Annotated in this window: 56 protein-coding genes, 1 tRNA gene, 3 pseudogenes and 1 riboswitch (2 of these 61 only partly in view); of the genes and pseudogenes, 34 read left to right on the forward strand and 26 right to left on the reverse strand. The window is 70.7% G+C overall.

Translation table 11 applies throughout. The features are described 5' to 3' along the window. The 6 genes from ACFXDJ_RS02405 to ACFXDJ_RS02430 form a co-directional block, all read left to right on the forward strand. Positions 1-67: the 3' portion of a LysE/ArgO family amino acid transporter gene (locus ACFXDJ_RS02405; RefSeq protein ID WP_384649261.1), read on the forward strand. 587 nt of this gene lie to the left of the window's left edge; 67 of the gene's 654 nt are visible here — the last part of the coding sequence; the start codon falls outside the window, past its left edge; it ends in the stop codon at positions 65-67. 149 nt (positions 68-216) lie between these two features. Further along, positions 217-1,257 (forward strand): NUDIX domain-containing protein, encoded by a 1,041-nt coding sequence (locus tag ACFXDJ_RS02410; protein ID WP_384649259.1) that lies wholly within the window; start codon positions 217-219, stop codon positions 1,255-1,257. Between the two features lie 111 nt (positions 1,258-1,368). Continuing rightward, positions 1,369-2,205 (forward strand): undecaprenyl-diphosphate phosphatase, encoded by an 837-nt coding sequence (locus ACFXDJ_RS02415; RefSeq protein ID WP_384649257.1) that lies wholly within the window; start codon positions 1,369-1,371, stop codon positions 2,203-2,205. Next, entirely contained in the window at positions 2,202-2,858 is a 657-nt protein-coding gene (locus ACFXDJ_RS02420; protein ID WP_384649256.1) for a phosphatase PAP2 family protein, read from the forward strand. The genes ACFXDJ_RS02415 and ACFXDJ_RS02420 overlap by 4 nt, the downstream gene beginning before the upstream one ends. Position 2,859: 1 nt before the next feature. Then, positions 2,860-3,522, forward strand: a complete 663-nt coding sequence (locus tag ACFXDJ_RS02425) for a response regulator transcription factor (RefSeq protein ID WP_384649254.1) — start codon at positions 2,860-2,862, stop codon at positions 3,520-3,522. Next, on the forward strand, positions 3,519-4,934 hold the full coding sequence (locus ACFXDJ_RS02430) for a sensor histidine kinase (protein WP_384649252.1): 1,416 nt from the start codon (positions 3,519-3,521) through the stop codon (positions 4,932-4,934). Before ACFXDJ_RS02425 ends, ACFXDJ_RS02430 begins: the two co-directional genes overlap by 4 nt. A 34-nt stretch (positions 4,935-4,968) precedes the next feature. Here the strand turns inward: ACFXDJ_RS02430 and ACFXDJ_RS02435 are convergent, their stop codons facing one another. From ACFXDJ_RS02435 to ACFXDJ_RS02455, 5 genes are all read right to left on the reverse strand, one after another. Further along, complete coding sequence (locus ACFXDJ_RS02435) at positions 4,969-5,700, reverse strand: DUF899 domain-containing protein (RefSeq protein ID WP_384649250.1); 732 nt, start codon at positions 5,698-5,700, stop codon at positions 4,969-4,971. Positions 5,701-5,877: 177 nt separating this feature from the next. Beyond that, the gene (locus ACFXDJ_RS02440) at positions 5,878-6,159 is read right to left on the reverse strand and encodes a cation transporter (RefSeq protein WP_384649248.1); all 282 of its coding nucleotides are present in this window, start codon (positions 6,157-6,159) and stop codon (positions 5,878-5,880) included. Beyond that, positions 6,159-7,283 carry a sulfite exporter TauE/SafE family protein gene (locus ACFXDJ_RS02445; RefSeq protein ID WP_384649246.1) on the reverse strand — a complete coding sequence of 375 codons (1,125 nt, stop codon included), beginning with the start codon at positions 7,281-7,283 and terminating at the stop codon, positions 6,159-6,161. The genes ACFXDJ_RS02440 and ACFXDJ_RS02445 overlap by 1 nt, the downstream gene beginning before the upstream one ends. A gap of 118 nt (positions 7,284-7,401) precedes the next feature. Further along, positions 7,402-7,806 carry a hypothetical protein gene (locus tag ACFXDJ_RS02450; RefSeq protein WP_384649244.1) on the reverse strand — a complete coding sequence of 135 codons (405 nt, stop codon included), beginning with the start codon at positions 7,804-7,806 and terminating at the stop codon, positions 7,402-7,404. Between the two features lie 71 nt (positions 7,807-7,877). Continuing rightward, positions 7,878-8,288: a heavy metal-responsive transcriptional regulator gene (locus tag ACFXDJ_RS02455; protein WP_384649242.1), complete on the reverse strand. Its 411-nt coding sequence runs from the start codon at positions 8,286-8,288 to the stop codon at positions 7,878-7,880. A gap of 75 nt (positions 8,289-8,363) precedes the next feature. On the opposite strand from ACFXDJ_RS02455, the gene ACFXDJ_RS02460 reads away from it, so the two are divergent. The 4 genes from ACFXDJ_RS02460 to ACFXDJ_RS02475 all read left to right on the forward strand — a co-directional run bounded on the left by ACFXDJ_RS02460 (position 8,364) and on the right by ACFXDJ_RS02475 (position 13,655). Further along, positions 8,364-10,583, forward strand: coding sequence for a heavy metal translocating P-type ATPase (locus ACFXDJ_RS02460; RefSeq protein WP_384649240.1), 2,220 nt, complete (start codon positions 8,364-8,366; stop codon positions 10,581-10,583). A gap of 199 nt (positions 10,584-10,782) precedes the next feature. After that, positions 10,783-11,622, forward strand: a complete 840-nt coding sequence (locus ACFXDJ_RS02465; RefSeq protein WP_384649238.1) for a DUF2182 domain-containing protein — start codon at positions 10,783-10,785, stop codon at positions 11,620-11,622. Positions 11,623-11,777: 155 nt separating this feature from the next. Continuing rightward, complete coding sequence (locus ACFXDJ_RS02470; RefSeq protein ID WP_384649236.1) at positions 11,778-12,431, forward strand: DUF1326 domain-containing protein; 654 nt, start codon at positions 11,778-11,780, stop codon at positions 12,429-12,431. 450 nt (positions 12,432-12,881) lie between these two features. Further along, positions 12,882-13,655 (forward strand): glycosyltransferase family 2 protein, encoded by a 774-nt coding sequence (locus ACFXDJ_RS02475; protein WP_384649294.1) that lies wholly within the window; start codon positions 12,882-12,884, stop codon positions 13,653-13,655. 94 nt (positions 13,656-13,749) lie between these two features. Here ACFXDJ_RS02475 and ACFXDJ_RS02480 read toward each other — a convergent pair whose 3' ends face one another. Together ACFXDJ_RS02480 and ACFXDJ_RS02485 are read right to left on the reverse strand one after the other, a co-directional pair. Beyond that, positions 13,750-14,340 carry a hypothetical protein gene (locus ACFXDJ_RS02480; protein WP_384649298.1) on the reverse strand — a complete coding sequence of 197 codons (591 nt, stop codon included), beginning with the start codon at positions 14,338-14,340 and terminating at the stop codon, positions 13,750-13,752. A gap of 360 nt (positions 14,341-14,700) precedes the next feature. Continuing rightward, positions 14,701-16,373, reverse strand: a pseudogene (locus ACFXDJ_RS02485) (RHS repeat-associated core domain-containing protein); the annotation flags it as partial. A gap of 166 nt (positions 16,374-16,539) precedes the next feature. On the opposite strand from ACFXDJ_RS02485, the gene ACFXDJ_RS02490 reads away from it, so the two are divergent. From ACFXDJ_RS02490 to ACFXDJ_RS02510, 5 genes are all read left to right on the forward strand, one after another. Beyond that, positions 16,540-16,932, forward strand: a complete 393-nt coding sequence (locus ACFXDJ_RS02490; RefSeq protein ID WP_384649234.1) for a GyrI-like domain-containing protein — start codon at positions 16,540-16,542, stop codon at positions 16,930-16,932. Between the two features lie 74 nt (positions 16,933-17,006). Further along, the gene (locus ACFXDJ_RS02495; protein ID WP_384649232.1) at positions 17,007-18,035 is read left to right on the forward strand and encodes an RNA polymerase subunit sigma-70; all 1,029 of its coding nucleotides are present in this window, start codon (positions 17,007-17,009) and stop codon (positions 18,033-18,035) included. Further along, complete coding sequence (locus tag ACFXDJ_RS02500) at positions 18,035-18,319, forward strand: hypothetical protein (RefSeq protein ID WP_384649230.1); 285 nt, start codon at positions 18,035-18,037, stop codon at positions 18,317-18,319. The genes ACFXDJ_RS02495 and ACFXDJ_RS02500 overlap by 1 nt, the downstream gene beginning before the upstream one ends. Before the next feature lie 86 nt (positions 18,320-18,405). Then, entirely contained in the window at positions 18,406-19,902 is a 1,497-nt protein-coding gene (locus ACFXDJ_RS02505; protein WP_384649228.1) for an MFS transporter, read from the forward strand. Continuing rightward, positions 19,899-20,645 (forward strand): SDR family NAD(P)-dependent oxidoreductase, encoded by a 747-nt coding sequence (locus ACFXDJ_RS02510; protein ID WP_384649226.1) that lies wholly within the window; start codon positions 19,899-19,901, stop codon positions 20,643-20,645. The genes ACFXDJ_RS02505 and ACFXDJ_RS02510 overlap by 4 nt, the downstream gene beginning before the upstream one ends. Before the next feature lie 178 nt (positions 20,646-20,823). Here the strand turns inward: ACFXDJ_RS02510 and ACFXDJ_RS02515 are convergent, their stop codons facing one another. Together ACFXDJ_RS02515 and ACFXDJ_RS02520 are read right to left on the reverse strand one after the other, a co-directional pair. Further along, positions 20,824-21,072, reverse strand: coding sequence for a hypothetical protein (locus ACFXDJ_RS02515; protein WP_384649224.1), 249 nt, complete (start codon positions 21,070-21,072; stop codon positions 20,824-20,826). A gap of 20 nt (positions 21,073-21,092) precedes the next feature. Then, positions 21,093-21,497, reverse strand: coding sequence for a heavy metal-responsive transcriptional regulator (locus ACFXDJ_RS02520; RefSeq protein WP_384649222.1), 405 nt, complete (start codon positions 21,495-21,497; stop codon positions 21,093-21,095). Between the two features lie 88 nt (positions 21,498-21,585). Between ACFXDJ_RS02520 and ACFXDJ_RS02525 the strand changes: the two genes are divergently transcribed. Continuing rightward, positions 21,586-22,572, forward strand: coding sequence for an alkylmercury lyase family protein (locus ACFXDJ_RS02525; protein ID WP_384847530.1), 987 nt, complete (start codon positions 21,586-21,588; stop codon positions 22,570-22,572). 232 nt (positions 22,573-22,804) lie between these two features. Here the strand turns inward: ACFXDJ_RS02525 and ACFXDJ_RS02530 are convergent, their stop codons facing one another. Continuing rightward, positions 22,805-23,446, reverse strand: coding sequence for a helix-turn-helix transcriptional regulator (locus tag ACFXDJ_RS02530; protein WP_384649217.1), 642 nt, complete (start codon positions 23,444-23,446; stop codon positions 22,805-22,807). A gap of 72 nt (positions 23,447-23,518) precedes the next feature. Between ACFXDJ_RS02530 and ACFXDJ_RS02535 the strand changes: the two genes are divergently transcribed. From ACFXDJ_RS02535 to ACFXDJ_RS02550, 4 genes are all read left to right on the forward strand, one after another. Next, complete coding sequence (locus ACFXDJ_RS02535) at positions 23,519-24,370, forward strand: class I SAM-dependent methyltransferase (RefSeq protein ID WP_384649215.1); 852 nt, start codon at positions 23,519-23,521, stop codon at positions 24,368-24,370. Positions 24,371-24,411: 41 nt separating this feature from the next. After that, positions 24,412-24,573 carry a hypothetical protein gene (locus tag ACFXDJ_RS02540; RefSeq protein ID WP_384649213.1) on the forward strand — a complete coding sequence of 54 codons (162 nt, stop codon included), beginning with the start codon at positions 24,412-24,414 and terminating at the stop codon, positions 24,571-24,573. A 238-nt stretch (positions 24,574-24,811) separates the two neighbouring features. Next, a complete protein-coding gene (xerC, locus tag ACFXDJ_RS02545; protein ID WP_384649211.1) occupies positions 24,812-25,780 on the forward strand; it encodes a tyrosine recombinase XerC in 969 nt (322 codons plus the stop codon). 296 nt (positions 25,781-26,076) lie between these two features. Continuing rightward, complete coding sequence (locus tag ACFXDJ_RS02550; RefSeq protein ID WP_384649209.1) at positions 26,077-27,348, forward strand: hypothetical protein; 1,272 nt, start codon at positions 26,077-26,079, stop codon at positions 27,346-27,348. Between the two features lie 237 nt (positions 27,349-27,585). Here the strand turns inward: ACFXDJ_RS02550 and ACFXDJ_RS02555 are convergent, their stop codons facing one another. Next, a complete protein-coding gene (locus ACFXDJ_RS02555; protein ID WP_384649207.1) occupies positions 27,586-27,981 on the reverse strand; it encodes a hypothetical protein in 396 nt (131 codons plus the stop codon). A gap of 147 nt (positions 27,982-28,128) precedes the next feature. Here ACFXDJ_RS02555 and ACFXDJ_RS02560 point away from each other — a divergent pair, with 147 nt between their 5' ends. The 3 genes from ACFXDJ_RS02560 (at position 28,129) to ACFXDJ_RS02570 (ending at position 30,906) form a co-directional block, all read left to right on the forward strand. Next, the gene (locus ACFXDJ_RS02560; protein WP_384649205.1) at positions 28,129-29,841 is read left to right on the forward strand and encodes a serine/threonine-protein kinase; all 1,713 of its coding nucleotides are present in this window, start codon (positions 28,129-28,131) and stop codon (positions 29,839-29,841) included. Positions 29,842-30,271: 430 nt separating this feature from the next. Next, positions 30,272-30,529: a hypothetical protein gene (locus tag ACFXDJ_RS02565; RefSeq protein ID WP_384649204.1), complete on the forward strand. Its 258-nt coding sequence runs from the start codon at positions 30,272-30,274 to the stop codon at positions 30,527-30,529. A 104-nt stretch (positions 30,530-30,633) separates the two neighbouring features. After that, entirely contained in the window at positions 30,634-30,906 is a 273-nt protein-coding gene (locus ACFXDJ_RS02570) for a hypothetical protein (protein WP_384649202.1), read from the forward strand. A 422-nt stretch (positions 30,907-31,328) separates the two neighbouring features. On the opposite strand, the gene ACFXDJ_RS02575 is transcribed toward ACFXDJ_RS02570, so the two are convergent. Beyond that, positions 31,329-32,438 (reverse strand): hypothetical protein, encoded by a 1,110-nt coding sequence (locus ACFXDJ_RS02575; protein ID WP_384649200.1) that lies wholly within the window; start codon positions 32,436-32,438, stop codon positions 31,329-31,331. Positions 32,439-32,875: 437 nt separating this feature from the next. On the opposite strand from ACFXDJ_RS02575, the gene ACFXDJ_RS02580 reads away from it, so the two are divergent. Both ACFXDJ_RS02580 and ACFXDJ_RS02585 read left to right on the forward strand, forming a co-directional pair. Beyond that, positions 32,876-33,448, forward strand: coding sequence for a hypothetical protein (locus ACFXDJ_RS02580; protein ID WP_384649198.1), 573 nt, complete (start codon positions 32,876-32,878; stop codon positions 33,446-33,448). A gap of 6 nt (positions 33,449-33,454) precedes the next feature. Then, a complete protein-coding gene (locus tag ACFXDJ_RS02585) occupies positions 33,455-34,327 on the forward strand; it encodes a hypothetical protein (protein WP_384649196.1) in 873 nt (290 codons plus the stop codon). 583 nt (positions 34,328-34,910) lie between these two features. Here the strand turns inward: ACFXDJ_RS02585 and ACFXDJ_RS02590 are convergent. The 3 genes from ACFXDJ_RS02590 to ACFXDJ_RS02600 form a co-directional block, all read right to left on the reverse strand. Next, entirely contained in the window at positions 34,911-35,159 is a 249-nt protein-coding gene (locus tag ACFXDJ_RS02590; protein WP_384847533.1) for a hypothetical protein, read from the reverse strand. Positions 35,160-35,232: 73 nt separating this feature from the next. Then, complete coding sequence (locus ACFXDJ_RS02595; protein WP_384649192.1) at positions 35,233-37,494, reverse strand: restriction endonuclease; 2,262 nt, start codon at positions 37,492-37,494, stop codon at positions 35,233-35,235. A 338-nt stretch (positions 37,495-37,832) separates the two neighbouring features. After that, entirely contained in the window at positions 37,833-38,204 is a 372-nt protein-coding gene (locus ACFXDJ_RS02600; RefSeq protein ID WP_384649190.1) for a hypothetical protein, read from the reverse strand. A 26-nt stretch (positions 38,205-38,230) separates the two neighbouring features. Between ACFXDJ_RS02600 and ACFXDJ_RS02605 the strand changes: the two are divergent. The 4 genes and pseudogenes from ACFXDJ_RS02605 to ACFXDJ_RS02620 form a co-directional block, all read left to right on the forward strand. Then, positions 38,231-38,452, forward strand: a pseudogene (locus ACFXDJ_RS02605) (hypothetical protein); the annotation flags it as partial. After that, positions 38,347-38,649 carry a cytochrome P450 gene (locus ACFXDJ_RS02610; RefSeq protein ID WP_384649188.1) on the forward strand — a complete coding sequence of 101 codons (303 nt, stop codon included), beginning with the start codon at positions 38,347-38,349 and terminating at the stop codon, positions 38,647-38,649. The pseudogene ACFXDJ_RS02605 and the gene ACFXDJ_RS02610, both read left to right, overlap by 106 nt. A 201-nt stretch (positions 38,650-38,850) precedes the next feature. Further along, a pseudogene (locus ACFXDJ_RS02615) lies at positions 38,851-39,024 on the forward strand (IS630 family transposase); the annotation flags it as partial. 109 nt (positions 39,025-39,133) lie between these two features. Next, on the forward strand, positions 39,134-39,823 hold the full coding sequence (locus tag ACFXDJ_RS02620) for a tyrosine-type recombinase/integrase (RefSeq protein ID WP_384649186.1): 690 nt from the start codon (positions 39,134-39,136) through the stop codon (positions 39,821-39,823). Positions 39,824-39,851: 28 nt separating this feature from the next. On the opposite strand, the gene ACFXDJ_RS02625 is transcribed toward ACFXDJ_RS02620, so the two are convergent. Then, a tRNA-Pro gene (locus ACFXDJ_RS02625) sits at positions 39,852-39,928 on the reverse strand. A 149-nt stretch (positions 39,929-40,077) separates the two neighbouring features. Between ACFXDJ_RS02625 and ACFXDJ_RS02630 the strand changes: the two genes are divergently transcribed. After that, positions 40,078-40,779: a transketolase gene (locus tag ACFXDJ_RS02630; RefSeq protein ID WP_384649184.1), complete on the forward strand. Its 702-nt coding sequence runs from the start codon at positions 40,078-40,080 to the stop codon at positions 40,777-40,779. A gap of 17 nt (positions 40,780-40,796) precedes the next feature. After that, entirely contained in the window at positions 40,797-41,696 is a 900-nt protein-coding gene (locus tag ACFXDJ_RS02635) for a transketolase family protein (protein ID WP_384649183.1), read from the forward strand. Between the two features lie 50 nt (positions 41,697-41,746). Here the strand turns inward: ACFXDJ_RS02635 and ACFXDJ_RS02640 are convergent, their stop codons facing one another. The 6 genes from ACFXDJ_RS02640 to ACFXDJ_RS02665 form a co-directional block, all read right to left on the reverse strand. Then, entirely contained in the window at positions 41,747-42,148 is a 402-nt protein-coding gene (locus tag ACFXDJ_RS02640; RefSeq protein WP_384649181.1) for an MmcQ/YjbR family DNA-binding protein, read from the reverse strand. Positions 42,149-42,265: 117 nt separating this feature from the next. Further along, entirely contained in the window at positions 42,266-42,844 is a 579-nt protein-coding gene (locus ACFXDJ_RS02645) for a GAF domain-containing protein (RefSeq protein ID WP_384649179.1), read from the reverse strand. 47 nt (positions 42,845-42,891) lie between these two features. Beyond that, on the reverse strand, positions 42,892-43,503 hold the full coding sequence (locus tag ACFXDJ_RS02650; RefSeq protein WP_384847536.1) for an ATP/GTP-binding protein: 612 nt from the start codon (positions 43,501-43,503) through the stop codon (positions 42,892-42,894). Next, the gene (locus ACFXDJ_RS02655; RefSeq protein ID WP_384649175.1) at positions 43,481-43,819 is read right to left on the reverse strand and encodes a DUF742 domain-containing protein; all 339 of its coding nucleotides are present in this window, start codon (positions 43,817-43,819) and stop codon (positions 43,481-43,483) included. Before ACFXDJ_RS02655 ends, ACFXDJ_RS02650 begins: the two co-directional genes overlap by 23 nt. Before the next feature lie 104 nt (positions 43,820-43,923). Beyond that, positions 43,924-44,352 carry a roadblock/LC7 domain-containing protein gene (locus ACFXDJ_RS02660; RefSeq protein ID WP_330299600.1) on the reverse strand — a complete coding sequence of 143 codons (429 nt, stop codon included), beginning with the start codon at positions 44,350-44,352 and terminating at the stop codon, positions 43,924-43,926. A gap of 92 nt (positions 44,353-44,444) precedes the next feature. Next, a complete protein-coding gene (locus tag ACFXDJ_RS02665) occupies positions 44,445-46,247 on the reverse strand; it encodes an ATP-binding protein (RefSeq protein WP_384649173.1) in 1,803 nt (600 codons plus the stop codon). Between the two features lie 627 nt (positions 46,248-46,874). On the opposite strand from ACFXDJ_RS02665, the gene ACFXDJ_RS02670 reads away from it, so the two are divergent. Both ACFXDJ_RS02670 and ACFXDJ_RS02675 read left to right on the forward strand, forming a co-directional pair. Then, positions 46,875-47,951: a hypothetical protein gene (locus ACFXDJ_RS02670; protein ID WP_384649172.1), complete on the forward strand. Its 1,077-nt coding sequence runs from the start codon at positions 46,875-46,877 to the stop codon at positions 47,949-47,951. A 62-nt stretch (positions 47,952-48,013) separates the two neighbouring features. Continuing rightward, the gene (locus tag ACFXDJ_RS02675) at positions 48,014-49,105 is read left to right on the forward strand and encodes a hypothetical protein (protein ID WP_384649170.1); all 1,092 of its coding nucleotides are present in this window, start codon (positions 48,014-48,016) and stop codon (positions 49,103-49,105) included. Positions 49,106-49,230: 125 nt separating this feature from the next. Here ACFXDJ_RS02675 and ACFXDJ_RS02680 read toward each other — a convergent pair whose 3' ends face one another. The 3 genes from ACFXDJ_RS02680 to ACFXDJ_RS02690 form a co-directional block, all read right to left on the reverse strand. After that, the gene (locus ACFXDJ_RS02680) at positions 49,231-50,493 is read right to left on the reverse strand and encodes an MBL fold metallo-hydrolase (protein WP_384847539.1); all 1,263 of its coding nucleotides are present in this window, start codon (positions 50,491-50,493) and stop codon (positions 49,231-49,233) included. Between the two features lie 146 nt (positions 50,494-50,639). Then, positions 50,640-51,437, reverse strand: coding sequence for an SGNH/GDSL hydrolase family protein (locus ACFXDJ_RS02685; RefSeq protein WP_384662756.1), 798 nt, complete (start codon positions 51,435-51,437; stop codon positions 50,640-50,642). A 156-nt stretch (positions 51,438-51,593) separates the two neighbouring features. Beyond that, entirely contained in the window at positions 51,594-52,610 is a 1,017-nt protein-coding gene (locus ACFXDJ_RS02690; RefSeq protein ID WP_384662753.1) for a LysM peptidoglycan-binding domain-containing M23 family metallopeptidase, read from the reverse strand. 4 nt (positions 52,611-52,614) lie between these two features. Then, positions 52,615-52,808, reverse strand: a riboswitch (cyclic di-AMP (ydaO/yuaA leader). A 313-nt stretch (positions 52,809-53,121) separates the two neighbouring features. Here ACFXDJ_RS02690 and ACFXDJ_RS02695 point away from each other — a divergent pair. Beyond that, positions 53,122-53,928, forward strand: a complete 807-nt coding sequence (locus tag ACFXDJ_RS02695; RefSeq protein WP_384847542.1) for a tyrosine-protein phosphatase — start codon at positions 53,122-53,124, stop codon at positions 53,926-53,928. 77 nt (positions 53,929-54,005) lie between these two features. Here the strand turns inward: ACFXDJ_RS02695 and ACFXDJ_RS02700 are convergent, their stop codons facing one another. Then, a protein-coding gene (locus ACFXDJ_RS02700; RefSeq protein WP_384662747.1) for an aspartate aminotransferase family protein crosses the window boundary here: on the reverse strand, positions 54,006-54,403 show its 3' portion. The gene runs 1,027 nt beyond the window's last position; the window shows 398 of its 1,425 coding nt (coding positions 1,028-1,425); its start codon lies beyond the right edge, outside the window; its stop codon occupies positions 54,006-54,008.

Genomic DNA, 54,403 nt, shown 5'->3' on the forward strand with positions numbered 1-54,403 from the left:
GGTCCTCGACGGGCTCGTGGCGGCGACCATGGTCACGATGGGCGGCCTGCTCCTCGCCCGGGCCTGAAGCCCACGCCACCTCCGCCGTCGCGGCGGCCGCGGCGGGCCCGCTCCCCCGGGCAGCGTCGGCGCCGGCTTCCGTCTGGAACAGAATTGGCATGCCCAACAGAGCCGATCCCGCGCGCCCCCGCGCCACCCGCACCTCCAGGAGCCCCCGTGCCGGAAGAGCCCTCCTACCCCGACTCGGTCCGCGCCTACTACGCCGCCCAGTCCGCTCCCCTCATGGCCGCCACCGGGATCGTGCTGGACACGCGCGGCCGGGTCCTCGTACTGACCACGTCGTACAAGACGGAACTCGAACTCCCCGGCGGGGGCGTCGAGGACACCGAGACCCCCGAGGAAGGGCTGGCCCGCGAGCTGAAGGAGGAACTGGACCTGAGCGTGCCCGTCGGCCGGCTGCTCGCCGTGGACTCCCGCCCGCCGGGGCCCCTCGGACGCTCCCTCGTCGTCCACGCCCACCTCGTCGGGCCGCTGACGCACGAGGAGGCCTCCGCGATCTCCTTCCCGGACGGCGAGGTCACCGAGGCCCGCTGGCTCACCCCGGACGAGGCCTACGAGGCCCTGCCCGCCCGGATCGCGCCCCGGCTCCGCGCCGGCCTGGCCGCCCTGCACACGGGCTCCCTCGCCCACCTGATCAACGGTGTCCCCCAGCCCGGATCCCCGGCCGGACTGGATCCGGAGCGCCGGGCGGCCCTGGAGCACGCGGGAGCCTTCGACACCGCCGGCCACCGGGCCGCCCGCCCCAAGGCCCTCACGGCGGCGAGCGTGCTGTTCACCGACACCGCGGGCGCTGTGCTCCTGGTCCAGCCCGCGTACGGGAATCCGGACCACTGGCACCTCCCCGGCGGCGGCATCGACAGCGACCTCGGCGAGATCCCGCGGGCCGCCGCGGGCCGCGAGGTCCGCGAGGAACTCGGCCTGGACATCCCGCCGGGCCGGCTGCTGGCCGTCAACTGGTCCCACCGGTCCGGCTATCCGGCCCGCATCCGCTTCCTCTACGACGGCGGTATCCTCAACGCCCGCACCCTGGCGCGTATCCGGCTGCCCACATCGGAGCTCCTCCAGTGGCGCACGGTCCCCCGGTCCGATCTCCGCTCCTTCGTGAAGCCGTCCCTGCGCCGCCAGATCAAGGCCTGCCTCAAGGCCCGCACCACGGCCACCGGCCCCCTGGAACTCCACGGGGGCCGCCCGGTCTAGAACCCGGGGCTCGTCTACAGTTTTGTAGACGATATAGTCGGTCGGCGCCATGCACTCCCGGAGCCAGACCTTGACCAGCGCCACGTCGAACCAACCTCAGGGACGGACCAATTGAGCACCATCGGCATCGGACAGGCGGCGGTCCTCGGCGTCGTCGAAGGGGTCACCGAATTCCTGCCGGTCTCCTCCACCGGACACCTGAAGATCACCGAAGGCCTGATGGGCATTCCGGTGGACGACAAGGCGGTCGTCGCCTTCACCGCCGTGATCCAGGTCGGAGCCATCGCCGCGGTCCTGGTGTACTTCTTCAAGGACATCGTGCGGATCGTGAGCGCGTGGGGTCGCGGCCTGGCCAACCGCGAGGAGCGGTACCACCACGACTACAAGTTCGCCTGGTGGGTCATCTACGCCACCATCCCCATCGTGGTCGTGGGGCTGGCCGCGAAGCCGCTCATCGAGAGCACGCTGGCCTCCCTGTGGGTGGTGGCCGGCTCCCTGATCGTCGGCAGCGGCTTCATGTGGGCCGCCGACCAGATGGGCCGCCACAAGCGCGGCGAGGACGACACCACCTTCAAGGACGCCATGCTGGTGGGCTGCTCCCAGATCCTCGCCCTGCTCTTCCCCGGCTTCTCCCGGTCCGGGGCCACGATGTCGACCGGCCTCATCCTCGACCTCGAACGCGTCGCCGCCACCCGCCTCTCCTTCTTCCTCGGCATCCCCGCCCTGACCGGCGCGGGCCTCTACGAGCTCAAGGACGCCGTCGGAGCCGGTGTGGACACCGTCCCGCTGGTCGTCGGCACCGTGGTGTCCTTCGTGGTCGCCTACGCCTCGATCGCCTGGCTCCTCAAGTTCGTCGCCAAGCACTCCTTCAACGCCTTCGTCATCTACCGGATCATCATCGGCCTCCTGCTCTTCGGCCTCCTCGGAACCGGCGTCCTCACCGCATGACCCGCGCCCAGCTCGCCCGCCGGGCCGGATGGGCGGCCCTGGCGTCGGCGGCGCTCTTCACGCTGCTGGCGGTGTGGGTCGTACGGGCCCCGGACCACCTGCTGCCCGCCGACGCCGGGCTGCACCACTGGTCGGTGGAGCACCGCCCGCCCGTCGCGGCGGCGGCCGCCCGCGCCCTCACCGCCACCGGTACGGGAGTCCTCCCGTACGCCCTGCTCCTCCTGGCGGGCCTGTACGCGGGCCGCACCGCCCGGCAGCGCGCCTGGACGGCGGCGGCCCTGCTGGTCGCTCTCGGCGTGGGCCAGGCCCTGCGCTACGCGGTCATGGCGCTGGTCGCCCGCCCGCGCCCCGCGGTCGCAGACTGGGCCGCGCACGCCTCGGGCTGGTCCTTCCCCTCCGGCCACACCGCCACGGCGGCCATGACCGCCGGGCTCCTGGCCGCCGCCCTGTTCCTGCGCGGCCCCCGGAGGCCCCGGACGGCGCTCGTGCTGATCGGGGTGTGGGGTGCGGCGGTCGGCCTCACCCGCGTCTACCTCGGGGTCCACTGGTTCACCGACGTCATCGGGGGCTGGCTCTTCGCGACCGCCTGGCTCTCGCTCCTGGCCTGCGCGTACCTGTGGCGCACGCGCGAGCAGCGTCCGGCCGCCGTCTGACGTGCGCCAGCGCATCCTCGTCGTCGAGGACGACCACGCCCTGCGGGACGTACTGCTGCGCGGCCTGCGCGACGAGGACTTCGACCCGGCCCCGGCGGCGGACGGCGCGGGGGCGATGCGGATGGCCGACGACGGCTTCGACGCGGTCGTCCTGGACGTCGGACTGCCCGACGCGGACGGCCGGGACGTCTGCCAGGCCCTCAGGGCACGCGGGTTCAAGGCCCCGGTGATCTTCCTGACGGCGCACCACAACCTGACCGACCGGCTGACCGGTTTCTCGGCCGGAGGCGACGACTACCTCGCCAAACCCTTCCACCTGGCCGAGCTCGCGGCCCGCCTGCGCGCCGCCCTCAGGCGAGCGGGCCCGCAAACGCCCGCCGCGGCGGGCGACCTGCTGCTCGACCCCTCCCGCCACACCTGCACCGTCTCGGGATCGCCCCTGGACCTGACTCCGACCGAGTTCCGGCTGCTGGCGGTGCTCATCGCCGCCGCCGGCGGTCTGGTCACCCGCCGCGACCTGGTCCGGGCGGGCTGGCCCGAGGGAGCCCAGGTCAGTGACAACACCCTCGACCAGTACGTGAGCCGGCTGCGCCGCAAGCTCCGTACCGCCGGCAGCGACCGGACGCTCGGCACCAGCCGTGGAATCGGACACCGCCTGTCATGAACCTTCCCTCGCCCGGCCGGCTTCCGCACACCCTGCGCGGGCGGCTCTCGCTGGTCGCCCTGGCCGCCGCGGCGCTGCTGATGATCGTGCTCACCGTCGTCTTCAACGCCGTCGTCCGCGAGCGGCTCCAGCAGCAGGCGGACGACCACCTGCGCACCCGCGCGACCGCCGTCGCCACGACCGTGGACACCACGGGGCCCACGGCCCGCGTGGTGGAGGTGCCCAACGACGACGCGCTCGACGCCGACGTCTGGATCTACTCGGGAGCGGTACGGCTCGAAGCGCCGCCCGGCGTGGCGGCGAGCGGCCCGCTCGGCCGGGCCGCGGACGCCCTCGCGGCGGCCGGCGGCCAACGATGCGCCACCGTCGAGGGAGCGCGGCAGCCGGTGCGGCTGTGCGTCCAGCCCGTCCTCGGCTCGGGCTCGGGTTCCGGCTCCGGCTCCGGGGGCACCTCGGCCGCCGTGGTCACCGCCCTCGCGCTCGCCCCGTACCGCAGCTCCGCGGACACCGTGCTGTACGCCTCGCTCGCGTTGGACGCCGCCGTGCTGGCCTGCACCTACGCGCTGACCCGCCTCGCGGTGGCCCGCGCCCTGCGCCCCGTACGCACCATGACCGAACAGGCCACCACCTGGTCCACGCTGGCCTCGGACAGCCGCTTCAGCGACGCCCGGCGGCCGGACGAACTCGCCCGGCTCGGCAACTCGCTGGACGCCCTGCTCGACCGGATCCGGGCCGGACTGCGCCACGAACAGCAGCTCACCCGGGAGCTCTCCCACGAACTGCGCAACCCGCTCGCCCGGATCATCGCCGAGGTCGACTGGTGGCAGAGCCGGCCGCGCTCCGAAGCAGAGGCCCGACGCGCCTGCGCCGCCATCGAGGATGCCGCGCGTTCCATGCACACCATCTGCGACACCCTGCTCGACGACGCCCGCGGCAGCGCCGGCGCCACGCGGGGCACCACCGACGTCCGGTCCGCGCTGAGCGGACTCGCCGCGCGGTTCCCCCAGCCAGGGCCGGCCGGCGTCCACCTCATGGACACGGACGTGGGCGTGGACGTGGACGTGGCCCCGGGTCTGACCGCCGGCGTCCCGCAAGCGCTCCTCGAACGGGCGGTCGGCCCCCTGCTCGACAATGCCCTGCGCCACGCCCGTTCCCGGGTCCTGCTGAGCGCCCGCCGCCAGGACGCGGGCATCCGGATCGAGGTCACCGATGACGGACCGGGAGTGCCGCCGTCCTTCGCTCCGGAGCTCTTCCGCCCGGGACGGCGCGCCGACCCCGGCGACGGACACACCGGAGCGGGCCTCGGGCTGCCGCTCGCGCGGCGCCTGGCCCGCTCCGTGGACGGTGACGTCCATCATGACGAAGGGCACCGTCATGGTGCACGGTTCGTGATCACCCTGCCCGCGGGCTGACCTGCTCCGTCGCCCGTGCAGGAGCTGTTTCCGCTCAGGTCCCGTACTCGTCGTGGCGGCGCAGCCAGTGCGCCTCCTCGCCCTCCTCGTGGCGTCCCAACGGCGCGCGGTCGAGGAGCCCGTAGTAGGCCATGGCGGGTTCCAGGCCGCGCGCGGTGGTGACGTACGTCCGGTAGACGGCGCCGTCCGACCGGGCGTAGCAGCTCAGGCCGGGCCCTTCGGTGACGTACCCGAGTACGTCCGTGCCGGAGGCCTCCGCCATCTGACCCACCGTCGCCGGGATCTCGCCCTCCAGGAACGGCCTCAGCTCCTCCCCGGTGTACATGAAGCCGAGGTCGCGGTGGAAGTCGCTGTCGCCGGAGGAGACCCAGTCGAAGCTCCAGCCCATCCGCTCCCGGTAGGCGAGGAGCTTGTCGACCGGGGCCCGCGAGGAGCAGATCAGCGTCACGTCGCGGGCCTTGAGGTGGACCGCGTTGGCGTCGAGGGTGTCCGCGATCGACGAGCAGACCGGGCATCCCGCCTCGTACGGCGGGCCGAACATGAAGTGGTAGACCAGCAGCTGTGAGCGCCCGTCGAAGAGGTCCGCGAGCGACTTGGTCCCACCCTCGGTCTCGAAGCGGTAGTCCTTCTCGACCCGCACCCAGGGAAGCTCGCGCCGCTTGCGCGCGAGCTCGTCGCCGAGTCTGGTGAGCTTCTTCTCCTCCACGAGCAGCTCCGCTCGGGCTGCCTCGAATTCCTCCTGCGTGCCGACGCTGTGCTCGGGCATGGCCTTTCCCTCCTGTGGAGGAGCAGCAGGGCACACCGCGGCGGGCGGTCGCCCCAGCGGCTGCCAGGACCGGCGTACCCGCTCCGGCCCTACGTCCCACCGTACGCGCGCGGCGGCGGACGTTCTCGGCCGGCCGGCCCGTGGCGCTCCGGCGGGAAGCGGGAGCGCCACCCGTCGTCAGTCGGCGAGCCGGGCCGTGTAGTCGCCCGCCGCTTCCACGGCGGCGACGAGAGCCGCGCCGTCGACCTGGGCTCCTTCCTCCAGGCGGATGACGCTGAGTCCGTTGCGCGTGTCAGTGGCGGCCGAGCGGACTCCGGGGAGGTCTTCGAGTTCGTCGTCGATGAGCAGGCCGCAGCTGGTGCAGTGCATGCCTTCGATGAGGAGCTCGACCCGAGAGCCGGTGTCGGTTCCGGTGTCGGTGTCGGTTCCGGTCTTGTTCTTGCGGCTGAAGAGCTTCATCACAGGTCCTTCTTGAACTCGATGGCCCCGGTCTGCATGCCCATGGCGCAGGTGAACCGGAGGGTTCCGGGCTTGCGGGTGCCCAGGTCGACGTCGGTGTCCCCGTCCCGTTTGACGATCTCCTGCACCCCGAGTTCGGGAATGGTGAACGCCCGGGCACAGCCGCCCGAGTCCTTGCCGTGCAGCACCAGCGTGGTGGGCACGCCGGCCTTCGCGGTGAACTGGGTGGGGGCGTAGAAGTCCGTCACGGTCAGCGTGATGATCTGCCGCCCGGACGCGTCCGTGCGTACGGGGTTCCCTGACGGCTCCTGCGAGTCGCCGCCGCCCCCGGAACCGCTGCCGTCGCCGCCTTCCACGATGAACGGGCCGCTCGCCGAGGTCTGCCGGCCCGGTGAGGGCGAGTCGAAGGAGACCCAGCCGCCTGCTTGCAGCGCGGACATCATGGTCCAGGCGGCGACGGCCAGCACCACCACCCCGGTGAGTCCGGCCAGCTTGCCGGAGAGTGCCTGGCTGCTGCGCCGGAACAGGTAGCCCAGCAGGGCGAACAGCGGCGCGGTGCCCACGACGAACCCGGCCATCACGGCGGCCCCGGCCACCGCCGATCCGGAGGTGATGGCGAGCAGCTCCATCGAGAGGGTCACCCCGCACGGCACCAGGACCGTGGCGAAGCCGACCAGTGCGGGGGTGGCCACCGTGTCGGTCCTCGCGCTGCGCCGCATCAGGCGGCCGAACGACGCCGGGGGCCTGGGCAGCAGCCGCCCCACGGCCTTGACCCCGAACAGGTCCAGGGCGAACAGCACCATGAGCACTCCGGCGGCGAGCATCAGCATCGCCTGGGTGCGGGGGCTGGGCTGCAGGGCGTTGCCGAAGACGCCCAGCAGGGCACCGAGCACGGTGTGGGAGGCGAGCTTCCCGGCCAGGAAGGCCCCGACCGGCGCCAGCGGCGTAGCGGCCGGCTTGGCGGTCGACTTGGCGGTCGATTTCGAGGCGGGGCCGGGGCCGGGGCCGCGGCGGCGGGTCACGGCGCCGGCCAGCAGGCCCCCCTGTACGGCGGCGCACGAGGCGCCACCGGCGAGCAGACCGGTGCTGGCACCGGTGATCAGCAAAGCGATGGACGACGGCATGCGTCGTTGCTCCTGTTCTGCGACGACGGCACGCGCACACGGAAGATCCGGGCGTGCCGAGGCGGACGTGAGAAGACACGGCGTCCCGTGAGGCATTCGCCTCACGGGTGGCCGGGCATCACGTCCGTGACACGCACAACCGGTGCAGATCAGGAGGGGCGACCGCGGGCGGCGGAGCGTTGGGCTGCCCCGTCAGGAGCCCGGACGAGCAGACGGTCACGTGCGACACGGTCACGAGCACGGGAACGGCCGGGCCGTCCTGAGCGACGAGGCCCTTCGGCGCCACGCACTGTTCGGCGGCCATCGGGCAGCTCGGGCCGTGGTCCGGCGACTCGGCGGCGGCCGGAGCCGCGGCGTGCCCGCTCATCGCGGCGTGCGAAGACATCTGCATCGACCCAGGCATCGACCCGGGCCCCGGCATCGCCATCGCGGGACGCGCCAGCCCCGTCAGGCAGGCGAAGAGCGCGCACACCAGCAGCACTCCGGACCAGGTCCGGAGCGGCAGGGGCAGGCGTCGCGACATGGGCGCCATGCTAGGCCAAGCCGCACCGGCAGCCGCTCAGCACCCCCCGGGACCGTCGGTCGGGGCGCGGGTCAGGATCCTGCGGGGACGCCTTCGATGATCTGGCAGACCACGGCGTCCTCCCCCCGGTCCGCCGCCTGGCCGGCCATGGCGCGGGCGGTCTGGAGGGTGGTGCGCAGGGCCCGGAGGTCGGCGATGCGGCGGTCGATGTCGGCCAGGTGCTGATCGAGGAGGCTGGTGACGAGGCCGCAGGGCTGCTCGCCGCGCCGCTGGAGGTCGAGGACGTCCTTGATCTCCTTGAGGCTGAGGCCGAGGGCCTGGGCCTGGCGAATGAAGCCGAGCACCGCAACCGCGTCCTCGGTGTAGGTGCGGTAGCCGGCCGCGGTGCGCTCGGGCGGGTCGATGAGGCCGTTGGCCTCGTACAGGCGGACGGCCTTGGGGCTCAGCCCGGTCTGCGCGGCGATACGGCCGACGGTCAGCATGCGCGGCTCCCTTCGTGCGAGTCCCGCCAGTGTGGGCTTGACCTTGCCCCAAGGGCAAGGTTTTACCGTCCGGGCATGAGGACGAGTACGGATCAGGACTCCATAGAACTGGCCATCACCGGCATGACCTGCGCCTCGTGCGTGGCGCGGGTCGAGCGGAGGCTGGCGAAGCTGCCCGGGGTGAGCGCGACGGTGAACCTCGCGACCGCGACCGCGCACATCACCCGGGAGGGCCCCGAGGTTTCACCTGAGCGGCTGATCGCCGCCGTCGAGGCCATCGGCTACGGCGCCGCCCCGGTCCGCGGCCGGGTCTCGACCGACACGGCGGAGGAGACCGGGGCGGCCGACGCCGAGGGATCCCGCGTCGCCGGTCTGCGCCGCCGCCTGATCGGCTCGGCGCTGCTGGGCCTGCCGGTGGTCTTCGTGTCGATGATCTCCGCCCTCCATTTCCCCGGCTGGCAGTGGTTCGCGCTGGTCCTGGCCACCCCGGTGGTCGCCTGGGGCGCGTGGCCCTTCCACCGGGCTGCGGCGCTGAACCTGCGCCACGGCTCGGCAACGATGGACACCCTGGTCTCGCTGGGCGTGCTGGCCGCCTACCTGTGGAGCGTCGGCACCATCCTGGCGGGCGGCGAGCACCTCTACCTGGAGGTCGCCGTCGTCCTGACCGCCTTCCTGCTCGCCGGCCGGTTCTTCGAGGCCCGTGCCAAGCGACGGGCCGGGGACGCGATCCGGGCGCTGATGGACCTGGGTGCCAAGGACGTCGCCGTGCTCCGCGATGGCACGGAGATCCGTATCCCGGTCGAGGACCTGGCCGTGGGCGACCTGTTCCTCGTACGGCCGGGCGAGAAGATCGCCACCGACGGAGAGGTCGTCGAGGGCGCCTCGGCGGTGGACGAGTCCCTGCTGACCGGGGAGAGCGTGCCGGTGGAGGTCGAACCGGGCTCGCAGGTCACCGGCGCCACCGTCAACAGCCACGGCCGGCTGACCGTACGGGCCACCCGGATCGGAGCGGACACCAAGCTGGCACAGATCGCCGCCCTGGTGGAGCGCGCGCAGACGGGCAAGGCAGCGGTACAGCGGCTGGCCGACCGGATCTCCGCGGTCTTCGTCCCCGTCGTCATCGCGCTCGCCGTGGGCACCTTCGGCGTCTGGATGCTGACGGGTGCCTCCGCCGCGACGGCGCTGACCTCGGCCATCGCCGTGGTGATCATCGCCTGCCCCTGCGCCCTGGGGCTGGCGACACCCACCGCGCTGATGGTGGGCACCGGGCGCGGCGCCCAGCTCGGGCTGCTCATCAGCGGACCGGAGGTGCTGGAGTCCACCCGGCGGATCGACACCGTGGTGCTCGACAAGACCGGCACCGTCACGGAAGGCAGGATGCGCCTGGTCGACGTCGTGCCCGCCGACGGGGAGGACGAGGACGAGGTCCTGCGGCTGGCCGGCGCCCTGGAGGACGCGAGCGAGCACCCCATCGCCGCCGCGATCTCCGCTGCCGCGCGGGAACGACTCGGCGCCCTGCCGCCGGTCACCGGCTTCGCCAACACCCAGGGCCGGGGCGTTACCGGCCGGGTCGAAGGCCGCACCGTGCTGGCGGGACGCGCCTCCTGGCTGGACGGTCGACTGCTGCTGCCGCTGCCCGGCGAGCTCGCCGGGGCCCGCGACCTGGCCGAGGCCGCGGGCCGCACGGTCGTCTTCGTCGCCTGGGACGAGCGGGTACGCGCCGCGCTGGTGGTCGCCGACACCGTCAGGGCGACCAGCGCCCGGGCGATCGCCGACCTCAGGCAGCTCGGGCTGACACCGGTCCTGCTGACCGGCGACAACACCGCCGCGGCCCGCGCCGTGGCCGCCGAGGTCGGCATCGACCAGGTGATCGCCGAGGTCCATCCCGAGGACAAGGTCGCGGAGGTGCGGCGAATGCAGGAGCAGGGCCACGTGGTGGCCATGGTCGGCGACGGAGTGAACGACGCGGCCGCACTGGCCCAGGCGGACCTCGGCCTGGCGATGGGCACGGGTACCGATGCCGCGATGGCCGCCTCCGACCTGACCTTGGTCCGGGGCGACCTGCGGGCCGCCGGCGATGCGATCCGGCTGGCCCGCCGTACCCTTCGCACGATCAAGGCCAACCTGTTCTGGGCCTTCGCCTACAACGTCGCCGCCCTGCCGCTGGCCGCGCTCGGCATGCTCAACCCCATGATCGCCGGGGCCGCGATGGCCTCGTCATCCGTGTTCGTCGTCTCCAACAGCTTGCGGCTGAGGCGCTTCCAGCCCCTGCGTCACCGGCCGACGACATCCTGATCCTCGCCGCGATCGCCATCGGCCTGCTCATCCTCGTCCAAGGCGGAGCCTTCAGGTTTTGAGCCTGCCGGTTCTGTGATCTGCTGGAGGTGTCGTCGGACCCGTCCCGGCCATGCGCGGGTGCACCACAGCCATCGGTGCGGGACGTGTCCGAGGCGTCCAAGGCGGCCAGGCAGCTCGCGTCCCCGGGAGGCGTTCCATGCCGCACCTCCGGCCGGCCCCGCCGGCCCCCACGCGGCCCGGCGTCCTCCTGCCCGCGCGTGACCTGGCGGTCGCGTGGTTCCTGATGGTGCTGGTGGCCGCGCTGGCGTGGGTACTGACCGTCGGCCAGTCCCGCCACATGGGCATGGAGCCCGGCACCATGGGCCTGGCGCTCCCGCTCTTCCTCCTGCTGTGGGTGGTCATGATGGCGGCGATGATGCTGCCCTCGGTGGCACCGGTCGCCATCACGTGGGTACGCGGCATCAACCGCCGCTCGTCCGGACCCGCCCGTGCCCTGCGGATCGCCGGATTCGTCAGCGGCTACCTCCTCACCTGGACCGCCTTCGGACTGGTCGCGTACGGCGCCCTGGCCGTGACCGGACACCTCGTGGACCGCGATCCGGCGACGGGCCGCTGGATCGGCGCCGCCGTGTTCCTCCTCGCGGCGGCCCAGCAGTTCGGGCCGCTGAAAGGGGTCTGCCTGCGGCACTGCCGCAACCCGATGTTCCAGCTGCTCCAGTACTCCCGCTTCCGGCCCTGGGCGAAGGACCTGCGGGTGGGCGCGCACCACGGGCTCTACTGCGTCGGATGCTGCTGGGGGCTGATGATCGTCCTGATTCCCCTCGGCGTCATGAACGTGGCCGCGATGGCCGCGCTGGCGGCCGTCATCTTCCTGGAGAAGCTGTGGCGGCAGGGACCGTGGCTGGCCTGGGCCGTCGGCCTCGCCTTCCTCGTCCTGGCCGTACTCGCCCCCTCCCAGGACTGGCTGCTGCCCGGCCTGGACACGTCGGGTCCGCCCATGGACCAGATGAGCGGCTGGACCGGCTGGCGCGGATGAGCTCAACGTCCGGTGGGCGCGTTCGGGCTGCTCGCTGGAGAAGGCGTGATCGGACATCTCTCCGTACGCGCCGTCGACCGCCAGCTCGGCTTTTGCCCACATGCCACCGGGAGGAGAATTGATGTGGCCCGTATGGGCCATCAGGAGGCGACGAGATGACTGAAACGACAGCGACTGTCCCGAGATGGCACGCGGCCGGTGACTGGTTCGATACGTGCAGGTGCAATGTGCCCTGCCCCTGTTCCTTCGCTCAGTCGCCCACCTACGGCGAATGCGATGGTGTCCTGGCCTGGCACATACGCGAGGGCAACTACGGTGAGGTGAAGCTGGACGGTCTCAACGTGCTGATGCTCGGCTCCTTCGTCGGCAACATTTGGGCCGAGCACACCGACTCGTACGCGGCGGTCTTCCTCGATGAACGAGCGGACGACGCGCAGCGCACAGCCCTCCAGATGATCTTCGGAGGCCAGGCCGGCAGCTGGCCCGCCGAAATGGTGAGCATGATGGACGCCGAAATGCGGGGCATGGACTTCGCCCCCATCCAGATCGAGGTCGACGAGGACCTCGGCGGCTGGCGGGCCACGATCCCCGGCCGTGTCGAGTCGAGTGCGGAGGCACTCACCGGGCCGACGACCCCCGAGGGCGCGCGCGTCCAGTCGACCAACCTGCCGGGCTCCGAGACCGGGCCGGGCCAGGTCGCGACCTGGGGCCGCTCCACGGCGGACCGCGCCGACGCCTTCGGCTTCCACTGGAGCCGGGAAGGCCAGTCCAGCAAGCACATCACCTTCGACTGGTCGGGCCCCGGTTGAGCCCGGCCATTCCACGGCTTCGAGGAAGGCGAACTACCGCGCCGCTTCTGGCGCGTCACCCAGACCGGCCCCAGACGCACGAAAGGACGCCCTCTCACGGATGAGAGAACGGCCTCCGACCTGCGTTTCGCGCATACCGTGTGGTCCCCAACTGGTCCCCAACGAACGGACTCTGCTCCGCCATGGTGAGTCCGCTCAACCTCCTAGAGCGGGCGGCTGCGGAGTCCGTGACGCGGCCCCAGGGTGGCCAGGTCCTGGTAGCCGCTCGCCCAGAGGCGGAGGTGGATGGCGGCCATCGCCGCCGTCAGCCTGCTGACCCATCTCTGCGGCGCGTACGACCAGTGGAAGCCGCACGTAGCCCTGACCGGCGACAACTGTCTCCATGGCAGCTCCTGCTCGATTGCGGTGCTTGAATGGACCGTCGTTGCAGGTCTGGCAAGGAGAAGCGCTGTGCCCCTGGTGTCTGTTGTGATGCCTGTGTACAACTCGGCAGCCACCCTCGGCGCAGCCGTCCGATCGGTGCTCACGCAGACCCACAGCGACTTGGAGCTGCTGGTCACCGACGACCAGTCCTCCGATGGCTCCATGGACCTGCTCCGCGAGTTCGCCGAGCAGGACGAGCGCGTCCTGCCGGAGTCGGCACCCGAACAGGGCGGTGCGGGCCGGGCCCGCAACCTCGCGATCGAGCGGGCCCGCGGGGACTACATCGCCTTTCTCGACAGCGACGACATGTGGCTCCCGGAGAAGACCGAGAAGCAGCTCGCCTTCGCTGCGGAGGCCAGTGCCCCTTTGACGTTCACCTCGTACTTCAAGATGGACGCCGACTACGACGGCGAGAGCACCGACTGGGCCCCGAACGGTCGGGTGGTCCGCGCGCGGGAGCATGTCGACTACCGCGCGATGCTGGTCCAAGACCACATCGGCGCTCTCACCGCCATGTACGACCGCAAGGTCCTGGGCACGCGGCTGATGCCGGTGATGCGTAAGCGCCAGGACTACGCCCTCTGGCTGTCGATCATGAGGGACGGCGCTGACGCCCGGGGCCTGACTGAGCCGCTTGCGGTGTACAGAGCCCACCAGGCAGGATCACTGTCCTCCAACAAGCTGTCGCTCGTGCAATACAACTGGGCCCTGTACCGCGAGCACGAACATCTTTCGGTCCCGCGGGCGACGCGGGCGCTGGCCGGCGCTGCGTGGCAGTCGCTGCGCAACTCCCGCATCTAGACCCGTGCACGGGTCCTCGGCCCACGCCCGCAGGAACAACCGAGAGAGTCAGGGCGGACGAGAGGGCGGGCGCGGAGCCGACGGCGCCCCGTCGTCAGTCGGCTCCGGGGAAGCTGACGAGGAGCTCCTTGCGGCCGATCAGTCCAGCTCCCTCGCCCACGAGGGTGACCTTGCCGAGGGGGCAGTGCCGTCTGGTCTCAGGTCGGGGTGGATACCAACTCAGAGCGGTCAGCCGCACCTCGACACCGGGTGTACCGACGGCCCGGAACGTCATCCCCACCTCCGGCTCGCCGGTGAGTGCCTCCGCAACGCACACCAGCTCGTCCGCGGAACTCTTCACGATCTGGAACACGGAGATTCGCGCGGCAGCCGGCGGTGCCGGTTGGGCTGCGATCGCGTCGATGATCAGCTCGATGTCTTCCGAGGCGGCAACGCAGAATGCCTGATCATTCTGACTGATCTCGCTTCTGAGGTCGTTCCAGTCCCCATCGGGTCCGCCTTCGGTGATCAGCCGCGACGGCACAAGCAGGGAGTTCTTCTTTTCCGTGAAGGACCAGCCGATGTTCCGTGGTGCCTCGCGTGCCACGGAGTGGAACATCTCCTGCAGTTCGGGATGAGGTTCGCTGAAACGCCAGCCGAGCGAGGGAAGCTGGATCAGCCCGGTGGTGTTGTTCGTTTCGCTCATGGACTTCATCCAGACCACCGGAGCGAATCGTTCGAGGGCGTTCCTGGCCCGATGGAGGCGCGATGGCCGGTCTCCGTCGCCCTTCATCGCCACTCCGTCTCCCTGTGCAGTCTTCTCAACTCTCCGAGGTCGGCCTCGCCGTTCCGTTGGCCCCGGCCTCAGGAGTTTTGATGTTCCCCGATGGGGTGATGTAGTGGAAGATCTCCCCTTCGCCCTCCGCCCGCTGCATGATGAAGGTCGATATTTCGGTGCAGTCGATGTACTCACCCCGGGGCGCCGACCGCATCGCGTCGACAAGGCTCTGCTTCGGCGCGTGGTCCGGGTGCGGCTCCCAGAAGTCGAACGGGCACGCTCCGGGCGCTCGTCCGGGGCCAGGCCCATGTGGTCGGACCGAGTGTGGGGGTTGTGGACGTAGGCCGCCGGGTTGGGGGCCGGGGACAGGCCGAGGGGGTCCGGGGTGAGGTAGCGGGCCGTTTCGGGGTCGTAGGTGCGGAAAAGGTTGTGGTGGAGGCCGGACTCCGGGTCGTAGTACTGGCCCGGGAAGCGGAGCGGGGTGTAGGCCGTCGCGTCGCGGTTCCAGGTGGTGGTGCCCCAGAGGGTGCTGCGGGTGCGCCAGGCTGTGCTGCCGTCCTCGTCCAAGAGCTCGGTCGGGGTGCCGACCAGGTCCGTGACGATCGCGAAGAAGCGGTCGTCGACCGTCTCGTCGTCGATGTGCTCGGTCTGGGTGAGGGGGTGGAGCCCCTTGTGGGTCCAGGTGAGGAGGTCTCCGGTTTGCGGGAGAGCCTGGTCTTCTGCCGCAGGGTGACCCGGCCCAGGGCGTCGTGCTCGTATCGGAGGGCGCCCGCGCGGGTGATGCGGGTGCCTGAGTAGGTGCGTCCGCCCTGGGATTCCGTGCCCGGGTGGCGCTCCGGCCAGGTGGCGTGGGTCTGGTTGCCCGCCTCGTCGTAGGCGTAGCGCTCTGACCAGCGAGCGGCATCGACGGCGGTGACGCGGGCCGCGGTGTCGAGGGTGAAGGTGCGGGGGCCCGTCAGAGAGTCGTCGATGCTGGTGAGACAGCCGTCGGCCCGGTAAGCGTAGCCGCGGCGCTGGAGGGTGCGCCCGTCCTGGCCGATGACCGTCTGGGTGGTGAGCCGGCCGGAGAGGTCGTACTCATGGGTGAGGGAGAGACCCGGTCCCACGGTGCGGGTCAGTTCCCGGCCCGCTGCGTCGCGTTCGAAGGTGAGCGTGCGGCCTGCGGTGGTCAGCGCGGTGCGGTGGCCGGCCTCGTCGTACGTCCAGTGGGAGCCGGAGCCGGTCGGGGTGGTACGGGTGGCGCGGCGGCCGAGGGCGTCGTAGGTAAAGGCGAGCGTGCGGCCGTCGACTGTCTCCGAGACGACGGTGCCGGCCCCGTCGCGTTCCCAGGTGATGGTGGAATCGGGGGAGGACACGGACGACGGGCGGTCGCAGGCGTCGTACGCGTAGGCGGTCGTACCGGACGAGTGAGCCCGTCGCGTCGTACCCGTACGTGAGGGTGCGCGCGTCGAAGTCCGTCTCCACTGCCAGTCGGCCCGTCGCGTCGTACGCGTAGCGCCAGCTCAGGCCCTCGGGGTTGGTGACCGCGACCAGGCGGAGTTCAGCGTCGTGGGTGAAGGAGTACCGTGCTCCGTTCGGCGCCGTGCGGGCGGTGAGGAGGTCGAAGTCGCCGTACTCGAAGGCCGTCACCCCGCCCGCCGCGTCCGTGTGGGTCAGTCAGTTCCCCTCGCCGTCGTACGTCCACGATTCGCAGCTCCCGTCGACGCCGACCCGACGCAGGAGACGGCCCTCGACGCTCCAGGCCAGCTGGGTCGTACGGCCCGAAGGGTCGGTGATCGTGCTGGGACGGCCGAAGGAGTCGCGGGATAGGCCGTCGTCCCGGCCCCGGGGTCAGTGACCGAGACGAGCCGGCCCGCCGGATCGCAGCGGACTGTGGTCGTGTGGCCGAGGGCGTCCGTCACCGAGGCAAGGTGGCCTCGGCCGTCGTAGCCGAAACGGGTCGTGGCTCCGGACGGGTCCGTCAGTGAGGTGAAGGCGATCCAGGCGCCGTTGCGGTCGTCGAGCTGGATGATGCGCCCGTCCGCGGAGAAATGGCGGACGCGGCCGGACTCCGGATCCGTGACCGTGTAGCCGCCGTCAGGGTCTCGTGTGAGGGGCCAGCGCTGTCCGAGGTCGGGGAGCACCGGCGTGAGCTGGTTGCAGGGCGCCCTCGGCGAGCTGCACGGCTTCGTCGCGGCCCGGGGACTGCGCCGCACCGGCCCGATGGGCGGTCTGTTCGCGGGCGAGCTGCTCCAGGACGAGCGTGGTGAGGCGCTCGTGTTCGTCCCCGTCGACGGGGACGTGCGGCCGGTCGGCCGGATCGGCGCGGTGGTCGTGCCCGGCGCGAAACTCGCGGTCGCCGTCCACCTCGGACCCCTGAACACCGTCAACCTCACCTACGATGACCTGGGCACCTACGCCGCACGCCACGAGATCGAGGGCCCCCTGCGCGAGTTCTACCTGCGTAGCCCCCTCGACGTGGCCGGCGAGGACGACCTGGTCACCGAGGTCGGCTGGCCCATCTTCCGCTCCCATGGCTAGCCAGGGGTCCGCCCAGGTGGACGCCACCGATGAGTTTTGGCCCTCCCGTGCGTCATACCTATATGGACGGATCGATGGTGGATGCCGCGCGCGCCGGTGACCAGGGCGCTTTCGCTCGGCTTGCCGAGCCGTACCGTCATGAGCTGCAGGTGCACTGCTACCGGATGCTCGGCTCGGTCGAGGACGCCGAGGACGCCGTGCAGGAGACGTACCTGCGGGCCTGGGCCCGGCTGGACAGCTACGCAGGGCGCGCCCCCTTCCGGGCCTGGCTGTACGGGATCGCGACCCATGCGTGTCTGGACGCGCTGCGGCGGCGCAGGGCGCGGGTCTGGTCGACGGCCGTGTCCGCGCCGGCCGACCCGCGCAACGAGCCGGCGCCGCCCCTGGACGTGCCCTGGCTCCAGCCCTACCCCGACCGGTTGCTGGATGCGCCGGCGTCGCCGGACACGGAGCCGGAAGCGGTCGTCACCGCCAAGGAGACGATCGAGCTGGCCTTCCTCGCTGCCATCCAGCAGCTGCCGGCCCGTCAGCGCGCGGTGCTCATCCTGCGCGACGTGCTCGACTGGTCGGCCAAGTCCACTGCGGCCAGCATGGAGATGAGCCAGGCAGCGGTGAACAGCGCGTTGCAGCGCGCGCACGCGACGCTCGCCGAGCACCTGCCACCGGACCGCGCCGCCTGGACCTCCGCCCCCAACGCCGACGAGAGGGCACTGCTGGGGCAGCTGATCGCGGCCTGGGAGCAGGCCGACACCGCCGCGCTGGTCGGGCTGCTGCGCGCGGACGCCCGGTTCGTGATGCCGCCGCGGCCGACGTGGTTCGCCGGACGGGACGACATCGCGGTCTTCCTGCGCGACCACGTGTTCGACGAGCTGGGTACGGACTGGCTGCTGCTGCCCACGGCGGCGAACCGCCAGCCCGCCTTCGCGATGTACCGGCGCGCGCCCGGGAAGCCGCTGCACGAGCGGTTCGGGATCGGGGTGCTCCGGGTCCAGGACGGCGCGGTCGCCGAGATCTCGACCTTCCTCCAGCCGCAGGTGTTCGCCTCCTTCGCGCTGCCCACGGCGCTGCACCGCAAGGCCGATGGCAGCGTGGAGGCCGGGTGATGGACGGCGAGGAGCAGCTCTCCTTGCTCGGCACACGCTGCCCGGTGGGCTTCCGGCTGCGCACGAGGGTCCTGGAACCCGGGGAGGAAATGCCGTTCCGGTCCGCCGACTGGGACGACGCGCTCGTCGTGGTCGAGATCGGCGAGCTGGAGATCGAGTGCCGCAGCGGCGCGTCGGCGGGCTTCCAGCAGGGGGCGGTGCTGGAGTTCGCCGGGCTGACACCGCGATGCCTGCGCAATCCCGGTGACGGGCCGCTCGTCCTCAGCGCCCTGTCGCGAGCCTGATCCTGGCCGGGCCGGCCAGGGAGCGATGAATGACTGACCGCCGCCGCGTCACACAAGTGACCATGTTTCCGGGACTGAGGATCCCCATGAACACCACGACGCCCATCCACCGCTGGCGGGCCTTCGCCGTGCTCGCCGTTGCCTTCTTCATGACGATCGTCGACCTGACCATCGTCAACGTCGCGCTCCCGACCATCGGGCGCGACCTGCGCTTCTCCGAATCGAGCCTGCAGTGGGTGGTGACCGCCTACGGCCTGGCCTTCGGCGGCCTGCTGCTGCTCGGCGGCCGGTCCGCCGACCTGCTCGGCCGCCGCCGGATCTTCCTGCTCGGGCTGGCCGTCTTCACCGGCGCCTCGCTGGGCTGCGGCCTGGCCCGCAGCGACACGTTCCTGATCGTCATGCGGGGCGTGCAGGGCACCGGCGCGGCGATCGTCCTGCCGGCCGCGCTGTCGATCGTGATGACAATGTTCCCGGAAGGGGCGGAGCGTAACAAGGCGCTCGGCCTCTGGGGCGGCCTGGGGGCCGGCGGCGCCACCGTCGGGCTGCTCACCGGCGGCCTGCTCACCCGGTACGCCGGCTGGGAGTACATCTTCTTCCTGAACGTCCCGGTCGGCCTGGCGGCGCTGGCGCTGGCCCCCCGGCTCGTTCCGGAGAGCCGGCTGCAGACCGACCGCCGCAGCTATGACCCGCTCGGCGCGCTGACCGTGACCGGCGGCCTGCTGCTGCTCGTGTACGCCATCTCGACCGCGCCGCAGGACGGCTGGGCGACCCCGAGGACGATCGGCTTGCTCGTCGCCTCCGGGGTGCTGCTGGCCTCCTTCGTCCTGGTCGAGGCGCGGGCCCGGGTGCCGCTGCTCCCGCTGCGGCTGCTGCGGTCGCGGCCGGTCGCCGGGGCGAACGCGGTCGGGCTGCTGCTCGGTGGCGGCTTCTTCGCGTTCATCTTCGTCGGGACGCTCTACATGCAGCAGGTTCTGCACTACTCGGCGCTGATGGCCGGGACGGCGTGGCTGGCGGCCTCGCTGACCTCGGTGGCGCTCGCCGGGCCGTCGCAGGTGCTGGTGACGCGCATCGGGGCGGGCCCGGTGATGACCGTGGGCATGGCCCTGATCGCCGGCGGGACGGCCTGGGCGACCGCAGCAGGGGTGCACGGGAGCTTCTGGGCCGACCTCGCCGGGCCGTTCTTCGTGGCCGGCGCCGGGACCGCGTTCACCTTCATCCCGATCTCGATCGCCGGTCTGACCGGGGTCGCCGAGCGGGACGCCGGGCTCGCTTCGGGCATGCTCAACACCACTCAGCAGCTCGGCGGGGCGATCGGCGTCGCCATCGCGTCGACGGTCGCCGCGAGCCGCACGGCGACGCTGGCCGCGACGGGCCAATCGGCCGCGGCGGCGCTCACCGACGGGTTCCGGGCGGCGTTCTGGGTGTGCACGGTGATCGCCGCGCTGGCCGTCCCGGTCGGCCTTCTCATCCCGCGCCGGGCGCAGGCGCAGCCCGAGCCGGTCAGCCCGGCCGACGCGTTGGCCGTCAAGGCTGCGGCGGGCCGACTGCCGGAGTTCAACACATCGACCAGGAGGACATCATGAGTGAGCTGTCGGACAGGACCGCCGTAGTCGTCGGGGCGAGCCGCGGCCTGGGCCGCGGGATCGCGACCGCGCTCGCCGGGGCAGGTGCCACCGTGGTCGCCGTCGCCCGCAGCGGGGAGGCGCTCGCCGAACTGGCCGAGGGCGTCGAGCAGGTCCGGCCGGAAGCGGCCGACGCCACCGACCCCACGGTGGCCGGCGACATCATCGGCCGCTACCAGCCGGACACGCTCGTGCTGGTGGCCGGCGCGGCCCCGCAGTCGCGCCCGCTCCAGCAGCACACCTGGGAGACCTTCTCCGTCAACTGGGAGACCGACGTGCGGATCGCCTTCCACTGGCTGAGCGAGGCGCTGCTGAGGCCCTTGCGCCCCGGCAGCCGGGTGGTCGTGATCAGCAGCGGCGCGGCGGTGGCCGGGTCGCCGCTCAGCGGCGGGTACGCCGGGGCCAAGGCCACCCAGCGGTTCATCACGGGGTACGCGCAGGAGGAGGCGCAGCGAGCCGGCCTCGACATCACCTTCACGGCGGTGCTGCCCCGGATCACTCCGATGACCGACCTCGGACGGCCGGCGGTGCGCGCGTACGCGGAGCGCTACGGCATGACCGAGGACGAGTACATCGCGCAGCTGGGCCCGCTCGTCACCCCGGAGGTCGCGGGCGCCGCCGTGGTCGAGCTGGTCGGCTCGGACGCCGCCAGCATCGCCCCGGCCTACCTGCTGACTGGCGCGGGGCTGCAGAAGCTCCCCTGACGCGGAGAGCGGGGGCGGGAGGCTCACGGCCGGGCGGCGTTCACCGCGGCGCGCGCCTGGTCGTGGTCGACGATTGCGCCGTCGGCGTCGAACTGGTGGAGGTCTCCGCCGGCTGACTCCCTTGGCGAACCCGCTGTGCCGTAACGCCGGGATGACGAGCCCCTCGATGAGAACGGGATCAGGCCGGTTCGACCGGCGCGGTGCGCCGGACCTCGACGTCGAACAGCGCGAGTGCCGGATCGGCTCCGACCTCGCGGAAGAGTTTGGGCGCCGGCGCGCCCCCGGGGGTCGCTCGCACGACGTCCAGCGCCGCGTGGTCCCGCCACAACGTCTGGATGCGCCAACGGCCGTCCTGCCCTCTCAGCAGCTCGGTGCGCACCAGCCCGTCGGGCAGGGCAAGCGCGACGAGCTCGGAAAAGCCCGCCACGAGATAGTTCGGGCAGCGGCCTATGGACGTGAGGGCTTGAGGATCGTGCAGATGTCGTCCGTGCTGCAGGTGGCGGGGTCGGTGGCCGCGGCGCGGGCCGCGAGGTCGCGGAGTGCTTCGCGGGTGGCGGCGAGCTCGGCCATGCGCCGGTCGATGTCGTCCAGGTGCTCGTGGATGAGGCCGGTGACGTGGGTGCAGGGGGCGTGGCCGTCGTCGCGCAGGGCGAGGATCGAGCGGATCTCGGCGAGGGTGAGGCCGGCGTGCTGGGCGTCGCGGATGAACGTGAGCCGGGTCCTCGTGTGGTCGGGGTAGTCGCGGTATCCGCCCGGGGTGCGTGGTGGTGCGGGGAGCAGGCCGCTGTCCTCGTAGAAGCGGATGGTCTTGGTCGTCAGCCCGGTGTGGGCGGCGAGGTCGCCGATGCGCATGTCTCCAGGCTAGCCCTTGACCTTCCAGTGCACTGGAAGGTCTAGCGTGGGTGCGGAAGGTCGACGATGGTCTGGGAGGACAGGGCGCATGCGGATCACGGTGCTGACGGTGGCGGATTGCCCGAACGCGCGGCCCGCGCTGGAGCGGGTGAGCGCCGCACTGGATGGAAGACCGGCTCAGGTGGACCTGGTGGAGGTGGCTGATGAGGCGGAAGCCGCCCGGTGGGGCATGTACGGGTCGCCGACGGTGCTCATCGACGGCACCGACCCGTTCGCGCCGCCCGGGGCGGTGCCGAGCCTTTCGTGTCGCCTGTACAGGGACGCGGACGGCACCGTGTCGGGCGTGCCGAATGAGCGCGCCCTTCGGCAAGCCCTTGCCGGGGCGACCTCGCAGGTCGGTGATGCGGGGGCTTCGGACTGCTGTACCCCGCAGGCCTCGGATGCGCTGGACGTGGTCGGCCGGGCCGGCCTCGGGCGTCGCGCGCCTGCCGAGAACGGCCTGCGCGCGGTGCACCAGCAGATCCTGCGCCACTTCGCCGCCACGGGAGCCGCTCCCGACGCGCAGACGCTTCAGCCTGTGGCGGCCGGGGCCGGGAGGAGCTCCACGGAAGTGCTTGCCGAGCTGGCCGACGAGGACTTCCTCACCCTGGACGAGACCGGGAACATCCGCGCCGCCTACCCCTTCTCCGCGGCCCCCACCCGGCACAGGGTCCGACTCGAAAACGGAGTTGAGGTCTGGTCGATGTGCGCCATCGACGCCCTGGGCATCCCCGCCATGCTCGGCCAGGACGCGGTGATCTCCTCCACCGACCCGGTCAGCGGCGAACCCGTCACCGTCACCTCGACCACCGGCACAAGTCAGTGGGAACCGGCGAGCGCCGTGGTCTTCGTCGGCCAGCGCCCTGGCGGCGGGCCCGCCGCCTCCGCCTGCTGCGACGCGCTCAACTTCTTCACCGACACCGCGAACGCCCACGCCTGGACGAGCCAGCACCCCGACGTCCCCGGCCAGGTGGTCGACCAGCCGACCGCCGAGCACATCGGCCGACAGACCTTCGGCCCCCTCCTCGCCCCCTGAAGGCCACGTCGCACGCGCCGACACAAGGGCACTGAGGTGACGAGCCCGTGAGTCCCCTTCCATTCTCGTGAACGCCGCAGTGCGGCCGGTAAGCAGACCGAGGAGGCCGGTTTCTCCACCCAGGAGAAGGCCGTCGACCGCCTCACGACGGCCTACCAGGAGAAGAAGGCCGCCCCAAGGAACCAGGGCAAGGCCGAGCGCATCCCAGCGCATCACACGCACAGGCGTTGAGTCACCCGTCGCCCGCGTCGCTCCAGCTCGCTCGCCGAAGGGCTCCGGCGATCTCCGCAGGGTCGGCGGCCGCGTCCGCGGGATTGTCCGGCCACTGCTGGACGACGGTGGTGGCCCACTCGGCCCAGGTGGCGACGAGCCGGTAGTACTCGGTGAGGAAGCGGCCGACGAGTACGGTCTGGGCGGCCCGGTCCTGGAACGGGGCCTGACCGGCGAGATAGGCATGCGCCGCCGCCACGTTGCCCTGGTTGCGTTCCTCGGCCCAGGCCCGGGCGCCGTCGAGGGTGGCCAGGGCGTCGGCTCGGGTGCCGGAGTCGGCAAAAAAGACCTTCAGGAGCTGTTCGGACTCCAGTACCGGACCGGCGCTCGGTCGGGGCAGCCACTCGGCCAGCGCACGCCGGCCCTCGGCGGTGATGGTGTAGACGGTGCGCGGCCGACGCCCGACCGACTCCTTCGTCGCCTCGGCCAGGCCGTGGCGGACGAGCTTCTTCGGCTCTTCGTACAGCTTGCTCTGGGCGCGGGGCCAGAAGCGGCCCAGGCTGCGGTCCATCTGCTGTGCGAGCTCGTACGTGCTCCACGGCCGGACCGAGAGCAGGCCGAGGATCGCGTAGGACGTGGTGGTGAGCGCCGGGTCCATTGACATCACCCACCCTCGGGGTGTAATCCGGTAAATAATCCCTTTGGGACTATTTTATGAGTATAGGCGGTGGTGGACATGGTCAGCACTGTTCGGGTCGATCCCTCCAACGCCGAGCAGGCCCGCGCCTGGGACGGGCAGGAAGGCGCGTACTGGGCGGAGCACGCCGATCGGTTCGACCGCGCGCTACGCGCCTACCGCACGCACCTCCTTGCCGCGGCCGACGTTTCCGCCGCCGACCACGTGCTGGACATTGGCTGTGGCGCCGGCGAGACCACTCGGGACGTCGCGCGGCGGGCTAGCCGCGGCAGGGCCGTGGGCGTGGACCTGTCTGCCGCGATGCTGCAGGTCGCCCGGCAGCGAGCGGCAGACGAGGGACTGGGCAACGTCGACTTCGTGCAGGCGGACGCACAGGTCCACCCGTTCCCCGCCGCGGCGTTCGACGTGGCCGTCAGCCGCACCGGGACGATGTTCTTCGCCGACCCGGTCGCAGCGTTCCGCAACATTTGCGGGGCCCTGCGCCCCGGCGGACGCCTCGTCCAGCTGGTCTGGCAACCACTGGCGGGCAATGAGTGGCTCCTCTCCTTCGCCCGGGCCCTGGCCGCCGGACGCCCGTTGCCCATGCCCCCGTCCGACGGCCCCGGACCGTTCGCACTCGCGGACCCGGCGCGGGTCCGGACCGTCCTCGGCGCCGCCGGCTTCACGGACGTCCAGCTGGAACCCCACGGCGAGTCCATGTGGTTCGGCGAAAACACGGACGCCGCGGAGCGGTTCGTGCTCGGCCTGCACGGCTGGAGGCTCGACGGGCTCGACGACGAAGGCCGGCGGCGCGCCGTCGACGACCTGAGAACCACCCTCGCCGCCCACGCCACCGACAGCGGCGTTCTCTTCGCCTCGGCGACCTGGATCATCCGCGCGACCCATCCGTGACAACCCGGCAGGTGGAGAACGGGAGGGAGAAGGGAACGACCATGAGCCTGTACGGCGTCACCCGCGAAGCCGGTCCGAGCTGGATCGATGGCCAAGGCGCCTTCGAGCAGCCCGCGGTGAACGACCACCGCGCCCATCGCTCCCCCGGGCGCGGCCGGGCTACCCACGAGCCGAAGACGGTACTGGGCGGCCCGCTGCTGTGAGTGCTCCCAGACATCGTCCTCATCCCCCTGCTGGCCGTGATCCTCCTCGTCTCCGCCGTCAAGCTCACCCGACACGACTGACACCGTTCAGACCGATTCGCCTTGACGAGCGTCAGAAGCTGCCTTTCAGGACACCGCTAGGACCTGGTGCGTCTTGACCGACAGCCAGTGGTCCGAAGGCCTCCCTTGGGCGGAGACGGTCTCGCACCGCTCGCGTGCGGCGCGGTGACCCCGCACGATGACCCGGCGGACGACGATCCGCCGGGGCGGCTTCGTCGACCACGATGCCGCTGAGACTGCGCTCCACCAGTTCCTCGAAGGGGAGGCCGGCGGGTTCGACGCGGACCCCGACCAGACCGTCGCCGACTACCTCGGCTCATGGCTGGCGGCAAAGGCCCTCGTGCTGAAGCCGACCACGATGGCCCGGTACCGCGACTACGTCCGCAACGACCTCATCCCCGCGTTCGGCACCCTCAAGCTCGACCACCTCGCCCACCGGCACATCTCGGCCTACGTCACCTGCCAGCTCGCCGCCGGCCGCGGCAAGACCACCCTCTACCGGTGCCTGGCCACCCTCTCCAGCGCCCTCGGCGACGCGGCCCGGCAACACCGCCTCCCACGCAACCCCGCCAGTCCCCCAGTCCTACGGCGACCACCGTCGCCGGAACGGAGGATCTGGACGGCGGAGGAAGCCGCCTGCTTCCTCCTGTACTGCCACCAGGCCGACCCCGAGATGGCCGACCTGTTCGAGTTCCTCATCGGCACCGGCCTACGCAAGGGGGAAGCCCCGGGCCTCCACTGGGACGACGTCCACCTGACGGAAGGCGTCCTCTACGTCCGCTGCACCCTCTCAGCCATCGACAACAACCACCTCGTCATCACCACGCCGAAGACCCGATCCAGCTGCGGCTGGGTCGCCATCTCACCCCGCGTCGCCACCGCCCTCCGGCACCGTGCACAAACAACGCCCGCCACACACAGCGATCCTGACGACCCGTTCGCCGGACTCGTCTTCTGCCGACCCGACGGCAGACCGCTCGGACCACACCACGTTCTCGACCGGCTTCGCCAGCTCTCCGTCGAAGCCGTCGACACCATCGACCACACGCTCACCGGAGCCGAGAAGGCCAGCCACCAAACGGGCCGTACGGCGTGGCTGCGACCACCATGGCTCAAGACGCACGAAAGGCCGCCCTCCCATTTCTGAGAAGACGGCCTCCGACCTGCGTTTCCGCATGGTCGGGACGACAGGATTTGAACCTGCGACCCCTTGACCCCCAGCAGTGCGGTTCACCCGAATTTTCTGCACATAACAGACTTAATCCAGGCGCAAGTTGTGCGTGGAGAGACCTATCATGTGCTATCGCGCACACCGTGTGGTCCCCAACTGGTCCCCAGGGGCGCCTCGGAGGAGCACTCGCGGCAGACCCCTCCGAGGCAGCCAAGGGTGGGCAGAAGCCGCAACTCAACCCGATGGTCAGTGGCGGTCGATAGCCTGCGTACATGCCGTCCGCACGCGAAGAAGTCCGCATCGTTCCCCTCGGTAGGACGTTCACCGAGGAGGTCCCCCTGGGACCGACGGAAAAGATCCCCCTCAGTTGTCACACCTCTGCGTCAGGCAAGGGCAAACTCCACGGCACGCCGGAGTGCAGGACACTGCGCGCCACGTCCAATGTGGAAGACATCGTCCTTCCTTTCGGCGACGCGGTAGGACGGCTCTGCACGCAGTGCGGCTGGGCCCTGCCGACTGACAGCCCCATCCTCCCACTCGGCGCTGCCGTCATCGATGTCGATTCCCTCACGGTGTGGCTCGACCGGGAAGACCGTTCGGAAGAGGACCTCGAGGAGGAGCAGGACGCCGCGGCTGCCCTGGCGGCTGGTGAGTACCCGCCGATCGCAAGGGCAGGCAATGACGATGGGGAGGACGAGGAGGAAGGGTCCAACGACGAGGAGTGGGAGCGGTACGACCGCGCCCGCCGAATCCGGGCCCGTCGTCATGAGCATTGGCGGCGGCTACACACCTACCTTGTCCGGAGCAATGAGGCTGTCGCCCAGTTCCCCTTCCTCGCTCCCTGGGCCGCCGACCTGCAGGGCCGCCTCTCCGCTCTCCTCGACGGCGAACGATGCGCCTTCGCAGCCCTGCTCCAGCCCACCTCCCTTCTGGAGGCCGCGGCGGTACGGGTCCTACCCAGGCCGGAGTACACCCCGAGTCCGGGCTTCGCCGGACTGGGTACAGAAGCAGGCCACACCTTCCATCGCGCATGGTTCAAGTGGAGCCACTGCGCAACTTGGTCCTGGCGCCGCCTGGAGGACCACGACTTCGCGGTCTCATCCGTCGTACGAGATGCCTTCGGCCGGCGACGCAAGGGGTTGCCCGAGGCTCTGGAAGCCTTCCAGCGCGTCACGGCGGAGTGGATCGCCCAAGCCCGCACTCAAGTGAGCGTCCCCACCGACACACCGTGGCACCTCGTCGGCATCAGAGTGCCGGCCATCACCCGAACGCACCCCGACGAACCCAACCAGGACCCACTCACCCTATGGGAGGCATCGGTGATCGCCACCTACCAGATCACCTTCCACCGCCAGGCTGGCACCGCGGCGCTACTCGTCCCCCACCTCATCGCTGAGCAGCTGATCGCAGGCTCCTCCCCCACCATGCCGGTCCAACACCTGGGTGGAAATGGCTGCGCCCTGCCTGCTGAGCAACTGCTCGCGCAATGGCGTCCAGACCCGACCGGACAAACGGACCGGCACCAAGCCTCAGAGCAGGATTGACCTGCTCGATACGGTCGGCCACGACATCCCGCCATGTTCGGCCGTTGAGGATCGACTTTGAGCTCTGTGATCAGATTGCACGCGCCAGACCAAGCAGATCTGCACCTCGCTGGACGGACCAGCGATGGCGAGCCGCCTCCCGCATCTCATCGAAGCCCTCGGCTCATCGCTGTGGATCTGAGGGCCGCCGCACCGAAATCGGCGGCCCTCAGCCTGGGCAGCCCAACAGCAAAGTGGTCAAGGGTGGGTGTACATCAGGTGCAGCTGGTTGAGCTGACCGATCCAGAATTCCATCTTCATGTTGGGTGATGCCTTCATCGGCAACATTCCTAGTTCCTGGGCGAGTCCATAGAAGCCCGGGCCGGCGTCGTTAGCGTTGAGGTAATGGACCAGAGCGGAGATCATCAGTCCGGATTCTGGGCGGTTGCGCTCGACGATTAGCCCCAGCAGGTGACCCATCGCAGCTCGCTCGTCAGCCCGGGAGAAGTCGAATCCCGACCCGCCAACACGCCGAACGAGCGTCGCGTTGAGCTCCGTGTACGACGTCGGCCTGTTCAACCTGGCTCGATCGATCAAGAACTCCAGGCCGACTTCGGCCAGCTCGTCCCATTCCTCATCGCTGCGTCCGTACACCGAAGCCCCCCATCGTTCCGCCTCAGTATGCCCAATGCCATCGGAACCGGCACCGAAGTTGCGAGGAGGATTGAGTTGCCCGCTACCGTTCGGAAGTACCGCGCGACCGCCTCCGTGATCAATCGTTGGGGATCTACCTTGAGCTCCGTGATCAGCCCGCTCCTCCCCGGCGACCCACTGCAGATCGCCTCGTACAGGCTCATCGGCCGTCTTGGCTCGGGTGGCATGGGCACGGTGTACGCGGCGTTGGACGGCCAGGCCCGCAGGGTCGCACTCAAGATGGTGCACGCTCAGTTCGCCGCTGATCCGCAATTCCGTGCCAGATTCCACCGCGAGGTCGGCGTGCTCCGCCGAGTCTCAGGGCCGTGCCTGGTGCCCTTCGTCGACGCCGACCCGACGGCCGGAGTTCCCTGGCTGGTCACCGAGTACGTGGCGGGCCCCACCCTGCACGAGCACCTCGCTGCGTACGGTCCGCTGTCCGAGGTCCAGCTGCGTCTGTTCGCGGCCGGTACGTCGGCCGCGCTGGCCGCCGTCCACGCCGCCCGGGTCATTCACCGCGACCTCAAGCCGGCCAACGTGATCCTTTCACCGCACGGCCCGCGCGTGCTCGACTTCGGAATCGCCCACGTGATGGACGGGACTGCGGTCACGCGCACGGGCGTCACGACCGGCACTCCTGGCTGGATCAGTCCCGAACAGTACCGGGACGGCACAACAGACGGCCTGGGGGATGTGTTTGCTTGGGGCGCGCTCGTCGCCTACGCCGCCACCGGCCGCCCTGTGTTCGGGACGGGGGCACCGGACGTGGTTGCGTACCGAGTGCTGCGCGAGGAACCCGACCTCGAAGGCGTGTCGCAGGAACTCCGGGAAGTGATCGCGTCATGTCTGGCCAAGGACCCGGGCCAGCGCCCGACCGCCGAGGACATCGCAGATGTCACGTCTGACCTGCTCGGCAGTGCGGCAACGCAGATCCTCCCCGCCACCCCGGAGCAGCCTTCGGCGGTCCACGACCTGATCGCCACGCAATGGCGCATACCAACCGTCGAAGACCCCGCCTGGCACACAGCTGCCCGGCGTCCGCCAACGAGGCGCGGAATCTGGTTTCGCCGCGGGGCATTCGTCGTCGGTGCGGCAGCCGTCGGCGCTCTCGGCGCTGCGCTCCTCAGCCTCCTCCCGCCCGACGCCTCACCGACGAAGCCGGTGGCAGCCTCCACCGCATCAACCCCTCAGGCGCGGGACGACGAACGGCCGCCATCCCCACAAGCGTCCAACAGCACGGCGGCACCCGAACCGACCTCGGCCAAGCCGAGCCTCACACCGACCGTCTCCGTCCAACAGCTGACCCGGACCGAAGTCCACACCATCGCTCCATGGACCGTCGGCGGCAGCTCCCCCGCCACGGGGCTCGTGATCACGGACGACCTGGCCGGGTCGTGCTGGAGCAGCTCCAACAAGACGCAACGCACAGACGCCTGGCGCTGCAGCGCCGACAGCAACATCCTCGACCCGTGCTTCGCCCCAGGTGCGGGCCCAGAACACGCGGTGCTCCTCTGCATGGAAGCCGACCCGAACCACATGCTGCGCCTGACTCTCTCCCAACCGCTCCCAGGCAACAACTTCCACATTCCCGGCGGACCCGTCCCGACCCCCTTGATCATCGAGCTCTCCAACGGGAAGACGTGCACGTTCGCCGCCGGCGCCACCGCCACGCTCGCCGACCACCGCCTCAACTACTTCTGTGACGGTGGCGGAAGCGTGTACGGCGACCCGGACCAAGACCGCCCCCTCTGGACCGCCGCCTACCGGGCGGACCAGGCAAACACCACCGTCAGCACTCCCATCAAGGCCGCCTACCAATAGCGCAACCACCGGATACCAGGCAGGTGTTCACTGAGGCACTGGGTCTGTGCCCCGGACGCCTTGACGGGAGAGGCGTCGGTTCTCTGGTGAAGCGGGCGGAGGCGGATTTCCGGCCAGGCGTGCGATGCACCCGAATCGGGGACCTCGGCGGAGCCGGGAATGGGGTCATACGAGGCCTCGGTGGGCCTGCGGCCTCACTCTGGCCGTGGTTCGCAGTGCCCGGGCCGACCAGCTCTGGGCAAGCACTCACCCGCCCGATCGCGCCCTTGACAAACCGGCCCTGACCTAGTGTTTTCTGGGAATCCACCTAGGCTGGGGATCTCTGCTGGACACCATCGGAGGGGGCTTCGTGAGTGAGGAAGCCATCAAGTAGGACGCCACCCACATCCAGGTGCTGGAGGAGTGGGAAGCCATTCGGAAGCGGCCTGGGATGTACGTCGGCTCGACCGGCGAACGCGGCCTGCACCAGCTGGTGTACGAGGTCGCCGGCCGGGCAGTGAACGAGGTCCTGGTTGGCCGCGCCGGCTCCGTCGACGTAGTCCTCACGCCCGACGGCGGCGTGCGCGTCGCCGACGACGGACCAGCCCTCCCCATCGAGACCGCCGGGGACACCGGCCGCCCCTTGCCGACCAGCGCGACCGACTCTCACCCCTCGCAGCCCGGTGGACCCGTGCCCACGACGTACTAGAGCGTGCGCTCAAGCGTGATCTTCGAGATGAGCCGTGGGTGGTGAGGCTAACCGATCGACTGCACGACACCGGTCGAGGATTGGTCACCGGCATCGCTGCTTCCATGACCGATCCGGTGGTTGTGGCCTACGACGGGCGCGAAGCGATCGATCTGCCCTGGCCCGCCCAGTACCTCCTCTGGGTCCAATACCAGGGCGGTGTCCGCCAGGCCGGTCGCAGCCCACACCGCCTGACCGCCCTCCACCGGCTCTTCACCCTCCTCGACGGCCTCTCGCGCCGCTCCCTCGACGTCATCGCCGGCACCGCCTGGCACGACTCACCAGCCGTCTACCAAAAAGCCATCGACAACGTCCCCCAAGGCCGCGTTTTCCCCTGACGCCCACTGTTGGTGGAACACCAACGCAGCCGGGCGCCTCCCACACCTCCTGGACATGGCCCGCACAGACGCTGCCTCCGCACAACGACAGGCCCAGCACGCCCAGGCACCGTGGCGGTAGGCCGGCGCAGGCGTGGCCCCTTTGGTACGTCGCCAGCTGGTCGCTAACACAACCCCTGTCAGGTCTCCGACTGCTGGGACGTCGAGGTCAACGCGCGCTGCACACTGGTGACCAACCCGCCAACCGCGCTGAAGGCTTCGAGGGGTCAAGACGCCTCAGGGGCTACCGTTGGCCGCCGAGGGAGGGCAGACAGCGGTCGAGCCAGACGTGCACCAGACAGGATCTGGGTGATGCGCCACGGACGGCACCGCAGCGGGGCTTTGAAGCCCACCCCTAGGTCCTGTCTGATCGAGAGGGTGCCTCATACCGTCGAGGGGATGCGCGATCGGGACCAGGCATCCAGAATGCCAGCGACGTGACTGGTATGGCCAGCGAGACCCTCATACAGAAGGCGGGCGTCCGCGTCGGGGAAGTAGGCGTCCAGCAACCCGTAGAACGGTTGGTGGAGGAACAGTTGCTCGTGCACGTTCCGCGGGGGCACATAGTGGACCAGGGTGTTCCGGAAGCCGCTGTGAGCCTGCAGGATCAGACCGGTCATGGGGGCATCGAGGATCTCCCTCAGCACGGAGCGGTCGGGCGTTCGCAGGCTAGCTCCGTACTGCTCGTCGAGCTTGGTGAGGCTGGAGAACACATGGTGGAGCGTGATGTAGCGCAGCTTCCAGAGGCTGATCGCAGAGTGCTCGGCCTCCTCGGACAGAAGGACATCGAGGGTGTTCAGCGCGCAGGTCATGGCCGTCAAAGATGCTTTGACCTCCTCAGGCAGAGAGGGGTCGAAACTTCCTCGGTAATGCCTCTTGGCCCGCACGTCTTGCATCCTCAAGTCTGCCTTGCGCACCGTGTCGAGACAGGAAGGCCCTTCCCACGGCAGTCCGTCGGATATGGCCCTCACATAGCGTCCCACTTCAACAGCGATCGCCCGGAGTCGTGCGCCCAGTACCTCGGCGTCGAAACGTTCGGGCGGGAAGCCGAGGAAGAAACTCGCCGTGTGGGAGGTCGAGACGAGCCTCCCTCGGAAGCGCCACAGGCCCAGGTCTGTCTCCAGCGGCCGCGCCAGCGGCAACCACGTGTTGTTGAGGAACTCTTGGCGATGCTGCTCGATAATGCGCCGGAATTCGGCACTCACCTCCGCCGGTTGCTTGGCCTTGTCATCGTAGAGCTTGACCGAGTGCCGGGCCCGCGCGATCGTCTCCGCGTGGTCGTAGGCAAGTGAGGTCGCAAGATCGGGTGCGATACGGCCCAGCGCCCGGTGGGACTCGTGGAGAATCAGGCACATGTAGTTGTACAGACAGAAGATCGGGAGGATGGCCAGTTCCGGTCTGGCGATGACTCGCTGCAAGAAGCGCCGCAGGAACATGCCGTCCTGCACGATCAGCCGCAGGGCAAAGTCGTTTCCGGACAGGCGCGTCGTCATAGGTGGCCCGTGCTCCCAGTGGGGTGTCGGATGTCGCGTTCTGCGGCATGTCCCGGACCGGGGTTGTCCGAGAGAGCCGGGCAGCCGCTTCAGAGCATCGTGCCAGCAGTCCAAGCCGGCGCACATCACGTTTTCAGCACCCGCCGGCCCGTTCCATCACTCCAGGCCGTACGCAGCCCTCGCTTCACTACGCGTTCGGCGGGGCTGTGCGCTGCCCGACGCCACATCAGATACCCGGCTCGTGTGCGGAGTTCCCCGCTTCGAGCGTCCGTCGGGGAGAGCCCCGGAGCGTCCCGCCGGTGCGCGCACCCTGGCGCCGCGGACGGCCCCGGCCCGCTCAACGAACTCCCGGCACGCCCGCTCGGCAGACGTGTCAGAGCGGCGGAATAGAGTCGCCGTCCCGGCCGGATGGCCCGGCCGCCGAGGGGGGAGTCGGCATGCGCGTGCGCGAATGGTCCACGTACACGAAGGACGAGAAACAGAGTCTCACACGAGGCCTCCGAACGGTTCTCAGGGAAGGGGGCGCTCCGGACGCGGAGACGTTTCTCGCCGAGTGCGATGGAGGAGTACTCGTCGAGGTTCCTGCCCCGCCATACGAAGGGGTCGTCGACCGCTATGGTCGTACACCCCACGCGGTACGAAACGCCTGGGTCGACGGAGCAGTCCGGGGGATCCGGCTTCTCGCCGAGCGGGTCGGCATCGACCTGACCTGTCACGGCGAGCACAGCAAGTACGGCGGTGGACACGGCGTCTACCCACTCCCTGACTCCGGTTTCGTGCACGTCACGGTCCCGTGGGCAGACGCCGATCACCTGTTGGCCGCCCTTGCAGGAGTGGCGCCGCTCGTCCCGGCGGGAGTGCCGCAGTCAGACCTGGCTGCGATCGAGGGGCGCGATAGCGAGGTCGACGAATCGGCCGAGGTGATTGCCTGTATGGAGGCGGTCACTTCTGCAGGAATCGCCCTAGCGCGGGCCGTGGCTGCTCTGCGGGCTGCTGCGCGTGATGTATAGGTCGACATGTACGCCGCTTCACGGCACCGGCTGGCGGGCGTCCATCGCGCTGTTCCACAGAACACCGACCGTCAGATTCCCGCCCCCGATATCTACGATCCCTTCTGGGGTGACCCTGTCGGCAGATACCTCATCCAGGCCAACTATCACCTGGCCGGCCTGCGGGGCGTCGAGACGTCGCGACTCTGGGACGTCGTCGAGGCGAGCCGGGAGGATCGCAATCACCAGGATGGTGAGTACACACTGAACCGGGTTCACATCGCCGAGGCGATCGTGCGGTTTGAGCCGAACATCGACTATGACCGCTTCCGCGCCTATATGCACGTGATGCGTGTACACGCGACTGAGCAGAACTACGCGGAAGCACGTGAACCCTCCCTCCGGACTGAGCGCGAGCGGGCCGAGCGGGCCGAGCGCGAGGCTGCCACGCAGAAACTGAAGGCCGAACAGGAGGCCCGAATCAGGGCGCAGGAAGCGCGCGCTGCTGCTGCCGAGCGGAAGGCAGCCGACCAAGCTGCCCAAGCCGGGGCCGCCAACCCGAAAGATGTGTTCTACGTCGTAACGGACACTGACCGGGTGACCGGCAAGCCGGGGGTCAAGTTCGGCATTAACAGCGGGGATGGAGAGGTCCGCCTGTCACGACACGCCCGCGACGGCTACAACACCCGGCACCGGCTCTTCGTTGGACTTCCCGAGGGGGTTGCCCGGGAGGCGGAGAACGGGATGCTGGCGCGCCTCAAGCGTGCAGGGCACCGGCCACTGCACGGGCTCGAGTACTACCCGCAGGCCGCCCTCGGACTCATTCTGGACTCGCTCGATGGGGCCCTGGCTCCCGCTGCCGACTCCGTGGACAGGGAAGTCAAGGCATTGACCGGCTGACCGCACACGCCAACGGCAAGAGCCGCCACCAAGTCGTAGCCCCCATTCATCTACATATTCCCCCGCTTCGCGCGTCCGGCGGCGCGCCGACTAAGGCGGCCCGCCGGACAGCGCCGATCGCCACACGCCTGCGCCGTCACTGTCCCTCACCAAGATCCGGACCATACGCGGTCCAGCACCCCGCCGATGACGGGCTAGACCTTATTCCCACCAGGAGACGAAGAACCTTTATTGCAGCTATTCCCCGAAGGCAGTTGGATTCTTCTAGAGCACCAAGTCGAGCTCCCGGAAGGGAAACTATCCTCCCGAAGCCAGTTTCGAGCGATTACTCTTAGACATCAACCCATCATGTTAAGTGTGGAAATGGGTCGCTCGGCCGCGTCTCCCGGACCAGTCACGGACCAGATTCGATATCGAAGGCAGCGGCCCCAAGACCAAGCCACCGCCCGCTCCCGGCCCGCCGCGGATGCCAAGACCCACCGGTCCCTAAGAAATTGTGGTGCAGCCTCGGACCGAATGTCGCGGTGTCGTTGGGCTCTGCCCACTTGCGCGCGGGCGCCGCCGGCACCGACGCCTTCGCCACCTACCTGATGCGCACGGCCGTGCTCGTCGGCGGCTGGGGAGGCTGGCTGCTGTGGCAGACCCGGCGGGTCCCGCCCCACCTGCGCCGTCCCCTCCTGCTGGTGTCGCACGGCTGCCGGCCGGCCCTCGGGATGGCGACCCCCATCGCTCTGCTCATCGTCCACTCGGCCTTGGCGCTGGTGCTGTGGCGCAGCGCCCTGTTCGCCGCGGCGGCGAATCCGCTGGTCTTCTTCGCGATCGTCACGTCCATTGCCGGCCGTCCACCCCCACCACGGCCTCCAGGCAACCGCCCGCCCCCGGCCCGTACGAACCGGGGGGATTCCCTATGCACCGGACGTGACCTCAGGGTCCCTCAACCCCTTCATCAGCTCGGTGATGACCTCGCGGTCCCGCACCTCGCTGCTGTACGGGCCCGCAGCAGCGGCCTCCTGGCGGGGCACGAAGCGTGACATGTCACGGAGTCTGGCGAACCGGCCGACCAGCTTCTGGACAGCGGCGAAGTCTTCGGCGTACTCGCCGTATGCGGCGCCTTCGTCGTAGCCCTGGTGGAACAGGAACTCCAGGAGCGCATCCAGCGGCCCCGCGTCGAGCAAGGACTCGTCTTCGCCGGCGACCTGGTGAAGCCCTTCGAGCGCGCACTCCACCAGGGCCTCCAGCGGAGGCCCGCTCAGCGAGCCCCCCGGAAGCTGCCCCAGGGTTGCGTAGAGGTCGATGGCCCCGTACCAGTCGCCGGCCTCCACCTGCTCCGACAGATCCAGCCGGATTCCGTCCGCCACCTCACCGGCGAAGCGCACCGCGTCCTCTTCGGCGATCAGCCGACTGCTTCCCATGGCCCGCGCCAGGCCGACGAGGTGGTCGACGTGCTCGCTGTACCAGAGTTCCGAGCTCTCCTTGAGGACATGCGCCGCCAGCGGGGCGGAGTCCAGCAGACCGGCGGTCTCCAGGATCCACCGGAGATGGGACGCCTTGCTATCGGCCTCGGGTGAGGGGGACCCCTCGACGAATTCCGCCGTCTCCAGCACAGCGGCCGCCGTCCGTTCGGCTTCCGCCTTGAGCTGTGCGAGGATGCCGGACCCGTCCGCCATGCCGGCCGCGTCGATCAGGCCGTGGATCTGCACCGGGTCGATCAACGCGCCCAGGAGCGCGGCCATCGGGGCCCGCCCGGCGTCGAGATGGAAGCGGAGGTAGTCCGCGATCGACGGGTTGTGAAAGGACACCCCGTGCTGCTCAACGGCGACCATCGTGCCGTCCAGCACCTGCAGCGCCCTGCGGAAGGTCCGGGCGTCCGCCTCCAGCCCCCGCTCCTTGCGGTACCAGGACCACGATTCGTTGAGCGTGTCCGGTGCGGCCGTGCGCAGGGTGAAGAGGACTTCGAGTAGATGCACTGCCTCGTCGGTCAGATCGTTCTCCACGATCCGCTCCCAGATGCGCCGGGGATCGTCGAGGTTCTTCAGTACGGCGGCGGCAACGTCCTGCTCCCGCCGGGCGGCGAGCCGGAGCGTCTCCTCGATCAGCCGGGGGCTGAAGTTGCGGTGCTCGACGATCGGCTGCCACACAGCCCGGTCGGCGAACGGCCACTTCTGCTCGGCGGGCAGCTGCGCGTGGTGGACGTGGTTGTAGAGGATCTGACCCCTGACACCGAGGCCCAGGTCGGTGAGGTGGACGACGCTGGTCGCCTCCGAGACATCCGGGGCGCGGAGCCTCTCGTGCTTTAGGCGGGCGTGCTCCAGGATGTAGTCACGGGTCGTCATCACCAGGGCCTTGTCCGGAGCCTCCTGGATTCCCCGGATGATGTCGATGAGGCGGGCGTCCTCGTTCTTGTTGAGTTGGGACTCCAGCGTCGTCTGGCCCAGGAAGTCGTCGTAGAGGAACAGCTGCGGCGTGTCCTCGCGCCACAGCGCCGTGATCTCCTCGGCGTCCTGCGAGATCTCGTGCACCTCGTACCCGTTACCCATGAGCCACGCCGCGAGCATAAGGGCCACCGTCGTCTTACCCACCCCCGGAATCCCGGCGATGACGCAGACCCGCTGCTCGTCCAGGATGGCCTTCGCCCGGTCGAAGCCCTCGTGCGGTACGAAGGTGTCCGCCGCACACGGTATCCGCTTGCGCAGCCAGGACGAGCGCACGTACTTCTCCTGGTTCAGTACCGTCTGCAGTACGGCTGTGCCACTCAGCCAGAGACGGAAGTGGCGCCGGACCAGCTCGGGTCTGCTCTGCAGTTCGGCGACGATCTCGTCCACACCGTAGAGGTCGCCGGTGGTGTGCACGTAAGGAGCGAATGCGTCGCGGATCCTGTCTTTGCCGTCCACGGTCAGGCCCACACTCGTGGCGATGAGATACCGGTCCGGCTTCAGCGCGACGACCTTGGGCAGCTCGTCCTTGATCAGGCGCTTCGTCAGCGTCGCCTGCGTGGCTTTGGGCCAGTGCTTGCACTGGACGACCGTCGTGGTCCCGTCCGCCGCTGTGTGGCGCAGATCGATCCCCCGGTCCCGGCCGCGCGGGAAGAGCTCTAGCGGCACGCCGAGAATCTCACCGAAAAGATCGCGGCAGACGACCTCGAAGTCATGGTCCGTCAGGCGTCCCAAATCAAAAGAATCCATGCCGCCTTCGCAGAATCGCAGTGGTGCCGACGGGCCCCATTCTTCACCGGCCGGCCCGGCGCCACACCTCTGACCGCCTCAGACCGACTCCGCCTGCTCCCTACGCTCCTGCGCCCGCGCCCACCCCGTTAGGCCACTCGCAGTGGATTCAGCCGTGCCGGTTGGTACTCCCTGCCGCCCCGCCGACGGTGTCATCAGTCGAGCCAGTCCAGAGGGATAAGCCGTACCACGTCGCCGAGGACGTACGGGCCGGTGGACACGGCTGCGCCCGGCCCGGGGCGTGGACCCACCGCGGGCCGGGCGCGCCTGTGTGCGGCGGGGAATTAGCTCAGCTGGGAGAAGACCTGCCAGCCGCCCGTGCCGACCTGGACGCCGTCGCCGGTGAGGTTGCCGAGGAAGAGCAGGCCGCCCATGTTCGTTGTGGCCCACAGGTCGGGCCGGCCGTCACCGTTGGCATCGGGGACGGCGGTCAGGAGCGGGCGCTGGGTCGAGCTCCATCCCGAGGCGAGGGAGGTTCCGGCGGCCGGGTCGCCGAGTCCCTCGCCGGACGGGCCGGTGCCTTCCAGGAGGCGGAGTTCGCCGGTGGTCCGGTGCCGGGCGATGAGGTCGGCGAAGCCGTTGCCGGTGCGGTAGCCGGGTGCGGCGAGGTCATAGTCCGACGGGGTGAGCCGCCGGGCTCCGGAACCCGCCGCCACGCTGGCTCCGGGACGCTCGGATGCCGTACGCCTTCGCCAGTGTTGTAGGGGCCGTGCTGCTCATGGGCAGCCTGCTGCTCCACGAGACGGCACACGCCGCGACGGCCCGCAGAAGGAAGATCTCGGTACAGGACGTCACGCTGTGGGCACTGGGCGGGATAACCAGGATGGGGCGACCGCAAACCACCGCGGCGGCTTTCGTGGTGGCCGTCAGCGTGCCGCTCACCAGCCTGGCCGTCGGAGGCGTAACGACCATCTCGCTTTCGGGTACGGGCCGCACTTCTGCATCGGCGCGGCCCTCGCCCGCCTGGAAGGCGCGGTCGCCTTCCCCCTGCTCCTGGAACGCCTCGGCCCGGTGCAGCTGGCCAAACCGGCCGACGAGCTGCTCTGGCGGCCCGCCCGTGTCATGCGCGGCCTCGCGGCCCTGCCCCTCGTCCGGCGATAACCCGCCCCGGGACGTCCCGCCCACCCCCTGCGCCGGAAAGACAGGATGAGTACGCGGAGCATGCAAGCAGTGGTGCTGACGGAGCGACGCGACGGCGTCCTCGTCATCACCTTCAACCAGCCCGACGTCCGCAACGCCGTGAACCAGGCCCTCGCCGACGCCGTCGATGCCGCCCTGACGGTCCTGGAGAACGGTCCAAAAGCCAACCTCAAACGCAGCCTGCACCACACCCACCGGGCCAGGAACCAGGCCGAACTCGCCGCCGAAACCCGCAGATTCTTCCATGGACGCCAGCGTCAACCACACATCGTGCGCGGCTACTTCGGCGGCCCGCACGTCCGCTACGTCCTGGACGAGAACCCTTTGAGTTTTTGATCAATAGTTGCGTTGGCGGTATTTGTCGGCAAGCCGAGGTTCCTTGCCGAAATCATCTTCGAACCAGCGCCCGTCGACGATATCGAGAAATTCTTTCACGTTATCTTTGGTGAGTGTCAGCTTATCGCCGTCTAGCTGCGTCTTCTACATACGGTGCACGCTCTCCGCGATCGACAACAACCACCTCGTCATCACCAGCCCGAAGACCCGGACCAGCCGGAACTGGGTCGCCATCTCACCCCGCGTCGCCACCGCCCTCGAGCACCGGGCCCGATCAAGGGCCCACGCCCACAGCGACCCGAGTGACCCGTTCTCCGGACTCGTCTTCTGCAGACCCGACGGCCAGCCGCTGCGGCCCCACACCGTCCTCGACCGGCTCCGGCAGCTGTCCCAAGAAGCCGGCGTGCCACGGGTGACCGTTCACGACCTGCGGCACCTGGCCGCCACCATCACCGCCGGCGTCCCCCTCACCGTCGTCTCCAAGACCCTGCGGCACTCCACCCTGTCGACCACCGCGAACGTCTACAGCCACCTCACCCAACAGGCCGCCCGCGAAGCCGTCGACACCATCGACCACACCCTCACCCGCGCCCAGAAACGAAACGACCGACGGGCCTGGCTGGAAGGGCTGCGACCACCACGCGACCACATCCAGCACCTCCGCGAAGCCCTCAACCGGCTCCGATCCCCCGCCGTTGCTGGGTTCAGCGCCACGGCCGACCGGCCGCAGAACGGGCGTGCGACCACACTGCGACCACCAGCATTCCGGGCATGGAAAAGGCCGCCCTCTCAAAGATGAGAGAACGGCCTCCGACCTGCGTAAACGCTGGTCGGGACGACAGGATTTGAACCTGCGACCCCTTGACCCCCAGTCAAGTGCGCTACCAAGCTGCGCCACGTCCCGATACCCGTTGACCTGGGGTTTCCCCTGGTTGAACGCGCAGGAGAACGATACCGCACTTCACGGGGTGGTCGCGCGCACGTTTCGCCGCCGCATCGGGGGCGGCAGGTGGGGCTTGACCTCAAGGGCGGTTGAGGTTGAACGATCGGTCCATGACACAGGCAACCGCGGACACCGGGTTCCGCTACGAGGACCTCGCACCGCTCATCACACTCATGACCGGCGCCGAGAAGCACGGTCCCGCCGCCTCGTCCACGCTCGACGCGCTGTGGGTGCTCTACGACCGGGTGCTCCGGGTGGGGCCCGGCACCGCCGAGGAGGTCGGGCGTGACCGGTTCCTGTTGTCCAAGGGGCACGGGCCGATGGCCTACTACGCCGTCCTCGCCGCCAAGGGGTTCATCCCCGTCGACTGGCTGAGCGGTTTCGGCGCCTACGACTCCCCGCTCGGCCACCACCCGGACCGCACTCTGATCCCCGGCGTGGAGATCGGCAGCGGCTCGCTCGGGCACGGGCTGCCGCTCGCCGTCGGCACAGCGCTCGGACTGCGGGCGCAGGGCCTGACCGACCCGGCCGTGTGGGTGCTGATCGGCGACGCCGAGCTGGACGAGGGCAGCAATCACGAGGCCATCGCGTACGCCGGCCCGGCCGGGCTGGAGCGGTTGCACACGATCGTGATCGACAACGACTCCGCGACCCACGGCTGGCCGGGCGGCATCGCCTCCCGGTTCGAAGCGGCCGGCTGGTCGGCCGTCACCGTGGACGGCCGGGACCGCGCGGCGCTGCACGCCGCCTACACCGCACCACATCCGGGCCGGCCGCACGCCGTGGTCGCCCGCGTCGAAAAGAAGCAGTAGGAGGGGGAGGACAAGGTATGGACACCATGCGCGAACGGTTCGTATCGGTCACATCGCACGTACTCGACGAGGATCCCCGGCTGGCGCTCGTGCTCGCCGAGATCACCATGGACGGCTTCCGTCCCGCCCAGGACCGTCACCCCGACCGGGTGCTCAACGTGGGCATCCGCGAGCAGCTGCTGATCGGCGTCGGCGGCGGACTCGCGCTCACGGGCCTGCGGCCCGTCGTGCACACCTTCGCGAGCTTCCTCGTGGAACGTCCGTTCGAACAGGTCAAGCTCGACTTCGGGCACCAGGGCACGGGCGGGGTCCTGGTCAGCGCAAGCGCCAGCTACGACTGGCCGGCCGGCGGCTTCACCCATATGGCACCGGGCGACGTGGCCCTGCTGGACACCCTGGACGGCTGGACCGTCCACGTCCCGGGCCACCCCGACGAGGCGGAGGCGCTGCTGCGCCACGCGTACGCGGCCGGGGACGACAAGGTGTACGTCCGGCTCTCCGCGCAATCGAACGCCGCGGCCCGCCCCGTCACGGGCCTGGGTTTCCAGACCGTACGGGAGGGACGCGCGGGTGTCGTGGTCGCCGTCGGGCCGCTGCTCGACAACGTCCTCGCCGCGACCGAGGGCACGGACGTGACCGTCCTGTACGCGCCGACCGTACGGCCCTTCGACGACGCGGCGCTCCGCGCTGCCGTCGGGCGCGCCCGCACCGACGTGGTCCTGGTCGAGCCGTACCTCGCGGGGACCTCGACAGCGGCCGCCAACGAGGCACTGGCACAGGTCCCCCACCGGGTTCTCGGCCTGGGCGTCGCCCGCGCCGAGCTGCGCCGCTACGGCACGATCGAGGAGCACATCGCCGCCCAGGGCCTGGACCCGGCCTCCCTGCGCGCACGGATCTCCGCCTTCACCCGTGCGTGAGCGGCCGTGAGCGTCCGTGACTGGCCGGGCGCCCGGCCGCGCCGCCCCGCCTACTCGTCTCCCGCGCCGCCTCCCTCCGCGCCCGCGGCCAGTTCCGGGTGGGCCGCGGCGAGGCGCTTCGGGGCGGCCTGGAGCCAGGAGTCCGTGAGGATCGAGCGGAGCTCACGGGTGTTCTCCACGGCTGCGAGGCGGACCCGGACCCAGGCGTAGTTGTCGTCGTGGCCCGGCCGTATGAAGAACTTCTCCGGCTCCGCCTCGATCAGTTCGGCCCGGTCCTCCTTGGGGCACTTCACACCGATCGAGGTGTCGTCGTCGGCCAGCGAGACGAAGATCTTCCCGCTCTTCCCGTCCTTGCCTCCGACCCGGAAGGTCGGCATGCCCCAGGCGAGCTTCTCGCTGCTGCCCGGAAGCGACAGTGCGATCGTCCGGACGTCGTGCGCCGTCGTGGCCATCCCCACAACTCCTCTCCAGTCCTGTCCAGTCCAGTCCTGTTCAGCCCCCGCTGATCTCTCGTCTTCGACGGTAGTCCCCGCCACTGACAACGGGCCGGCTCCCGCGCGGCGCCGCCCTCATCCGCACCGGTCTCCCCGGCGTTCCTCCGCCCCCTCCCGGCCGTCCTCCCGCGCGTGCACGAGCTCCACCAGCTCCGCGGCCAGCGCCTTCACCGTCGCCAGCCCCGCCAGCCCCCACCGCCTCGGCACCACGTCCACCGCGCACACCGTCCCCAGGACGATCCCGCGCCGGTCGGTCAGCGGCGCGCCCATGTAGGAGCGCACCCCGCTCTCGTCCACGACCGCGTTGCCCGCGAAGCGCGCGAAGTCCCGTACGTCCTCCAGTACCAGGGCGCGGCGCCGCACCACCACGTGCGGGCAGTAGCCGCGGTCCCGGGCGAGCACCCGCGCCGGGTAGCCGCTCGCCGGGGCGTCGGCCGCGTGGTGCAGTCCGGCGAAGAACTGCCGTTCCTCGTCGATGAAGTTGATGCCGGCGTACGGGGCCGCGAGTGCGTCCGCGACCCGCCGGGCGAAGGCGTCCAGTTCGCCGTCCACCCGCTCCCCCAGGCCCAGTTCGCGCAGCCGGACCACACGTGCGGGCGCCTCCCGGTCCACCGGTGTGAGCAGCAGGTGCCCGGTCGATTCGTAGTAGGTCATGGTGTCTCCCCCGAATCCCGTTACTCCGAATACTTCGATTACTTCGATTACTTCGAATGGGTCGCGTCGTTCGAATGGTTCGCATCGCTCGACAGCAAGTGGTGGACGAGGGCGGCCAGCGCCCCCGTGCCGGAGCCCGGCAGCCGCGCGTCGCACCGTACGACGGGCACGTCCGGCCCGAGCCCCAGCGCTTCCCGTACCTCGTCGGCGGTGTAGCGGTGGCCGCCGTCGAACTCGTTCACGGCGACGATGAAGCCGATCCCGCGCCGCTCGAAGAAGTCCACGGCGGGGAAGCAGTCGGCGAGGCGGCGCGTATCGGCGAGCACCACCGCGCCCAGCGCGCCCGCGCACAGTTCCTCCCACAGGAACCAGAAGCGCTGCTGGCCGGGCGTGCCGAAGAGGTACAGGACGTGCCGGTCGTCCAAGGTGATCCGGCCGAAGTCCAGGGCGACGGTCGTGGACGTCTTCGCCTCGACCCCGTCCAGCGGATCGGCGGCCTCGCTCAGCCCGCTCAGCAGTTCCTCCGTGCTCAGCGGCTCGATCTCGCTCACCGCACCCACGAAGGTGGTCTTGCCCGCCCCGAACCCGCCCGCGACCAGGATCTTCAAGGTCGCGGGCAGCCCGTGGGCAGGCGACTCAGAGCCTTTTGCGCAGGCCATCGAGCACCGCCCGGAGCAGGGTCTGGTCATCGGCGGCGAACGATCCGCCGGCCGGGAACCGCGGCGCCCGCACCGTCACGGCCCCGTGTTCCATCAGGTCGGACAGGAGCACCTTGACCACCACCGCGGGCAGTCGCAGGTGTCCCGCCACCTCGGCGACGGTGACGGCGGCCGCGCCGGCGCACAGCCGGAGCGCGAGAGCGTGTTCGGCGCCGAGCGGTGCGCGCGGGCGTACGCCGGTCGCCGTCACCAGCGAGAGCAGGTCGAGGGCGACGGCCGCCCGCGTCCGCCCGCCGCTCGCCGTGTACGGGCGCATCACCCGTCCCGCCGAATCGTCCAGCCATGGACTGTCACGCGGCTCCCCCGATGCCGTCGCCCCCGTCGTCCCCCAAGTCCCGACCCCCCTCGTCGCGGCCCGCATCACTCCGCGTCGGCGGCGAGCCGCCTCGGCGGCGCCGCCAGGTACGGGCGCACGCTCTTGACCAGCATGGCCATTTCGTAGCCGAGCACGCCCGCGTCGGCCTCCCGGTCCGCCAGTACGGCCAGGCAGGTGCCGGATCCGGCCGCCGATACGAAGACGAGGGCGGTGTCGAGCTCCACCACCACCTGCCGGACCTCGGCGCCGTCCGCGAACCGGGATCCGGCGCTGCGGCCCAGCGAGTACAGCCCGGAGGCGAGCGCCGCCAGGTGGTCGGCGCTGTCCGCGTCGAGCCCGTGCACACAGGTGACGAGCCCGTCCGCGGTCAGCAGTACGGCGCTGCGCGTGTACGGCACCCGTTGGACCAGGCCGCTGAGCAGCCAGTCGAGGTCCGAGAGCCGACTGGTCGTGGTCGCCACTTCGCCGCCCATGGGGGTGCGCTCCTTAACTGCCGGATGAGTCGGATGAGTCGGGTGAGTTGGGTGAGTCGGGTGAGTTGCGGGGGCCGGTTGAGAGGCCGGGGTCACGTCTGGTGCTCCGACTGGGCGAGACCGAAGCCCCGTTGGAAGGCGGCCATCAACCCGGGGTCGTGTACGGGCTGTTCCGCGCCGGAGCCCTCGGCCGGCCGGGGTACGGGTGCCTCGCGCAGCTGGGGCGCGAGGTGGTGCTGGGCCCGCCGCCGGGGCAGCGGCGGCCGCTCCTCACCGACCCGGGCGGCCGGTACGGACGGCTGCACGGCGGCCGGGGCAGCGGCCGGGGCAGCGCTCGGAGCGGCGCTCGGCGCAGGAGCGACGGGGGCCGCCGGGAGCACGGTCGCGGCCCGCTCGGCGACGGCTTCGAAGACCGGTTCCGGTTCCGGCTCCGCGAGCGCCTCGACCCGCCGAGGCGCCGTACGGGGCTTCGCGCCGACCACGTCAACGGCCCATGCGGGTACCCCCGGCGGGACGGACTGGGGCGCGGGAACCGGTTGGGCCCCGGGGCCAGGGGACGGCTCCGGCCTGGGCAGGCCCACCCGTACCGGCTCCAGCGGCGGCGGCTGCGCACCCGCCCCCTCGCCGGTTCCCCCGGATCCCCCTGATCCCCACGAGGTGGCCCGCGAGCCGCCGAGCGCGTCGGCGGCGGACGGGGCCTCCGCCCCCAGCAGTTCCTGGGGCAGGACGAGGACGGCCAGCACCCCGCCGTAGATGTTGGACTTGAGCTCCACGGCGATCCCGTGCCGCCGCGCCAGCGCCGAGACGACGAACAGGCCGATCCGCCCGTCCGCCAGCAGGTGCCGGACGCTGATCTGGTCGGGGTCGCCGAGCAGGGCGTTCATCCGGTGGGCCTCCTCGGGCGGCATGCCGAGCCCCCGGTCCTCCACCTCGACCGCGATTCCGGCGGTGACCCGCTCCGCACGCACCACGACATCGGTGTCGGGAGCCGAGAACACGGTGGCGTTCTCGACGAGTTCGGCGAGCAGGTGCACGACGTCGGCGACGGCGTGGCCGCGTACGGTGCCTCCCGCCGGGGGCACCACCTTGACCCGGGTGTACTGCTCGACCTCCGCGACCGAGGAGCGCAGTACTTCGCTCAGGTCGATGGGCCGGGTCCACTGGCGGCGCGAGGCGGCGCCGCCGAGTACGGCGAGGTTCTCGGCGTGGCGGCGGATCCGGGTGGCGAGGTGGTCGACGTGGAAGAGCTCCTTGAGCAGGTCCGGGTCCTCGACCGTGTCCTCCAGGTCGTCCAGCAGCGAGATCTCGCGGTGGACGAGCGATTGGAGGCGGCGCGCGAGGTTGACGAAGACCTCGACCTTGCGGTCGCTGTCGGACGGGGTGACCGGGCCGCCGAGGCGGACCAGGGTCACGTAGGCCTGTTCGCGCGCTCCGCGCAGCTCCTGGGCGAGCAGCCAGAACTCGTCCACGCGCCCCGTGTCACCGCCCAGCCCCGGCCCTCCGGGCCCACCGCGCACCGGACGGCCGGGCACCTCCCCGCGCTCCAGCCGCTCGGCGGCCGTACGCAGCTCCTGGCGGCCGCGGACGCTGGAGCGGCGCAGGGCCTCGCAGCGGTCGCGGACGGAGTTGGCCGCGCGCTGGGCACCGAGCAGAGCGGCCGCGAGCGCGCCGACCACGAGCAGGGCGCAGCCGGTGAGCACCGGCCAGAGCCTGGCGTCGCGGTCGCCGGCGCCGCCGCCGAGCTGGAGCGTGAAGATCACCGCGGCCGCACCGCTGAGCCCGGCGGCGAGCGTGGGCAGCACGGCGGAGCGGACCAGCTGGGGGCGTATCTGCCGGCCGGGACCGGTGACGGCATGTCTCGACGGGGCGTGGCGGGCGGCGCGGAGTCCGGACATCGGCGTCCTCGGTCAGTGGGGCCCGGCCCCCGGGCGTCCCGGGTGCCGGTGTTGATCACCGGATACCCACGCTAGACCGCACGATCCCGCCCTGGACGCCCAGTTGGGGAACTTGCCCCGGGTGCTTCCCGCTCCCGATGGAGCGCTCGCACGACAGCCCGAATGCGCCGTGGGCGCACACGCCCCGGCGCCGGAGGCGCGCGCCGACACCCCTCGACGCGCACCCGCACCTCGCCCCCCGCCCTCCCCGGGGGCCGCGGCCGGCTACCCGGGAGTCACATATTCAATCTCGGCATCTGCCACTCAAACCTGCATATCTCCTATGTAGATGCAACCCAGAAGGACTGTTAGAGTCCGCATGCGCTGCTCACGACAGAGTGGCGAAATGGCCGGTCCGAACCCCTGGTCTGCCCCTGAGCGGCGTACATCCGCGAGGCAGGCGGCCGTTGTGATGCCGTGACAGCTCCAGATGCCGTGACAGCTCCGCACCGACGACGCCCGCCGCCCCTGCCCCCGGGGCCCGGCCCCGGACCCGCGCCGCGCCCTGCCGTGCACCTTCAAGGCCCAGCGCATCCCGCACACCGCACACCACATCCCGCTTACCGCCCACCACATGGGGAGATCCACATGAAGACAGGACTGTTGCGCCGTTACGCCACGGGCAAGGCGCTGATCCTGGGTTCCGTACTGGCCCTGGCCGTACCGGGAACCGCCTACGCCAACACCGTGAGCGTGACCGTGAAGACCCCCGGGGCCACCAGCGGCCCCGCCGCGGCCAACTCCGAGATATCGACCCACGCGGACTGCACCTCCGGCCTCGCCTCCGGCGGCGGGATCAACCAGGCCATCGGCACCGGCGCGAGCGTGAACGGCAACCACGTCAACGGCACCTCGCCCAGCTCCGACGGCACCACCGAATACACCGGCTCCACCGGTGTCGTCGGCACCGACGTGACGCACTGGCTCGGCATCGGCGGAAGCGGGGGCCAGGTCAACGCCTCCTTCTCCACCACCCCCTACGCGATGTGCTTCACCAGCAGCCTGATCAACCACACCCAGGTCGTCATGAACAAGGCCAACACCCCCACCGCCGGGGTGACGGTGGGCCGCGTCACGGCGACCTGTCCGGCCAACACCCGCCTGCTCGGCGGCGGCGCCCGTACCACCCCGGGCAACACGGGCAGCTTGAAGTCGATCGCGAGCTTCCCCACCTTCAACAACTCCGCCCACGACTTCGGCGCGAAGGCCGCGGCGGACGGAGAGACAAACCCCGACTCCTGGACGGCGGTCGGCTGGGACTCCGGCGCCAACGCCGCCAACTACACCTACGCCTACGCGATCTGCAGCGGAAGCGGCATCAACGTCAGCGGCGCCACCGTGAAGGTCCGCTACACGGAGGTGAGCGGCCCGACCTCCGGCAGCACCGGACAGACGGCGACCGCGGGCTGCGGCGGCGGTGACGGGAACCTGGTCAGCGGCGGCGCCGCGATCAGCGGAGGCAGTGTGACGACCACGGACTTCACCGGTCCGGGTTCGGGCGGCGACCACCTCAACGGCAGCTTCCCCAGCAACTCCGGCGGCACCCCGGTCGGCGACGGAACCACCACGGCCGCCTACTGGACGGCCTCCGCCCACACCGGAGGCCAGTCCTCGCCCGGCACCTACACCGACGCCTGGGCACTGTGCGCCAACGACGGCGTCTGAGGCACCGGCTCCGAACAGCCGGAGGGCCGACCCCGCACATGAACGTCAAGAGAGAGAATCCGATGAGCACGAAATTCCGGCGGGGCTCCGCCACGGGCAAGGCCCTGATCCTGGCCGCCCTGCTGACCGTGGCGGTGCCGGGAGCCGCGTACGCCAAGACCGTCGACGTCACCGTCACCAGCCCCGGGGCCACCATGGGCCCGCCGACCCCCTTCACCGGGGTCTCCTCGCACGCGGACTGCGCCGACGGGCTCGTCTCGGGCGGCGGTGCCGACCAGGCCATCGGCGACGACGAGATGTCCAACGGCAATCACGTGATGGGCATGGTGCCCAGTGCCGACGGCGCCACCGAGTACACCGACGCGCCGGGGATCGTCGGCAGCGACGCCACGCACTGGATGGCGTTCGGCGGGAGCGGGAGCCGCAGCAGCACCGCCTTCTCCACCACCCCGTACGTCATCTGCCTGCACAGCAACCTCATCAGGCACACCCAGGTGGTCATGAACAAGGCCGTCGGACCGACCTCCGGGCTCTCGTCCAAGCTCGTGACGGCGACCTGCCCGGCCAACACGGTCCTGATCGGCGGCGGAGCCCGCACCACCCCGGCCAGCGTCGGCAGCCTGAAGCCGATCGCCTCCTTCCCCACCTTCAACGACGCCGGGCACCACTTCGGCTCGATCGCCGCGGGCGACGGCGAGCGGGACCCCGACTCCTGGACGGCTGTCGGGGGGATCGGCGGCGGACGCGGCGCTGACAACATGACCTACGCCTACGCGATCTGCAGCACGGGCGACATCAGCCTCAAGCACGTCTCCACGACGGTCCACTTCACCGAGGTCAGCGGCCCGAACACGGCCTCGACGGGACAGACCGCGACGGCCGGCTGCTCCCGCGGGGAAGGGCAGCTGGTCAGCGGGGGCGCCGCGATCAGCGGCGGCAACGTGACCACGACCGACTTCAGCAAGGCGACCTCGGGCGGCCCCCACCTCAACGGCAGCTTCCCCAGCGACGCCGCGGGCACCCCGGTCGGCGACGGCGGCGCCGACCCGTCGTACTGGACGGCCGCCACCCACAGCGGTGGTTCGCCCTCAGCGGGCAGCTACTCCGACGTCTGGGCGCTGTGCCTGGACGTGCAGCACGGGCACAAGCGGTAGCTCCACGAGCCGAGCGGCATGCCGAGAGCGGACCCTCCTGCGCCAGGAGGGTCCGCTCTGCGCGATCGGGAGCCCGAAGGCCCCACGGAGCTCGTAGAGCCCGTAGCCCTACGAGCCCACCAGCCCTACGAGCCCACCGCCTCCGGCTCCTCGCGGCCCGCCGGCGGGGTGACCGTCTTCAGAGGCTCGGACACGGGCTCGGACACAGGCACGGGCCCGGACGCGGCAGCCCCAGAGGCGGGCCCGGACGCGGCCGCAGGTGCGGACGCAGCCACCGGCCCCGCCGCCACGAACGGCCGCCACCACGCCCCGGCGGGCACGTCCGCCGCGCCCGGCTCGAACGGCTGCCCCGGCACCGGCAGGGCGATCGCCGCCCCGGCACCATCCGCCGCGGCCACCGTGCCCTCGCCCGGCTCGTCCCACGGGTGCGGGGCCAGGTTGAAGGTGCCCCAGTGGATCGGCAGCATCGTGCCGTGCGGCACCCCGCCCTGGAGGTCGAGGTGGGCGCGCATGCCCTCCTCCGGGGTCATGTGGATGTCCGGCCAGTATTCGGAGTAGGCCCCGATCTGGATCATCGTGGCGTCGAACGGCCCGTGCGCGGCGCCGATCTCCTTGAATCCGGGGAAGTACCCCGTGTCCCCGCTGTGGTACACCCGGTGCTCGTCCCCCGCGACCACCCAGGACGCCCACAGGGTGAACTGCTGGTTGCGCAGGCCGCGCCCGCAGAAGTGGCGGGCCGGGGTGGCCGTCAGGGAGAGCCCGGCGACCTTGGTGGTCTCGTTCCAGTCGAGCTCGCGCACCCGGTCGGCCGGGACGCCCCAGCGCTCCAGATGGGCTCCGACGCCGAGCGGGACCGCGAAGATCGTGTCCGTCCCGGCCAGTTCCTTGATGGTCGGCAGGTCGAGGTGGTCGTAGTGGTCGTGCGAGATCACCACGACGTCGACCTCGCCCAGCGAGGCCAGCGGGACCGGCACCGGGTGCAGTCGCTTGGGGCCGGCGAAGGGGAAGGGAGAGCACCGGTCGCCCCAGACCGGGTCGAACAGCACCCGGCGCCCGTCGATCTCGGCGAGCACGCTGGAGTGCCCCATCCAGGTCAGCCTGAGCCCGCTGGCCGGCGGCTTCGCCAGCTCGGCGAGGGTCGTCGGGTAGACCGGGATGGGCGCGCCGGGATTGCGCCGGAGGCGCTGCTCCTTGTGGAAGTAGATCTTGGCGAACTCCGCCATCGAACCGGAGGGCCTGGTCCGGGCCCCGACGGGATTCTGGAACACGCCGTCGGCGAAGTTCGGCGAGCTCCGGATCCGGTCCAGCCGGGCACCGGACGGGTCGGCGCCGAAGGCTTCGGGCCGCAGGGCGCGCAGCCGTGGACGCAAGGGACGGGAGCCGGTCAAGGCGCCTCCTGGGAGGGGTGGGGACAGGACGTTCTCATGGCTTACCACCATCCCAACGCACCGCACTACCGAAGGATTCCATTTCGCGCTCCCGGACGCGCCCCGGCACCCCGCCCCGCCCGCGTACCCGCGCCCGTCGGCACGTCCTACAGCGGCAGCAGGTCCGGCCGCTTGGGCTCCACATGGTCCCCGGAGGACTCCCCGCGCAGCCGCCGCCCGATCCACGGCACCAGGTACTCGCGCGCCCACTGGATGTTGTCGCGGGTCACGTCCACCGAGCCGCGCGGCCGCATCGGCGGCCACGGCTGGTCCGGATCGGCCGGGGTGTCCAGGCCGAGCACCTGGGCGGCGCGCAGGGCGACCCGCGTGTGGCCCTCGGGCGAGAGGTGCAGCCGGTCGTCGTCCCAGGCCCGCCGGTCCTGTACGGACTTCAGCGACCAGAGGTCGAGCACGGGGCACTCGTACCGGTCGGCGATGGAACGCACGTGCGCGCTGTACGTCGCGATCTTGCCCCGCATGTGTTTGAGGACCGGCACGTCGCGGGTGTCGAACCCGGTCGTGATCATCACCTGGCCGACCGATCCGGTGAGGTCGGCGACCGCCGCCTCGAACCGCTGCGCCACGTCGTCCGGATCGCTGCCGGGCCGGATGATGTCGTTGCCGCCCGCGCAGAAGGTCACCAGGTCCGGTGCGAGCTCCTTGGCCCGGGAGACCTGCTCGGCCACGATCTGGTCCAGGAGCCGGCCCCGGACGGCCAGGTTCGCGTACCGGAAGTCGTGCTCTTCGCGCTGATCGGCCAGGAGTACGGCCAGCCGGTCCGCCCAGCCGACGAACGTTTCCCCGGGTCCCGGGTCGCCGACGCCTTCGGTGAAGCTGTCCCCGATCGCCGCGTACGAGCCGATGGTCTTGAGTGTCGTCGTCACTGTCGTCGTCGTCGCTGCCACGGGACCACATCCTTCACCCCGGCGCCCGACCTACGCGACCGTAGCCAAGGGTTGACGGACCGTGATCTTTGCCACCCGCCGCACGAGGAATACCGCACGTGAGGCCGGGACCCCCTTCGGGTCCCGGCCTCAGACGGGTCGGACGGGTCGGACGGGTCAGATGCTGACGCCCTTCGACCGCAGGTAGGCCAGCGGGTCGATGTCCGAGCCGTACGAGGGCCCCGTGCGGATCTCGAAGTGGAGGTGCGGGCCGGTCACGTTGCCGGTGGCGCCGGAGAGGCCGATGCGCTGCCCGGCGGTGACGCTCTGGCCGACCGAGACGGACAGCTGGGAGAGGTGGCCGTACTGGCTGTACTTGCCGTCCGCGTGGCGGATGACCACCTCGTTGCCGTACGCGCCGCCCCAGCCGGCCGAAACGACCGTCCCCGCGCCGACGGCCTTGACGGTGGTGCCGGTGCTCGCGATGAAGTCGACACCCGTGTGGTAGCCGCTGGACCACATGGAACCGGCGGCCTTGTACGGGGTGGAGGTGCCGCCGCTGACCGGGGCGACGAACCCGGCGGAGGCCGGAGCCTCCTGCTGCTGCTTGACGGGGGCCGCCTTGGGGGCGGGGGCGGCCGGGGCCTCGGCCGTCGAAGCGCCCGAAGCGCCCGAAGAGTCCGAAGAGTCCGAGGAGTCGTCAGCGGAAGCCGAGGAGTCGTCCGACGAGGTGTCAGCCGCGGCGGAAGAAGGCTTCCCGGCCGGCGCCGGCGCCTGCTCGGCCGCCGGGGCCGCGCCGCCGGCGCCGGCGCCGAGGGTCAGCTTGAGGCCCGGGTGGATCAGCGACGGGTCGGAGCCCACGGCCTCGCGGTTGTCCGCGTAGAGCCGCTCCCAGCCACCGGTGAGGTGCTGCCGCGCGGCGATCTTGGAGAGGTAGTCCCCCGGCACCACCGTGTAGACGGTGGGGGCGGCCTGCGCCGCGGCCGGAGCGGCCTGGAGCGCGGCCGGCACCTGGGCGGCCCGCGCCGCCTGGACCGGCACGGTGGCAGGTGCGGCGGCCGGGGCGCCGGCCGCGTGGGCTCCGGCGGCCCCCAGCAGCGGGAGCGCGAGGGCCGCGCCGCCGGTGCCCGCAACGGCGAAACCTCGGGATATCGAGCGGGACTTCGGGCGGCGGTGCTTACCCGTTGCGGTCATGGCGAATTCCTCTCCGACGCCTGCGAGGTGAGCTGTCGGGTTCGGACGGGAGATGTCCGGCCATATCCGCGCCGGTGAACGGTGCGTGTACGGCTTCACCCCGAGCTGTCCCGTTGTAAAGATCCGGTGGGGATCGGGAACAGCGGCTTACCTGGTTCCCCCGCTCCTGCCACGCGCGTGAATAGTCGGGTGCGGTTGCCGGACGGCGGCAGGATTAGGCGGTCCATCCGGATCGATCGCGAACGTAATCGAGTCCGGCCGCACAGAACAAGTCACGAATTCACTGAAGGATTCTCAGGAATGACGGCCCGCCGGAATTCCGGTCACCCTGTGTCCATTCCCTGCCTTCAACAGCCGCCCCGACAAGGCAATTCGGCATTAACGATCAGGCACTCACGGTCACCGTATGATCTGGCTCACGGGGAGGTGTCCGATCTCGCCTCTCGCCATGGCAAGTTGTTCCCAAGTAGCGTAATTCGGACACTCTCGACGACGACACGGAGGAGCCCCTGTGACCCAGCGGATACCCCAGACCCCGCAGCCCGATCCGGAACGGACCGGAGTGCGCAACTTCCGTGACGTGGGCGGGATGCCGACCACGGACGGCCGGAAGGTCAAGCCGGGACGACTGTTCCGAAGCGGACATCTCGCACATGCCACCGAAACCGGCGCGGAATTCCTCGGCTCGCTCGGGCTGCACACCGTCTTCGACTTCCGCAACGCCGCCGACCAGGCGCTGGAAGGCCCGGACGTCGAGCTACCCGGCGTGCGGAACGTGAACATCCCGCTGTCGGACCCGGCCGACGGTCGTGAGTTCTGGAAGATGGTCCGCGACGGGGAAGCCGGCCAGCTCCACGAGGTCCTGGGTGACGGCAAGGCCGTCGAGCGGATGATGCGTTCCTATCGCGGGATCATCAAGACCCGCACCGCCGAGCACAGCAGGGTGGTGCACGCCCTCGCCGAGGACAGCGTCCCGGCCCTCCTGCACTGCGCGGCCGGCAAGGACCGGGCCGGCCTGTCGATCGCCGTCGTCCTGCTCGCGCTGGGCGTCGAGCGGGAGGCGATCGTCACGGACTACCTGGAGTCGAACGCCCCGCACAACCAGTACCGGGTCCGCCGGAGCACCGACGAGGCCCCGGTCCGCACCCCCGAGGTGCTCGAACTGCTCGCCCCGCTCTTCGACGCCCGCGCCCAGTACCTGACCGCGGCCTTCGAGACCGTCGAGGAGGAGTGGGGCGGGGTGGAGCGCTACCTCGCCGAGGGCCTCGGGCTCGCGCCCGAGACCCTCGACCGGCTCCGCGACCGGCTGCTGGACTGACGTCCCGCGAGGCAGGCCGTCGCCCCGGCGGCCGGTTCGGCGGCCCGGCGCTCGCCCCGGACCGCCGGTTCACCAGTTCACCGGTTCGCGACGGCCTGCTTCACCAGCGTCCTGCCGAAGTCCCACATCAGCGCGCCACCGCCGTGCGCCTCGTCCATGACCTCGCGGAAGGCCCCGACGAACCGGTCCACGTCCGCCTCGTCCACGATCAGCGGCGGAATGAGCTTGATCACTTCCAGGTGGTCCCCCGACACCTGCGTGAGGATCCGGTGCTTGCGCAGCAGCGGCACCACGACCATCTGCGCGAACAGCCCCTTGCGGGCCGCCTGCAGCATGGTCCACCGGCTCCGCAGCCCCAGCGAGGAGGGCCGGCCGAACTCGATGCCGATCATCAGCCCGCGCCCCCGTACCTCGTGGAGCAGCTCGTACTCGTCCACGAGCGCGGCGAGCCGGCCGCGCAGCAGGTCGCCCATCG

Source organism: Streptomyces sp. NPDC059443 (assembly GCF_042750105.1).
Taxonomy (GTDB): Bacteria; Actinomycetota; Actinomycetes; order Streptomycetales; family Streptomycetaceae; genus Streptomyces.

Excerpts from the sequence above, each read along its gene's own strand:
- ACFXDJ_RS02525 (WP_384847530.1), top strand. The coding sequence starts at position 21,586 with ATGCGGATCACGGTGCTGACGGTGGCGGATTGCCCGAACGCGCGGCCC.
- ACFXDJ_RS02580 (WP_384649198.1), top strand. The coding sequence starts at position 32,876 with ATGCGCGTGCGCGAATGGTCCACGTACACGAAGGACGAGAAACAGAGT.
- ACFXDJ_RS02535 (WP_384649215.1), top strand. The coding sequence starts at position 23,519 with ATGGTCAGCACTGTTCGGGTCGATCCCTCCAACGCCGAGCAGGCCCGC.
- ACFXDJ_RS02510 (WP_384649226.1), top strand. The coding sequence starts at position 19,899 with ATGAGTGAGCTGTCGGACAGGACCGCCGTAGTCGTCGGGGCGAGCCGC.
- ACFXDJ_RS02465 (WP_384649238.1), top strand. The coding sequence starts at position 10,783 with ATGCCGCACCTCCGGCCGGCCCCGCCGGCCCCCACGCGGCCCGGCGTC.
- ACFXDJ_RS02505 (WP_384649228.1), top strand. The coding sequence starts at position 18,406 with ATGAACACCACGACGCCCATCCACCGCTGGCGGGCCTTCGCCGTGCTC.
- ACFXDJ_RS02445 (WP_384649246.1), bottom strand. The coding sequence starts at position 7,283 with ATGCCGTCGTCCATCGCTTTGCTGATCACCGGTGCCAGCACCGGTCTG.
- ACFXDJ_RS02495 (WP_384649232.1), top strand. The coding sequence starts at position 17,007 with ATGGTGGATGCCGCGCGCGCCGGTGACCAGGGCGCTTTCGCTCGGCTT.
- ACFXDJ_RS02460 (WP_384649240.1), top strand. The coding sequence starts at position 8,364 with ATGAGGACGAGTACGGATCAGGACTCCATAGAACTGGCCATCACCGGC.
- ACFXDJ_RS02590 (WP_384847533.1), bottom strand. The coding sequence starts at position 35,159 with ATGGACGTGACGATCGCGAAGAAGACCAGCGGATTCGCCGCCGCGGCG.
- ACFXDJ_RS02675 (WP_384649170.1), top strand. The coding sequence starts at position 48,014 with ATGAGCACGAAATTCCGGCGGGGCTCCGCCACGGGCAAGGCCCTGATC.
- ACFXDJ_RS02635 (WP_384649183.1), top strand. The coding sequence starts at position 40,797 with ATGGACACCATGCGCGAACGGTTCGTATCGGTCACATCGCACGTACTC.
- ACFXDJ_RS02430 (WP_384649252.1), top strand. The coding sequence starts at position 3,519 with ATGAACCTTCCCTCGCCCGGCCGGCTTCCGCACACCCTGCGCGGGCGG.
- ACFXDJ_RS02575 (WP_384649200.1), bottom strand. The coding sequence starts at position 32,438 with ATGACGACGCGCCTGTCCGGAAACGACTTTGCCCTGCGGCTGATCGTG.
- ACFXDJ_RS02435 (WP_384649250.1), bottom strand. The coding sequence starts at position 5,700 with ATGCCCGAGCACAGCGTCGGCACGCAGGAGGAATTCGAGGCAGCCCGA.
- ACFXDJ_RS02450 (WP_384649244.1), bottom strand. The coding sequence starts at position 7,806 with ATGTCGCGACGCCTGCCCCTGCCGCTCCGGACCTGGTCCGGAGTGCTG.
- ACFXDJ_RS02670 (WP_384649172.1), top strand. The coding sequence starts at position 46,875 with ATGAAGACAGGACTGTTGCGCCGTTACGCCACGGGCAAGGCGCTGATC.
- ACFXDJ_RS02655 (WP_384649175.1), bottom strand. The coding sequence starts at position 43,819 with ATGCGCCCGTACACGGCGAGCGGCGGGCGGACGCGGGCGGCCGTCGCC.
- ACFXDJ_RS02440 (WP_384649248.1), bottom strand. The coding sequence starts at position 6,159 with ATGAAGCTCTTCAGCCGCAAGAACAAGACCGGAACCGACACCGACACC.
- ACFXDJ_RS02645 (WP_384649179.1), bottom strand. The coding sequence starts at position 42,844 with ATGACCTACTACGAATCGACCGGGCACCTGCTGCTCACACCGGTGGAC.
- ACFXDJ_RS02690 (WP_384662753.1), bottom strand. The coding sequence starts at position 52,610 with ATGACCGCAACGGGTAAGCACCGCCGCCCGAAGTCCCGCTCGATATCC.
- ACFXDJ_RS02470 (WP_384649236.1), top strand. The coding sequence starts at position 11,778 with ATGACTGAAACGACAGCGACTGTCCCGAGATGGCACGCGGCCGGTGAC.
- xerC (WP_384649211.1), top strand. The coding sequence starts at position 24,812 with ATGACCCGGCGGACGACGATCCGCCGGGGCGGCTTCGTCGACCACGAT.
- ACFXDJ_RS02640 (WP_384649181.1), bottom strand. The coding sequence starts at position 42,148 with ATGGCCACGACGGCGCACGACGTCCGGACGATCGCACTGTCGCTTCCG.
- ACFXDJ_RS02480 (WP_384649298.1), bottom strand. The coding sequence starts at position 14,340 with ATGAGCGAAACGAACAACACCACCGGGCTGATCCAGCTTCCCTCGCTC.
- ACFXDJ_RS02630 (WP_384649184.1), top strand. The coding sequence starts at position 40,078 with ATGACACAGGCAACCGCGGACACCGGGTTCCGCTACGAGGACCTCGCA.
- ACFXDJ_RS02500 (WP_384649230.1), top strand. The coding sequence starts at position 18,035 with ATGGACGGCGAGGAGCAGCTCTCCTTGCTCGGCACACGCTGCCCGGTG.
- ACFXDJ_RS02530 (WP_384649217.1), bottom strand. The coding sequence starts at position 23,446 with ATGTCAATGGACCCGGCGCTCACCACCACGTCCTACGCGATCCTCGGC.
- ACFXDJ_RS02520 (WP_384649222.1), bottom strand. The coding sequence starts at position 21,497 with ATGCGCATCGGCGACCTCGCCGCCCACACCGGGCTGACGACCAAGACC.
- ACFXDJ_RS02665 (WP_384649173.1), bottom strand. The coding sequence starts at position 46,247 with ATGTCCGGACTCCGCGCCGCCCGCCACGCCCCGTCGAGACATGCCGTC.
- ACFXDJ_RS02420 (WP_384649256.1), top strand. The coding sequence starts at position 2,202 with ATGACCCGCGCCCAGCTCGCCCGCCGGGCCGGATGGGCGGCCCTGGCG.
- ACFXDJ_RS02660 (WP_330299600.1), bottom strand. The coding sequence starts at position 44,352 with ATGGGCGGCGAAGTGGCGACCACGACCAGTCGGCTCTCGGACCTCGAC.
- ACFXDJ_RS02585 (WP_384649196.1), top strand. The coding sequence starts at position 33,455 with ATGTACGCCGCTTCACGGCACCGGCTGGCGGGCGTCCATCGCGCTGTT.
- ACFXDJ_RS02540 (WP_384649213.1), top strand. The coding sequence starts at position 24,412 with ATGAGCCTGTACGGCGTCACCCGCGAAGCCGGTCCGAGCTGGATCGAT.
- ACFXDJ_RS02650 (WP_384847536.1), bottom strand. The coding sequence starts at position 43,503 with ATGGCCTGCGCAAAAGGCTCTGAGTCGCCTGCCCACGGGCTGCCCGCG.
- ACFXDJ_RS02550 (WP_384649209.1), top strand. The coding sequence starts at position 26,077 with ATGCCGTCCGCACGCGAAGAAGTCCGCATCGTTCCCCTCGGTAGGACG.
- ACFXDJ_RS02455 (WP_384649242.1), bottom strand. The coding sequence starts at position 8,288 with ATGCTGACCGTCGGCCGTATCGCCGCGCAGACCGGGCTGAGCCCCAAG.
- ACFXDJ_RS02570 (WP_384649202.1), top strand. The coding sequence starts at position 30,634 with ATGACCGATCCGGTGGTTGTGGCCTACGACGGGCGCGAAGCGATCGAT.
- ACFXDJ_RS02565 (WP_384649204.1), top strand. The coding sequence starts at position 30,272 with ATGTACGTCGGCTCGACCGGCGAACGCGGCCTGCACCAGCTGGTGTAC.